At 57.8% G+C, this 57671-nt stretch carries 56 protein-coding genes and 1 riboswitch (2 of these 57 cut by a window edge); of the genes, 24 read left to right on the forward strand and 32 right to left on the reverse strand.

Features of this window, described 5'->3' with window-relative positions; translation table 11 throughout:
- Positions 1-233: the end of a hypothetical protein gene (locus PUV47_RS15185; RefSeq protein WP_274219428.1), read on the forward strand. The gene continues 475 nt to the left of window position 1, outside the view; only the last 233 of its 708 coding nucleotides appear in the window; its start codon lies beyond the left edge, outside the window; its stop codon occupies positions 231-233.
- Between the two features lie 43 nt (positions 234-276).
- Positions 277-960: a hypothetical protein gene (locus PUV47_RS15190; protein ID WP_274219429.1), complete on the forward strand. Its 684-nt coding sequence runs from the start codon at positions 277-279 to the stop codon at positions 958-960.
- Positions 961-999: 39 nt separating this feature from the next.
- Here the strand turns inward: PUV47_RS15190 and tyrS are convergent, their stop codons facing one another.
- Positions 1000-2274 carry a tyrosine--tRNA ligase gene (tyrS, locus tag PUV47_RS15195; RefSeq protein WP_274219430.1) on the reverse strand — a complete coding sequence of 425 codons (1275 nt, stop codon included), beginning with the start codon at positions 2272-2274 and terminating at the stop codon, positions 1000-1002.
- A 241-nt stretch (positions 2275-2515) separates the two neighbouring features.
- A complete protein-coding gene (locus PUV47_RS15200) occupies positions 2516-3184 on the reverse strand; it encodes an HAD family hydrolase (protein WP_274219431.1) in 669 nt (222 codons plus the stop codon).
- A 195-nt stretch (positions 3185-3379) separates the two neighbouring features.
- Here PUV47_RS15200 and PUV47_RS15205 point away from each other — a divergent pair, with 195 nt between their 5' ends.
- A complete protein-coding gene (locus PUV47_RS15205) occupies positions 3380-4306 on the forward strand; it encodes an alpha-1,2-fucosyltransferase (RefSeq protein WP_274219432.1) in 927 nt (308 codons plus the stop codon).
- Between the two features lie 104 nt (positions 4307-4410).
- Positions 4411-5334 (forward strand): alpha-1,2-fucosyltransferase, encoded by a 924-nt coding sequence (locus PUV47_RS15210; RefSeq protein WP_274219433.1) that lies wholly within the window; start codon positions 4411-4413, stop codon positions 5332-5334.
- Here the strand turns inward: PUV47_RS15210 and PUV47_RS15215 are convergent.
- The 7 genes from PUV47_RS15215 to PUV47_RS15245 form a co-directional block, all read right to left on the reverse strand.
- Complete coding sequence (locus tag PUV47_RS15215) at positions 5331-6455, reverse strand: glycosyltransferase family 61 protein (RefSeq protein ID WP_274219434.1); 1125 nt, start codon at positions 6453-6455, stop codon at positions 5331-5333. The genes PUV47_RS15210 and PUV47_RS15215 overlap by 4 nt on opposite strands.
- Before the next feature lie 197 nt (positions 6456-6652).
- The gene (gene gcvPB / locus PUV47_RS15220; protein WP_274219435.1) at positions 6653-8245 is read right to left on the reverse strand and encodes an aminomethyl-transferring glycine dehydrogenase subunit GcvPB; all 1593 of its coding nucleotides are present in this window, start codon (positions 8243-8245) and stop codon (positions 6653-6655) included.
- Positions 8242-8583, reverse strand: a complete 342-nt coding sequence (locus tag PUV47_RS15225) for a hypothetical protein (protein WP_274219436.1) — start codon at positions 8581-8583, stop codon at positions 8242-8244. Before PUV47_RS15225 ends, gcvPB begins: the two co-directional genes overlap by 4 nt.
- Positions 8580-9929: an aminomethyl-transferring glycine dehydrogenase subunit GcvPA gene (gene gcvPA / locus PUV47_RS15230; protein WP_274219437.1), complete on the reverse strand. Its 1350-nt coding sequence runs from the start codon at positions 9927-9929 to the stop codon at positions 8580-8582. The genes PUV47_RS15225 and gcvPA overlap by 4 nt, the downstream gene beginning before the upstream one ends.
- Before the next feature lie 76 nt (positions 9930-10005).
- Entirely contained in the window at positions 10006-10377 is a 372-nt protein-coding gene (gene gcvH / locus PUV47_RS15235) for a glycine cleavage system protein GcvH (protein ID WP_274219438.1), read from the reverse strand.
- Between the two features lie 70 nt (positions 10378-10447).
- Positions 10448-11593, reverse strand: a complete 1146-nt coding sequence (gcvT, locus tag PUV47_RS15240) for a glycine cleavage system aminomethyltransferase GcvT (RefSeq protein ID WP_274219439.1) — start codon at positions 11591-11593, stop codon at positions 10448-10450.
- 186 nt (positions 11594-11779) lie between these two features.
- A riboswitch (glycine riboswitch) is annotated at positions 11780-11884 on the reverse strand.
- Between the two features lie 139 nt (positions 11885-12023).
- Positions 12024-12629: a hypothetical protein gene (locus PUV47_RS15245; RefSeq protein ID WP_274219440.1), complete on the reverse strand. Its 606-nt coding sequence runs from the start codon at positions 12627-12629 to the stop codon at positions 12024-12026.
- A 214-nt stretch (positions 12630-12843) separates the two neighbouring features.
- Here PUV47_RS15245 and ispH point away from each other — a divergent pair, with 214 nt between their 5' ends.
- From ispH to PUV47_RS15265, 4 genes are read left to right on the forward strand one after another with little or no spacing between them, the layout of a single operon-like run.
- Positions 12844-13824: a 4-hydroxy-3-methylbut-2-enyl diphosphate reductase gene (ispH, locus tag PUV47_RS15250; protein ID WP_274219441.1), complete on the forward strand. Its 981-nt coding sequence runs from the start codon at positions 12844-12846 to the stop codon at positions 13822-13824.
- A 3-nt stretch (positions 13825-13827) separates the two neighbouring features.
- A complete protein-coding gene (locus tag PUV47_RS15255) occupies positions 13828-14793 on the forward strand; it encodes a homoserine kinase (protein ID WP_274219442.1) in 966 nt (321 codons plus the stop codon).
- Positions 14790-15266 carry a ribonuclease HI gene (rnhA, locus tag PUV47_RS15260; RefSeq protein WP_274219443.1) on the forward strand — a complete coding sequence of 159 codons (477 nt, stop codon included), beginning with the start codon at positions 14790-14792 and terminating at the stop codon, positions 15264-15266. The genes PUV47_RS15255 and rnhA overlap by 4 nt, the downstream gene beginning before the upstream one ends.
- Positions 15266-16198, forward strand: coding sequence for a diacylglycerol/lipid kinase family protein (locus PUV47_RS15265; protein WP_274219444.1), 933 nt, complete (start codon positions 15266-15268; stop codon positions 16196-16198). Before rnhA ends, PUV47_RS15265 begins: the two co-directional genes overlap by 1 nt.
- A gap of 60 nt (positions 16199-16258) precedes the next feature.
- Here PUV47_RS15265 and PUV47_RS15270 read toward each other — a convergent pair whose 3' ends face one another.
- The 5 genes from PUV47_RS15270 to PUV47_RS15290 all read right to left on the reverse strand — a co-directional run bounded on the left by PUV47_RS15270 (position 16259) and on the right by PUV47_RS15290 (position 23392).
- Entirely contained in the window at positions 16259-19135 is a 2877-nt protein-coding gene (locus tag PUV47_RS15270; protein WP_425313775.1) for an EAL domain-containing protein, read from the reverse strand.
- Between the two features lie 111 nt (positions 19136-19246).
- Entirely contained in the window at positions 19247-19891 is a 645-nt protein-coding gene (locus PUV47_RS15275) for a GNAT family N-acetyltransferase (protein ID WP_274219446.1), read from the reverse strand.
- Positions 19892-19906: 15 nt separating this feature from the next.
- Entirely contained in the window at positions 19907-21184 is a 1278-nt protein-coding gene (locus PUV47_RS15280) for a M16 family metallopeptidase (protein WP_274219447.1), read from the reverse strand.
- 3 nt (positions 21185-21187) lie between these two features.
- Positions 21188-22594 carry a threonine synthase gene (gene thrC / locus PUV47_RS15285; RefSeq protein ID WP_274219448.1) on the reverse strand — a complete coding sequence of 469 codons (1407 nt, stop codon included), beginning with the start codon at positions 22592-22594 and terminating at the stop codon, positions 21188-21190.
- A gap of 201 nt (positions 22595-22795) precedes the next feature.
- Positions 22796-23392 carry a YqgE/AlgH family protein gene (locus PUV47_RS15290; protein WP_274219449.1) on the reverse strand — a complete coding sequence of 199 codons (597 nt, stop codon included), beginning with the start codon at positions 23390-23392 and terminating at the stop codon, positions 22796-22798.
- 219 nt (positions 23393-23611) lie between these two features.
- Between PUV47_RS15290 and PUV47_RS15295 the strand changes: the two genes are divergently transcribed.
- Positions 23612-24475: a protein-disulfide reductase DsbD domain-containing protein gene (locus tag PUV47_RS15295; RefSeq protein ID WP_274219450.1), complete on the forward strand. Its 864-nt coding sequence runs from the start codon at positions 23612-23614 to the stop codon at positions 24473-24475.
- 176 nt (positions 24476-24651) lie between these two features.
- Positions 24652-25137, forward strand: a complete 486-nt coding sequence (locus PUV47_RS15300; RefSeq protein WP_274219451.1) for a peroxiredoxin — start codon at positions 24652-24654, stop codon at positions 25135-25137.
- Between the two features lie 54 nt (positions 25138-25191).
- Here the strand turns inward: PUV47_RS15300 and PUV47_RS15305 are convergent, their stop codons facing one another.
- From PUV47_RS15305 to coxB, 8 genes are all read right to left on the reverse strand, one after another.
- Positions 25192-26214, reverse strand: a complete 1023-nt coding sequence (locus PUV47_RS15305) for an SURF1 family protein (RefSeq protein ID WP_274219452.1) — start codon at positions 26212-26214, stop codon at positions 25192-25194.
- A complete protein-coding gene (locus PUV47_RS15310) occupies positions 26204-26605 on the reverse strand; it encodes a DUF983 domain-containing protein (RefSeq protein ID WP_274219453.1) in 402 nt (133 codons plus the stop codon). The genes PUV47_RS15305 and PUV47_RS15310 overlap by 11 nt, the downstream gene beginning before the upstream one ends.
- A gap of 107 nt (positions 26606-26712) precedes the next feature.
- On the reverse strand, positions 26713-27600 hold the full coding sequence (locus tag PUV47_RS15315) for a cytochrome c oxidase subunit 3 (protein ID WP_274219454.1): 888 nt from the start codon (positions 27598-27600) through the stop codon (positions 26713-26715).
- 52 nt (positions 27601-27652) lie between these two features.
- On the reverse strand, positions 27653-28264 hold the full coding sequence (locus tag PUV47_RS15320) for a cytochrome c oxidase assembly protein (protein WP_274219455.1): 612 nt from the start codon (positions 28262-28264) through the stop codon (positions 27653-27655).
- Positions 28265-28291: 27 nt separating this feature from the next.
- Positions 28292-28459, reverse strand: a complete 168-nt coding sequence (locus PUV47_RS15325) for a hypothetical protein (protein WP_274219456.1) — start codon at positions 28457-28459, stop codon at positions 28292-28294.
- Positions 28460-28461: 2 nt separating this feature from the next.
- The gene (locus PUV47_RS15330) at positions 28462-29397 is read right to left on the reverse strand and encodes a heme o synthase (RefSeq protein ID WP_274219457.1); all 936 of its coding nucleotides are present in this window, start codon (positions 29395-29397) and stop codon (positions 28462-28464) included.
- A gap of 173 nt (positions 29398-29570) precedes the next feature.
- Positions 29571-31163, reverse strand: a complete 1593-nt coding sequence (ctaD, locus tag PUV47_RS15335) for a cytochrome c oxidase subunit I (protein WP_274219458.1) — start codon at positions 31161-31163, stop codon at positions 29571-29573.
- Positions 31164-31237: 74 nt separating this feature from the next.
- Positions 31238-32170, reverse strand: a complete 933-nt coding sequence (gene coxB, locus PUV47_RS15340; protein WP_425313776.1) for a cytochrome c oxidase subunit II — start codon at positions 32168-32170, stop codon at positions 31238-31240.
- Between the two features lie 532 nt (positions 32171-32702).
- Here coxB and PUV47_RS15345 point away from each other — a divergent pair.
- From PUV47_RS15345 to PUV47_RS15375, 7 genes are all read left to right on the forward strand, one after another.
- Positions 32703-33188, forward strand: coding sequence for an invasion associated locus B family protein (locus tag PUV47_RS15345; protein WP_274219459.1), 486 nt, complete (start codon positions 32703-32705; stop codon positions 33186-33188).
- Between the two features lie 271 nt (positions 33189-33459).
- The gene (tldD, locus tag PUV47_RS15350) at positions 33460-34884 is read left to right on the forward strand and encodes a metalloprotease TldD (protein WP_274219460.1); all 1425 of its coding nucleotides are present in this window, start codon (positions 33460-33462) and stop codon (positions 34882-34884) included.
- A 27-nt stretch (positions 34885-34911) separates the two neighbouring features.
- A complete protein-coding gene (locus PUV47_RS15355; RefSeq protein WP_274219461.1) occupies positions 34912-35544 on the forward strand; it encodes an HAD-IA family hydrolase in 633 nt (210 codons plus the stop codon).
- A gap of 179 nt (positions 35545-35723) precedes the next feature.
- Entirely contained in the window at positions 35724-37520 is a 1797-nt protein-coding gene (locus tag PUV47_RS15360) for a monovalent cation:proton antiporter-2 (CPA2) family protein (RefSeq protein WP_274219462.1), read from the forward strand.
- 72 nt (positions 37521-37592) lie between these two features.
- Positions 37593-38024 carry a MerR family transcriptional regulator gene (locus tag PUV47_RS15365; protein WP_274219463.1) on the forward strand — a complete coding sequence of 144 codons (432 nt, stop codon included), beginning with the start codon at positions 37593-37595 and terminating at the stop codon, positions 38022-38024.
- An 8-nt stretch (positions 38025-38032) separates the two neighbouring features.
- On the forward strand, positions 38033-39469 hold the full coding sequence (locus PUV47_RS15370; protein ID WP_274219464.1) for an MATE family efflux transporter: 1437 nt from the start codon (positions 38033-38035) through the stop codon (positions 39467-39469).
- Positions 39470-39527: 58 nt separating this feature from the next.
- A complete protein-coding gene (locus tag PUV47_RS15375) occupies positions 39528-39752 on the forward strand; it encodes a DUF2093 domain-containing protein (RefSeq protein WP_274219465.1) in 225 nt (74 codons plus the stop codon).
- Between the two features lie 15 nt (positions 39753-39767).
- Here the strand turns inward: PUV47_RS15375 and lpxK are convergent, their stop codons facing one another.
- Genes lpxK through PUV47_RS15405 form a run of 6 tightly spaced genes read right to left on the reverse strand, consistent with a single transcriptional unit; the run spans position 39768 to position 45269 of the window.
- Entirely contained in the window at positions 39768-40802 is a 1035-nt protein-coding gene (gene lpxK, locus PUV47_RS15380; protein WP_274219466.1) for a tetraacyldisaccharide 4'-kinase, read from the reverse strand.
- A 4-nt stretch (positions 40803-40806) separates the two neighbouring features.
- The gene (locus PUV47_RS15385; RefSeq protein ID WP_274219467.1) at positions 40807-42105 is read right to left on the reverse strand and encodes a 3-deoxy-D-manno-octulosonic acid transferase; all 1299 of its coding nucleotides are present in this window, start codon (positions 42103-42105) and stop codon (positions 40807-40809) included.
- A 1-nt stretch (position 42106) separates the two neighbouring features.
- Positions 42107-42805 carry a lysophospholipid acyltransferase family protein gene (locus tag PUV47_RS15390; protein WP_274219468.1) on the reverse strand — a complete coding sequence of 233 codons (699 nt, stop codon included), beginning with the start codon at positions 42803-42805 and terminating at the stop codon, positions 42107-42109.
- A gap of 47 nt (positions 42806-42852) precedes the next feature.
- Positions 42853-43095 carry a DUF4170 domain-containing protein gene (locus PUV47_RS15395; RefSeq protein WP_274219469.1) on the reverse strand — a complete coding sequence of 81 codons (243 nt, stop codon included), beginning with the start codon at positions 43093-43095 and terminating at the stop codon, positions 42853-42855.
- A gap of 52 nt (positions 43096-43147) precedes the next feature.
- Positions 43148-43939, reverse strand: a complete 792-nt coding sequence (locus PUV47_RS15400) for a 3'(2'),5'-bisphosphate nucleotidase CysQ (protein ID WP_274219470.1) — start codon at positions 43937-43939, stop codon at positions 43148-43150.
- Positions 43926-45269 carry a TldD/PmbA family protein gene (locus PUV47_RS15405; RefSeq protein ID WP_274219471.1) on the reverse strand — a complete coding sequence of 448 codons (1344 nt, stop codon included), beginning with the start codon at positions 45267-45269 and terminating at the stop codon, positions 43926-43928. Before PUV47_RS15405 ends, PUV47_RS15400 begins: the two co-directional genes overlap by 14 nt.
- Before the next feature lie 312 nt (positions 45270-45581).
- Here PUV47_RS15405 and PUV47_RS15410 point away from each other — a divergent pair, with 312 nt between their 5' ends.
- Positions 45582-46160, forward strand: a complete 579-nt coding sequence (locus PUV47_RS15410; protein ID WP_274219472.1) for a DUF6101 family protein — start codon at positions 45582-45584, stop codon at positions 46158-46160.
- Here the strand turns inward: PUV47_RS15410 and ubiA are convergent.
- Both ubiA and PUV47_RS15420 read right to left on the reverse strand, forming a co-directional pair.
- On the reverse strand, positions 46157-47098 hold the full coding sequence (ubiA, locus tag PUV47_RS15415) for a 4-hydroxybenzoate octaprenyltransferase (protein ID WP_274219473.1): 942 nt from the start codon (positions 47096-47098) through the stop codon (positions 46157-46159). The two genes, PUV47_RS15410 and ubiA, sit on opposite strands and share 4 nt — an antisense overlap.
- A 146-nt stretch (positions 47099-47244) precedes the next feature.
- Positions 47245-47727 (reverse strand): hypothetical protein, encoded by a 483-nt coding sequence (locus tag PUV47_RS15420; protein ID WP_274219474.1) that lies wholly within the window; start codon positions 47725-47727, stop codon positions 47245-47247.
- 121 nt (positions 47728-47848) lie between these two features.
- On the opposite strand from PUV47_RS15420, the gene purD reads away from it, so the two are divergent.
- Positions 47849-49129: a phosphoribosylamine--glycine ligase gene (gene purD / locus PUV47_RS15425; protein ID WP_274219475.1), complete on the forward strand. Its 1281-nt coding sequence runs from the start codon at positions 47849-47851 to the stop codon at positions 49127-49129.
- A 59-nt stretch (positions 49130-49188) separates the two neighbouring features.
- On the opposite strand, the gene PUV47_RS15430 is transcribed toward purD, so the two are convergent.
- On the reverse strand, positions 49189-49920 hold the full coding sequence (locus tag PUV47_RS15430) for an alpha/beta hydrolase family protein (protein ID WP_274219476.1): 732 nt from the start codon (positions 49918-49920) through the stop codon (positions 49189-49191).
- Positions 49917-50447, reverse strand: coding sequence for a TetR/AcrR family transcriptional regulator (locus PUV47_RS15435; RefSeq protein ID WP_274219477.1), 531 nt, complete (start codon positions 50445-50447; stop codon positions 49917-49919). The genes PUV47_RS15430 and PUV47_RS15435 overlap by 4 nt, the downstream gene beginning before the upstream one ends.
- Positions 50448-50522: 75 nt before the next feature.
- Between PUV47_RS15435 and PUV47_RS15440 the strand changes: the two genes are divergently transcribed.
- From PUV47_RS15440 to PUV47_RS15460, 5 genes are all read left to right on the forward strand, one after another.
- Entirely contained in the window at positions 50523-51590 is a 1068-nt protein-coding gene (locus tag PUV47_RS15440; protein ID WP_274219478.1) for an alcohol dehydrogenase family protein, read from the forward strand.
- Between the two features lie 1982 nt (positions 51591-53572).
- A complete protein-coding gene (locus PUV47_RS15445; RefSeq protein ID WP_274219479.1) occupies positions 53573-54424 on the forward strand; it encodes a patatin-like phospholipase family protein in 852 nt (283 codons plus the stop codon).
- Positions 54425-54448: 24 nt separating this feature from the next.
- Positions 54449-55213 carry a formate dehydrogenase accessory sulfurtransferase FdhD gene (gene fdhD, locus PUV47_RS15450; protein ID WP_274219480.1) on the forward strand — a complete coding sequence of 255 codons (765 nt, stop codon included), beginning with the start codon at positions 54449-54451 and terminating at the stop codon, positions 55211-55213.
- A 31-nt stretch (positions 55214-55244) separates the two neighbouring features.
- Positions 55245-57536 carry an FdhF/YdeP family oxidoreductase gene (locus PUV47_RS15455; RefSeq protein ID WP_274219481.1) on the forward strand — a complete coding sequence of 764 codons (2292 nt, stop codon included), beginning with the start codon at positions 55245-55247 and terminating at the stop codon, positions 57534-57536.
- Positions 57537-57538: 2 nt separating this feature from the next.
- Positions 57539-57671 carry the 5' end (the start) of a hypothetical protein gene (locus PUV47_RS15460; RefSeq protein ID WP_274219482.1) on the forward strand. Its footprint extends 161 nt past the window's final position, so the window shows 133 of its 294 coding nt (coding positions 1-133); its start codon is at positions 57539-57541; its stop codon lies beyond the right edge, outside the window.

A 57671-nucleotide genomic window follows, 5' to 3' on the forward strand; every position in this document is an offset into this window, starting at 1 on the left:
TGATCTCAAAGAATGCCCTTATTAATTTCTACAATGACAACTACCCCGGCTACCTGAACAAGTTGCTTGCCCTTGGCACCAAGGCCCAAAGCGTGACCGTTCAAATGGCAGACCAAACACAGCAGACGTTCAACATCAGCTCCAACCTCAGTTACTTTCCTGAAGACAGCTTTGTTGATGCCAACGCCCAATTCCAATTCATCAGTGCGTTCATAAACGGCCTGTCCACGTGAGGCACGCCTTCTTCTCCTTCAAGATTGCGGAGTGTACAGAGCCATGCAGACACCAGTTCCCTTGATCAATCAAAACAACATTGTGTTTGGCACCGTAAGGCTAACGCCGACCAATGACATTGCCCCAAACCAGCTGCCGAGCATTTACTTTATGGATAATGGCGGGGCATTTTTGCGCTTGCGCCCCTTGCACGTGGCCGGTTTTGGCATGTTTCCAAAACCCGCCCGGCACATTTCCCTTTATGCCCGCCCTCCCGGACAGGCGAACCCAAGCTTCTCCTTTTCGCCGGGCAACACCCGTGATGAAGTGTTGGAGTGGATGGATCTTTTGAACCACGTCACCGTGTTTGGCGGCATAGTGGAACGCATGCCTTCGGGCATTTACCTGCACTACCAAAACGTTCAGGGTCCGAACCTGCCAGCGGATGGCAATGCCCTGCACATTCGCGACTACTCGCCGGGCCACCCGGAGCGCTCGCACTGGGGCCATGCGGTGATCCGCGCACAGGAGTTGATTGCCTATTACAACAACACCTATCCGGGTTTGTTTGCCCACCTCATGAACCTTGGTGTGAACGCTCAAAGCCCGTTGTTCACCGTACAGCCTGCCATAGCGCCCCAAGTGACCTTGGTAACCGACGCCCAATACATGCCGCTGGACTGGTTTGAAGGTGACGCCAATGCGCAGCGCGCGGCCATGATCCAGTTCATCAGCAGCTTTGTGTGAGGAAGGACAAAAGGGCGCCCAGATGGCGCCCTTTTGACGTTACTTGAACTGAACCAACGCCTTGCGTTTGCGGCCCACCGAAAGAGAAATGCGATCGCCGGTCCGAATATCGCCCTCTGAGATCTGCCGCTTTTCATCCAGAATGAGCGTGCCGTTGAGTTTGACGCTGCTGCCTTGAACAAGACGGCGTGCCTCGCTGTTGGAGCCAGCAAAGCCAATTTTCACGATCAGCTCAAGCAGGCCAATGCGCGTGCTGAGCAGCGCAAGCGGCAGTTCATGGGTTGGTTCTGTACCCTCATCATTTCCAGAGAACAGGGCCTCACCCTGCTCCATTGCAGCGCGTGCGGCCTCCGGCCCGTGAACAATGCTGGTGACTTGTGTTGCCAGTATCTTCTTGGCCTCGTTCAGCTCCTGCCCTTCCAGCTTGGCGAGGCGACCAATTTCTGCCAAGGGCAGATCGGTGAACAGCTTGAGGAAGCGGACCACATCGCCATCTGCCGTATTGCGCCAGAATTGCCAGAAGCCGAAGCTGGATAACCGCTCGGGGCTGAGCCAGACGGCACCGTCGGCGGTTTTGCCCATCTTGGATCCAGAGGCGGTGGTGAGAAGCGGGAGGGTAAAACCGAAAAGTTGCTTTCCTGCGCGCCGTCCCAGGTCAACGCCGTTGACGATGTTGCCCCATTGATCAGACCCACCAATTTGTAAAACACAGTCGAACCGCTTGTTCAGCTCAACAAAATCCACTGCCTGAAGCATCATGTAGCAGAACTCCAGAACAGACAGGGGCTGCTGTGCTTCCAACCTGGACCGCACGCTGTCAAAGGTCATCATGCGGTTGACGGTGAAGTGGGTGCCGAACTCGCGCAGGAACTCCAAAAAGCGGAACTCGTCCAACCAGTCGGCATTGTTTGCCATACGGCCTTCACCCTCTGACAGGTCGAACAGACGCTCTACCGTAGCGCGGATACCGTTGAGGTTATGCTCAATCTGGGCGTCATCCAGCATGGGACGACTTTCACTGCGAAAGCTTGGGTCGCCAATGCGCGTGGTGCCGCCGCCAACCAGAAGAATGGGCTTGTGATCCAGTTTCTGAAGCCAGCGCATGGCCATGAGCGGCAGCAAATGCCCCACATGCAGGCTGTCAGCGGTGGCGTCAAAACCAGCGTACGCGGTGATGGGCCCTTCCATGAGGCGCGCATCAAGCGCTTCCAGATCCGTGCATTGATGCAGAAAGCCGCGCTCGATCAGAAGCTGGAGGGCCTCCGATTTGGGACGAAAGTTTCGGCTGTTGTCGATGGTGGTGTGAATGGTCATTTTCAGGTCTCCTGTTGCCACGCAGGGGCCCAAAAATGAACAAGCCGCCTGGCGGCGGCTTGGTTGTTCAGTTGATGCTTTTTGTCATGAGCACGATCGAACACAAGCCGCAGGTATGTGGCTTGCGTAGTAATAAACAGAGGTGATCATGAACTGCATCTGGGTCATGCCAATTTGATAGCGAGGACCTGCAGAGAAAGTCAAGAGACTTTCTCTCAGGTTCTATTGCAAAAAGTATAACCTACTGTTTGAACTCAGCAAAAAGGCCCGGCAACTGGTGCATATGATCGAAGATCAGCACCGGATTCTGGTCCGCAAGCTGTTTGTGAAGGCGCTCTCCGCCGTGTGTCGCGCCTGTAAACCCAAAGCAGTGCATGCCTGCTGCATGGGCGCCCTGCATGCCGCGCGGGCTGTCTTCAATGACCAGACAGCGGTTCGGCTCGGTCTTCATCAGCTCGGCTGCACGCAAGAAAACGTCCGGAGCCGGTTTGCCCCGCGCCACGTCCTGCGCAGACACGATCTTGCCTTCAAACCGGTCATAAAGACCCGTGTGAGAAAGGCCGAATTTCAGGTGGCGGTGAGACGCGCCAGAAGCAATCGCCATCGGCATGTGGTCCAGTTCCGCCAGTGCTTCATGAACACCGGCAACAGCCTGAAGCTCTCGTTCAAAAATCTCAAAGACCCGCTCATAAAGGCGATCGAAGGCCGGGTGCCCCGACACATCACGGCCCAGCTCAGCTTCCAGTGCCACGAACAAGTCACGGCCTGTCATGCCCGTAAAGCGGTCGATGACGCCCTGCGCATCAATTTCCAGTCCGACTTCACGCAGGCACTCGGCCTCTGCCTCAGCGGACAGATGCTCACTATCAATCAGGCAGCCATCGCAGTCCCAAATGATCAAATCAACCATGATCTTTACGTTCCTTCAGTTAGTCCTTGGCTCCCGTGCGGCACCCTACGCAGACACACCCTGCCCCGCAAATGAAATTCTGTTTCAACACGTTACGCAGCTTGTCCCCGGCGATGACAATGCCCCCTCATTTGTTCGGGACGACGCCCCCGAACCAGCTCCGTAATCTCCAGAAGGGAAGTGGGAGGAGCAGCAATGCAGCTTGAGGTGTTGAAGAGTACACAGCGTGAAGGCACCATCCGCAACAGCCGCCAAGTGCTGTTGCAATTGAAGGGCAAGACCGGGAACCAATTGTTTCAATATGCAGCCGGGAAATACCTTTCTCAGCAATTAGATGCAGAACTGTTGGTTTATCAGGATGCCAAGGATGTTGGCACCATTCCCAACACCCTGCTGCACTTTAAAACCCAAGCGCGGCTGGCCAGTCAGCAGGACCTGAGGCGCTGTTTCTGGCCAGCGAGCAAGCCGCGCGGGCAAAAACATCGGCTGTGCCGTGAGTTTCTGGCCGGGTATGCGCAGCGGTTTATCGAGGATGAACTTCCCACCTCTCTTGCGTTACCGCAGCCAATGACGCGCCCGCTGCACCTCTCCGGGTTCTTCCAGAATTTTGAAGCTGCGGATGCTCTTGGTGTCTCATTGCGACAAGACCTGATCTTGAAGACCGAGATGGCACCGCAGCGACGTCATATCCTTCATCAGATTCGCTCTGGGCCCAGCGCGGCACTGCATATCCGCAGGGGGGATTATCTGGAGCCTGCGCACCAGGAGGCATTCGGCTCCTGCGATCTTTCCTATTACACGCAGGCGATCACGTTGTTACGCAACACCTACGGTGTGAACACCTTCTACCTTTTCAGCGATGATCCTGAGTGGGCACGGGCGCATTTGGGCGGCAAGAGGTATATCCAGATCGTCCCACCTCTTGGCGACCACCGGGACCATGAAGACATTCTGCTGATCGCGGCCTGCGATCACGCCGTGATCGCGAACAGCTCCTTCAGCTGGTGGGGGGCCTACCTGAACCGGTCGCCCCGCAAGGTCATTATCGCGCCAAAGATATGGTTTCGCGATGGCTCCATTGATGAAGACCGGTTGTTGCCGCCGACATGGCTTCGGCTTTGATCGAGCCCCCACCAGTGGCTCCTCCCATTTCTGACTAGTGGCTTCGGGCGGAGGACGCTTTTTCGCAAAGCTCCTATCCTTCCATCTGACAAAGGAGAAGGCCCATGTCTTTACTGGCAGATCACACAATGAAGAGACCCGGAAAAGCGACTGGGCCCTATATCATTGTGCGGCTGCGCGGAGGCATCGGCAATCAGTTCTTCCAATATGCCATTGGTCGAAAGGCCGCACTGGAAACGGGTAGCCAGTTGCGGTTTGATATAACGGAATACTCCCTGTACCCGGAGCGGCGCTATGCATTGGAGCACTTCAACGTGGCGGGGGATGTGGCCCAGCACGAGGAATGCGCCAGTGTGCTGTGGCCCGCAAAGGAGTTTGGCCGCACCGCCCAGCTTCTGCGCAAGGTTTATCCGTTTTACAAGAGCCGCTGCGCCCATGAGAAGGATTGGGCCTATGCGCCCGACGCGCCGCGGATTTCCCGCAATACCTATCTCGATGGGTACTTCCAAAGGGCGCTGATCCCTTTGAGCATCCAAAATACGCTGCGCCGAGATTTGAGCCTGAAGCGTCCGTTCGCACTTTCGCGTCAAAAGACCCTCAGCCACATTGAGCGGGCGCGGAGCGTCTCCCTGCACATCCGCCGCGGCGACTATCTGAAGCCGCAGAATCTTGCCAGCTATGGCCTTTGCAGCCCGGATTACTATCTGGAAGCCAAGAAGCGCATGGAGCAGGACATGCCCGGAGCGCAGTTCTTCGTCTTCACCGATGATCCGTGCTGGGCCAAGGCCTTCTTCAAGACATCAGGTAATGTGCGCGTTCTGGAACCGCAACCGGATGGCAAGGACCATGAAGACCTGATGCTGATGTCCAGATGCCAGCACCATATCATTGCAAACAGTTCTTTCAGCTGGTGGGCCGCGTTCCTGAACTCTTCCAAGGAGAAGCGCGTTATTGCGCCCAAGCAATGGTTCAAGGCAGCCAATCAAGGGGCTGACCACCTGATGCTGCCAAGCTGGATTCTGCTTTAGGTCAACTCTGTTTCCAACAGGGCGTCGAGTTCTTCAACTACCTGATGCGGCACTTCGAAATGCTGGTGAGACTGCCCCTCTTCGCAAATGAGAGGTGTGTAGCGATGTCCTTTCAACGTGGCCAGCCACATGTAGGCGCTCTGAATATAATCACTGGAGAACAGTTCCACCACATGGCATCGGCCCGCCTGCGTAAACACCAGATTGGAGAGGGCCGCCCCATGGGCGCTGACAATCATCTCCGCCTCGCTGAAGGTGCGCACCTGCGTTGCATGATCCATCTCTCCGGGGCACACCACCTCAAAACCGAGCATGGTCAGCCTCAAGATCAGCTCGTTCTCGTTCAAGATATGACGAATTTTAGCGTCCTTGCGCGACAGGTAGAGCCGGCGATGTGGCCTGCCACTTGGCACAATGCCGTAGGCCGCTCTAAAGGTGGCGGCCAGCTTTTCGATGGCGCGTTCGCTAAAGGGGGCCCGGTATTCGCAGTTCTGTGCTTCATCGATATGAAGCAGCTCATCGCACACGATGCGTTCACGCTCCTCAACCACCTCAAGACGAAGCTGCGGATAGAGTGAGGTGAGATGCGCATAGGCAGCCAACTGATAGGATGCCAAATCGGGCCGCACCAGAACCGTGATTGCATCGAACCGATGGGCGTGACGCTCCAGCGCCACCAGAAGCGGGTACAGCCCATCCATGATGAAGTGGTAGTAGTGCTTGTGACCCCGGCGCATGCCGAGGCGGTTGATCACAAGCCCTTCAACCTTTCGGGTCACCAGCCGTTGAAACTTGGTTGTGTTCCGGGCGATGCTCTGGATCTGGGCACCAACCTCAATGAGGACCGTTGAGCCACTGTGCCCAAGCACGTAACACGGCCCCAAACGATAGAAGCTAATCTCCGCTCTGCCCTTCAAGGTGATGGGCAGCGGGTAGCGGGACTGCTCCAGCGCGCCATGGGCTTGGAGAAAATCAACACGGTCAGCGGGCATGGAACAGGTGCTCTGCTCCACAAAGCGCTCCAAAAGTTTGCTTTCAAGAAGCTGCCGCGAGGCTTCAGCGGGGAAGAAATTAAAGGCACGGCCAAGCTTTGGCCATCTGCTGGCCAGTTGGGATTGCACGGCAAACCTCATTTGCCGTGAAGTTGGAATATTTCGCCGCCACCATGGTGCCCGCCGCATGTCATCGCCCCCTGTTCCCGCAGTCAGTGTTACTCAGGCGATAGGGGCAGGAACATCCTTTAAAACAGGTGGTTCGGGCGCGACGAGAAGCCCATCAAACAAAAGAAAACCCCGGAGGAGGCTCCGAGGTTCTGTTGTCATTCAGCGGCAGCCTTTGGCTCCACGTCGGTGGGCGTCGGCGGCGTCCATCTCAAGATTGGCTTACGCGCTGCCTGCGTCTCATCAAGACGGCGGCGCGGGGCCAGATATGGAGCCCCTTCGAACCGCTGCGTCTCGCCCCGCTTTGCGCTCATGACCAGATCGCGCAGTGTGGCAACGAACAAGTCCAGCGAGGCAAGGCTCTCGGACTCGGTTGGTTCGATGAGCATGGCCCCATGCACAACAAGCGGGAAGTACATGGTCATCGGGTGATAGCCCTCGTCGATCATGGCCTTGGCGAAGTCCAGCGTGGTAACGCCAGTGTCCTTCAAGAAGGTATCGTCGAACAGCACTTCGTGCATACACGGGTTCTCGCCATATGGCAGGGTCATCAGGTCCTGAAGGCCCACTCGCACGTAGTTAGCATTCAGCACTGCATCTTCCGAAGCCTGCTTGAGGCCATCCGAGCCGTGAGAGAGCATGTAGCTGAGTGCACGAACGAACATGCCCATCTGGCCATGGAAGGCGGTCATGCGACCGAACGGCACTTCCCCCGGCTCAAGCTGGGTCTCTGTCTCGACCACTTCCAGTGCATCGTCCTTCTGCCGGATGAACGGCAGCGGTGCATACGGCGCCAGGCGCTCGGAGAGCACCACCGGACCGGAACCCGGACCACCTCCACCATGGGGGGTGGAGAAGGTCTTGTGCAGGTTGATGTGCATGGCATCAACGCCCAGATCACCCGGCTTGGCCTTGCCGACGATTGCGTTAAAGTTCGCGCCGTCGCAGTAGAAGTAGGCACCCGCCTCATGGATGGCATCTGCGATTGCAATGATGTCCGGCTCGAACAGACCGCAGGTGTTCGGGTTGGTCAGCATCAATGCCGCCACCTTGCCCTCATTCTCCTTGATCTTTTCGATCACAGCAGATGGGTCTACGGTGCCGTTGTCGCGGGCCGGGATGGACACCACCTTGAAGCCCAGAAGCGCGGCAGTCGCCGGGTTTGTGCCGTGGGCACTTTCCGGCACCAGCACGATGGAGCGGTCCTCGCCCTTTTCCATGATCGCCTTCTTGATGGCCATCATGCCGCACTGCTCGCCATGGGCACCGGCCTTCGGGCTCATGGCCACAGCAGAAGTGCCGGTCAGCTTCATCAGCCAGTCCGCAAGCTCGGCAATCACCTCAAACGCGCCCGGCACAGTAGAGACCGGCTGGAGAGGATGCACATCTGCAAAGCCCGGCACACGCGCCATCTTTTCGTTGAGACGCGGGTTGTGCTTCATGGTGCAAGAGCCCAGCGGATAGAGCCCGCTGTCGATTGCGTAGTTGTTGCGGGACATGCGCACATAGTGGCGCATGGTTTCCGGCTCTGACAACGCTGGAAGGTCCAGACCGCTCTGGCGCGCGTGGCTGCCTAGGCGCGGGGTGAACTCTTCCGGCTCATCCAGATCAACGCCGCAAATGTCGGAGCGGCCAATCTCGAAGATCAGCGGCTCTTCCATGTTCAGCGCCTTGTTGCCCGTAAACGTGGTGTGCACGGGCGCGTCGGCTGTGCCCGGTGCGGTTGGGCGGCCTTGTGTGTTCATGCTCATGGCAATTCCTCACCCACTTGGTCGCGTCTTGCGTAATCATCGACAACGTCAAACAGTGCGTTGACGGTCTGCGCCACAAGAGCGTTCCGTTTTGTCTCGTCCAATTGTGCAATCACTGCTGAAAGCTCTACGGAGGTGTTCACGTAGTCCACTTCCAGCAGCTCGGCGACACGCTCATAGGTGTCGTGGCCTGCCGGGCCCAGCTCGCGCCAGTTCTCATGAAAAACAGTTTCATGCAGAACTTCGGCAAGGCGCATGGACAGGTCATCTTTGCCTGTGATGAGTTTCACGGCCAGATCGTTGGCCAGAGGCCGAAGGATCTCCGAGAAATGGCTCATCCAAGCACCTCCTTGAGCGCCTCAACAAAGGCTGCGCGGTCTTCATCCGTGTTCACTTCCGTGGAAGCCACAACGATGAGGTTTTCCAGCTCGCTTTGACCCGGCTCCAGACGTGAGACCGGCAGACCGCCGAGCACGCCGTTCACCGCCAGAGCTTCGATCACATCATTGGCGTTTGCAGGAACCTTGATGGTGAACTCGTTGAAGAAGGCCTCGTTCAGCACCTCCACACCGTCCACTGCGGCCAGCGCATCCGCCAACTTGATCGCGTTGGCGTGGTTGATGCGGGCAAGACGGGAGAGACCTGAACCACCCAAAAGAGTCATGTGAATAGAGAAGGCCAGACAGCACAGACCGGAGTTGGTGCAGATGTTGGAGGTCGCCTTGTCGCGGCGGATGTGCTGCTCGCGGGTGGACAGGGTCAGCACGAAGCCACGCTTGCCTTCCGCATCCACGGTTTCACCGCAAACGCGCCCCGGCATGTTGCGCACATACTTCTGGCGCGTGGCGAACAACCCAACGTAGGGGCCACCGAAGGTGAGCGGATTGCCAAGGGACTGGCCTTCGCCAACCACAATGTCCGCACCTTGGGCTCCGGGGCTTTCGATCAGGCCAAGCGACACCACTTCCGTGAACACAGCGATCAACAACGCCTTGTGTTGATGCGCCTTGTCCGCAATCGGCTTCAGGTCAATCAGCTGACCGTAAAAGGATGGCGACTGCACCACGACGCAGGATGTTTCATCATCGATCTGAGCAAGGATGTCCTCAGTGCCCATGGGGTCGGCTGGTAGAGACACAACTTCCCCCCCCGGCAGCTGACTAGTGATGCCCTCTACCACCTCCCGGTATTGCGGGTGCAGGCCACCAGACAGAACCGCCTTCTTCTTGCGGGTCACACGGTGGGCCATAAGCACTGCTTCAGCTGTTCCGGTGGAGCCGTCATACATGGAGGCGTTGGCCACTTCCATGCCGGTCAGCTCTGCCACCTGCGTCTGGAACTCGAAGAGCGCCTGCAGGGTGCCCTGTGTGATTTCCGGCTGGTAAGGCGTGTAGCTGGTCAAAAACTCCGAGCGCTGGATCAGGTGATCCACTGTGGAGGGCACATGGTGCTTATAAGCCCCTGCTCCCACAAAGAACGGCACAGAGCTTGCGCTTGTGTTTTTAGAGGCCAGCTTGTTGAGGTGGCGTTCCACTTCCATCTCGCTCTTGCGGCGAGGCAGGTTTTCCAGCTCTTTCAGCCGGGCAGATTCTGGGATGTCTGCGAACAACTCATCAATGGTGCCAACGCCTACTTGCGCCAGCATGTTCGCGCGATCGCTATCCGAAAGCGGGAGATACCGCATAGACCCTCTCTTGCAAAGGTAACACTAGAAGCACCGGGGCTGCCGGTTATTCCGGCAGCAGATCCACTCAAGACCGTTATAGGGTCTCCACGTATGCCTTGTAGGCTGCTTCATCCATAAGGCCTTCAAGCTGGCCCTTGTCAGAAAGCTTGATCTTGAAGAACCATGCTGAGTTTTCAGGGTCTTCGTTGACCTTTCCTGGCTCCTCAACCAAGGCTTCGTTGCCTTCGACAACTTCACCGTCAACCGGCACGTAAACCTCACTGGCTGCCTTTACGGATTCAACCACTGCTGCTTCGTCCCCCTTGGAAAGGGTCTTGCCGTTTTCTGGAAGTTCAACGAAAACCACGTCGCCCAGCTGGGCCTGTGCGTAGTCGGTGATGCCAACAGTTGCCACATCGCCTTCTACTTTGAGCCACTCATGGTCCTCTGAAAAATAGGTGCTCATTGGTTTGCAGTCCTCTCGTCTGGATCGTCAATCGAAACAGGTGCCAGCGTCTTTAAGTTGGCTGGTCCCTTTATTTTGGTTTTCTGTAATAGCGCTGAGGCACGAACGTTGTTGTGGTTACGGTCGCAGGCAATTCTCGCCCACGGACCACAAGGGCCAGTTCTGTCCCCACCTCGCTGAATTCGGTTGGTACATACCCCATGGCAATGGGCGCGCCCAACGTTGGCGCAAAGCCGCCAGAGGTCACGATTCCGATGGCCTTGTCAGCGCCCGGCACACGAATTTCCGCGCCTTCGCGGGCTGGCGCGCGTCCATCAATCTTCAATGCAACACGCTTGCGCTTCGGCCCTTGCGCGAGTTCCTTCAAAATGCGCTCACCACCGGGGAAGTCTCCGGCTTCCTTGCGGCGCTTTTGCATGCAGAAGGTGATGTCGCCCTCAACCGGCGACGTGGTCTCGTCAATGTCGTGGCCGTAAAGGCACAGCCCCGCTTCAAGACGCAGGCTGTCGCGGGCTCCCAGGCCAATGGCCTCGACCCGCTCGTCGGCAAGCAGAGCCTTTGCTACCGCTTCTGCTGCGCCCGCTGGAACGGAAATTTCGTAGCCGTCTTCCCCAGTGTAGCCGGAGCGAGACACGTGAACAGCAACCCCGTCAAACTCCATGGACGCAACGGACATGAAGCCCAGTTCTGCCGCTTCTGGCGCATGCAAGGCCATCACTTCTGCCGCCTTTGGGCCCTGAAGGGCAAGCAGCGCCTTGTCCTCATATGTTTCCAGTGAGATGCCTTCCGGCAGGCGAGCGCGGATCACATCATAGTCCACCGACTTGCGCGCTGCGTTTACAACGAGCAGCAACTCACCTTCACGGGATGGTTCGGCCGGACGGGATACCATGAGATCGTCAATGATGCCGCCTTCGCCATTTAGCAGAACGGTGTAGCGCTGTTTCCCGGCCTTGAGTTCCTTGATGTTGGAAGGCACTAGGGTTTCGAGGAAGGTGGCAACCGTGTCGTGGTCTGGCCCCTTGAGGGCGGCCTGCCCCATGTGAGAGACATCAAACAGACCTGCGGCATCGCGGGTGTGAAGGTGCTCCTTCATGATGCCGAGGGGATACTGAACCGGCATGGCATAGCCTGCGAAGGGAACCATTTTCCCACCGAGTTCCACATGCAGGTCGTAAAGGGGAGTCTTCAAAAGGTCTGTGGTTTGTTCAACCATGGTTGTCCTCGACTAAACAGAGCGCAAGCAAATCCGAACCTTTCTGTTGAAAAGCCCGTGTGCGCCCCCTCTGTCCTGACAACCTGAGAGATTTCCCGAGCGCGAAACCTGTTGGCCCGCGCCCGATTACTCCTTCGGTGAGGCTCCCCCCGGCACATGCCGAAATTGCCTGCTTTCCAGAGTGCTGCTTACCAAGCGGTCCTGCGGCCTGAGAGTTTCCGGGGCGGTTGCTCCTTCGGCGTCGCCTGTTGTCACCTAAGGTGACCTAGCGATCTCTCCCGCTTGGGCGGTTATAAGTCCTGTCAGACCGGCCTTTCACCGCTGACAGGTGAGCCTGACAAGACACGCAGCCGACGTCCCGCCAAGGTCCCAGATCTCAGGGCGAAGCTAAGTAGTTCGCCTGAGACCTGATATCTCTGTAACCTGTTTTTTACTTCTCGTCGAATCCAAAAATGACCTTGTAGCCCGGCTCATCAGGAAGGACGATGCCCTCCTCAACCAGCGTCCAGCCTTCACTTGGAGAGCCTTCACCCAGCGTCACCGGAACACGGAACAGATTGGAGTAAACGGTCTTTTCTTCATCATCACCGGAAGAAACAATCGCAACGCGGATTGGAAGCAGCAGTTCGCCGCCTTTCCATGCAGGGCCCGGTGTCACGCGACCGGCCAGTCCGAGCTTCATGGACGCTTGATCTTGCGCATCGGAACAGGTGCGCGCCCATTCAACCAAGGTTGCCTGGTAGCGCAGACCACGCGGGTCATCCTGCTTGCCGCGCGCATATTCCTGAATGATTGTTGTGCCGTTTAGCGGCTCCAGACGCGGACAGAAATCGGATACGTTAAAGACCGAAAAGTCCACATCAGGCATGTTTTCATTCTGTGCTGCCGGGGCTGGACCTGCTGAACTCGCGCTTTCAAGCTCGTCATCACCACCGCCCATGACACCACAGGCGGCCAGACCAGCGCTGACCACGGCAATCATGGATGCGGTTTTGGCTTTACTTAAAAAGCCCCCGGTAAACGCCTTTCCCACCATGCGAATCCCATATATTTCATCGAAAAACTGAAGGTTCTATAGCAGGCAAAACGGTTGTTTGCACGCCAGTTGGCGTTTTTCCGCCAAATCACCAAGGGTTTCTGTTGAACACTGGGGCAACAGACACGCTGGATTTAACCGGTTAGGCCTTGCACAGGCCCCACTGAATGACATATTCGTCAAAACACGTCATTCTCTAAAGCAAGGCAAGCTGATGCAGGGCGAGACCGCTACCAAACCTCATCTGAAAATCCTTTTGTGCGCGCCGCGCGGCTTTTGCGCCGGCGTTGATCGCGCCATCCAGATTGTGGAGCTGGCCCTGCAGAAGTACGGCGCGCCGGTTTATGTGCGCCATGAGATCGTCCATAACAAGTTTGTGGTGGAGTCGCTGCGCAACAAGGGCGCGGTGTTCGTTGAAGAGCTGGATGAAATCCCCGTAAAGGATCGCCCGGTGATCTTCTCCGCCCATGGTGTGCCGAAATCCGTGCCGGAAGCAGCCCAGCAGGCCAACCTTTTCTACCTTGATGCAACCTGCCCGCTGGTTTCCAAGGTACACAAGGAAGCGATGATCCATAACAAGCGTGACCGTGAAATCCTCCTGATTGGCCATGCAGGCCACCCGGAAGTCATCGGAACAATGGGACAGCTGCCAGAGGGCGCAGTCACCTTGATCGAAACTGATGAGGATGCACGCAGCTATCAACCGAAGACCGAGAAGCAGCTCGCCTGGATCTCGCAGACAACTCTGTCAGTGGACGACACTGCAGAGATCGTCCGCATCCTGAAGGAACGTTTCCCGGATATCGCAGAGCCCCACAAGGACGACATCTGCTACGCCACCACCAACCGTCAGGAAGCCGTGAAGCACATCGCGCCCATGTCCGACGCCGTTGTGGTGGTTGGCGCACCAAACTCATCAAACTCCCAGCGCTTGCGAGAGGTCGCGGAGCGGTCCGGTTGTGAGAAGGCTGTCCTCATCCAGCGCGCTACCGATCTGGATTGGACTGATTTTGAGGGCATCTCAACCCTTGGCATCACCGCCGGTGCGTCTGCACCCGAAGTGCTTGTTGAGGAAATTGTTGATGCCTTCCGCGAGCAATTTGATGTCACGGTTGAAACGGTTACAACAGCCCGCGAGGATATAGCATTCAACTTGCCCCGCGAATTGCGCGATATGGGCGCTGCTGCAGAGTAACAAATGGCCGTTTATACCGAAGTTTCCGATGAGGAGCTGTCCGAGTTCATCGCACACTACAACGTGGGTGACCTGCTCTCCTTCAAAGGCATTGCCGAAGGTGTCGAGAACTCGAACTTTCTCGTTCACACCACAACGGGAAACTTCATCCTCACGCTCTACGAAAAGCGCGTGAACCCAGCGGACTTGCCGTTCTTCCTGGGCCTGATGCAACATCTTTCCAAGCGCGGCCTGAACTGCCCGACGCCACTGGTTCGTGACAACGGCGAAATGCTGGGCGAACTGGCGGGCCGTCCTGCTGCCATGGTGACCTTTCTGGAAGGCATGTGGGTGCGCCGTCCGCGCATCGAGCACTGTGCTGAGCTTGGTGCGGGCATGGCGCAGATGCATCTGGCCGGAAGCGACTTTGACATGTCGCGCCCCAATTCACTTTCCGTTGATGGCTGGCAACCGCTGCTTGATGCAAGCCGCGACCGCGCCCATGAGGTGATGGAGGGCCTTGCCGAGGAGCTGACGGCAGAGCTGGAAGAGCTGAAGGCAAAGTGGCCAAGCGATCTGCCGAGCGGTGTGATCCACGCGGATCTGTTTCCCGACAACGTGTTCTTCCTTGGTCAGAAGCTCTCCGGTCTCATCGACTTCTATTTTGCCTGCACTGATGCTTTTGCCTACGACGTGGCAATCTGCCTGAATGCATGGTGTTTCGAGGTGGACGGCTCGTTCAACGTGACCAAGGCCCGCGCCTTGCTTGATGGCTATCGCAGCCTGCGCCCTTTCACAACCGAGGAGTTTGACAGCCTGCCGCTGCTATGCCGTGGTGCATCGCTTCGGTTCCTGTTGACGCGCCTTTACGACTGGCTCAGTGTACCTCAGGGGGCGCTGGTCGTGCCAAAAGATCCAATGGAATACCTTCGCAAATTGCGTTTCCACCGCGACGTGACGAGCGCCCAGGCATACGGACTCGATCAATGAGCGCAGACACACGGGTGCAAGCCTGGACCGATGGCGCATGCTCTGGCAACCCGGGCCCCGGCGGCTGGGGTGTTCTGTTGCGTTTTGGAGAGCACGAAAAGGAGCTGTGCGGCGGCGAGCCCGGCACCACGAACAACCGTATGGAGTTGCAAGCCGCGATCAACGCCCTGCGCGCGCTGAAGCGCCCGGTCACCATCGACATCTACACTGACAGCTCCTACGTGAAAAACGGCATCACCCAATGGATGCACAACTGGAAACGCAAGGGCTGGCGCACCGCGTCCAACTCTCCAGTCAAGAACGCGGACCTGTGGCAAGAGCTCGATACAGCCGCCAAACTGCATGATGTGACGTGGCATTGGGTCAAAGGCCATGCAGGCCACGAAGAAAACGAGCGCGCAGATGCCCTTGCACGGGCGGGCATGAAGCCTTATCAAGGCAAAAATGCCAAGAATCTCAAGGATGACGAGTGATGACAGGTCCGCTTCCTACGCCTGATGTGCAAGGCAGGACCCAAACGCCACCCGAGTTTACGCGCCGCATTCTCATACTCGCCAACCCGACTGCAAGTCACTTCAAAACTCAGACCCTTTCTGAGATCGTGACGCGGCTTGAAGCTATTGGCAGCAAAGTAGAGCTTCGCTTGACCCGCCATGTGGGTGAAATTGCCGAAACCTGTGCTCATCCGGAACTTGATGTGGACATTGTCGCCGTTGCGGGTGGGGACGGCTCCATCAATGAGGCGGCGCAAGCGCTTCAGGAACGCGCGTTCAAACCCGCCTTGGCGATCATCCCCTTCGGCACGGCGAATGTGCTCGCCAGTGAGTTGAACATCCCAAGCAATCCCAAGGCTTTGGCTCAACTTCTTGCCACCGGCAAGACCCGCAAGCTGCATCACGGCCTGGCGAATGGGCGCCCCTTCTACATCATGGCCTCCACTGGCTTTGATGCAGAAGTGGTGCATCTTTTGCCGCTACGCTTGAAACGGAAACTCGGCAAGCTCGCCTACATCAACACGGCGTTGCGCTTGGCATGGACACGTCGGCGCTGCATCTTCCGCGTGAAGACTGAAGGCGAAATGATCGAATGCCGAATGGTGATTGCCGCCAATGGAAAGCACTATGGCGGCCGCTACGGGCTGTTTCAGGAGGGCTCGGTGCTGGAAGACGGGTTGACCCTCGTCCTGCTGGCAAAGGACAACCCAGTGGCACTGATGCGCTATGGCATCCGGCTTTGGATGGGTACGTTGCACCGAGCCAAGGATGTCCAGATCCTGCAGACAAAGCAGGCCTATATTGAATCCTACAAGCCCGCAGCCGTTCAGATCGACGGGGAGCCCTATGGCGGAACGCCCTTGGAAATCACGGTAGGGCGAACAACCCTGCCCATCGTGGCAACGGCCTAAGACACACTAAAAAGGGACCGCTGAGGTCCCTTTCTAGTTTCTACAGCTTGCCGCCCCGCCTTAAGCGTGATGGTGATACTGATCCTTCAGCAGCTTGTCCGCATCCACCGCGGTCATTGGCTGACCGTATAGATAGCCCTGCGCATATTCGCAGCCCATCTGGTACAGTTCCAGAGAGTCAGATTCCGTCTCTGCGCCCTCGGCAACCACTTCCATGCCCAAGTCATGTCCCAGCGCGATAATGGATCGCAGAATGACAGGGCGTGCGCTTTGGCCGTTAGGACGCACGAATGACTGGTCAATCTTGATGGTGTCGAACTGGAAGCGCTGCAAATAGCTCAAGGAAGAATAGCCCGTACCGAAGTCATCCAGCGACAGCCCCGCGCCCAGACCACGCAGACGCTCCAGCACCTTCACGGAAAACTCCGGGTTCTGCATGACGAGTGACTCTGTCAACTCCAGTTTCAGAGAGCCCGGTGTCAGCGCCGTGCGGGACAGGACCGCTTTCACGTCGTTGATCAGGTCGTGCTTTAGGAGCTGGCGTGAGGAAATGTTCACGGAGATGAACAACGGCACATTGTGCTTGAACAACCGCTGCCATTTGGCAAGCTGTGTCGCGCCCTTATCGAGGATAAGAAGCCCAAGCTCGTTGATGAGACCCGTTTCTTCTGCAATCGGAATGAAATCCGCAGGCGGGATCAGACCACGTGTTGGATGCTCCCAGCGGGCAAGCGCCTCAAAACCGGCAATCGATTTGTCAGCCAGTCGCACGATTGGCTGGAAGAAGACCTTGATCTGATCTTTCTGCATGGCAGAGCGCAGATCATTGTCCAGAGCCAGCGTGTTCTGTGCAATGGGGCGCAGGGTTGGGCGGAACACTTCTACACGGTCGCCGCCCAGACGCTTGGCGTGGTTCAGCGCAATTTCCGCATCGCGCATCAGATCAGAGGCCCGATCCTCCGCGCCATCCAGAATGGCCGTCCCGATCGACGCCGTCAGGAACACTTCCTGCTCGCCAAACGTGACCGGCGTGCGCAAGATCGTGCGCAGCTGGTCAGAGAACGTGGCAATGTTTTCAGCTTCCTGCTCGGAAACGATGAGAATGGCAAAGGTGTCAGCCGTAATGCGCGCCAAAGAGTCCTGTGGTTTCATTTGGCGAGACAGGCGGCGCGCTGCTGTCAACAGCATGCTATCGCCTGCCGCCTGACCGATGCTGTCATTGACCTGCTTGAAGCGGTCCAGATCCAGCAAGATCAAGGTTGGGCAGCCCGTTCCCTCAGCCCTGAAGCGTGCAATAGCCGCGGCCACTCGGTCCATGAACAGCTCACGGTTTGGCAAGCCGGTCAGGTTGTCGTGTACCGCATCATGCATCAGACGCTCTTCGGCCATCTTCTGCGAAGTGACATCAAACAGGGTGCCCACGCAGCGGATGACTTCGCCATCAGACCCGATCACCGGGCGGGCGCGCAGGCGGAACCATCGGTAGTGACCATCAAGACCGCGCAAACGGAAGATCTGATTGACCTTGCCCCGGCGCTGGTCGATCACGGCATCCAGCGTTCCCCGGAACAGATCTCGATCTTGCGGGTGCAGATGCTCCAGCCACTCACGCGCCGGGCCATCCAGCGCGGCTTCTTGCAGGCCCAGGCTTTCCTCAAGTTCGTGGCTTGTGTAGATGCGATCGCGGTCCACATCCCAGTCCCAGATGATGTCACCCGACCCGGTGAGCGCGAGAGACTTGCGCTCCATGTCGCTCACCATGCCATTGTTCAGAGAGCCGCCTGCAAAGGCATGCTGCATCACCGTGAAACCAATGAGCATGATGATCAGAACAAGACCACCAGATAATGCTGGCTGGGCAAGATCAGAGCTGAGCGCTCCTGTCGCGGTTGCCCAAACGCCCATCATCCAGACCAGCAACAAGAACCATGTCGGGATCAACATGATCGCGCGCTCAAAACCCTGGAAGGCGAGCACGAGGATCAGCGCGAAACCGCCTACAGCAAAGACGCTAAACAGGATGCGGGAGACGCCAGCAGCAATTGTTGGGTCCCACAGGGCCAAGCCAAACAGGCCGAGCACCATAATCAGCATGGAAAGCGCCAAATGGGTGTAGTGAATGTTCCAGCGGTTCAGGTTGAGGTAGGCATAAAGGAACACGACCATTGCCGCGGTCAAGCTGATCTCCGCAATGGAGCGATAAAGCTGCACCTGCGCAAATGTCCGGCCGAACACAAGGCTCCAGAACCCGAAATCAATACACAAATAAGCCATGACGGCCCACGCCATGGCCGCTGTTGCCGGGAACAGGACCGTGCCCTTGACCACAAACAGGATTGTCAGGAACAGCGCCAGCAGACCGGCAATACCCAGAACAATCCCTCGGTACAGCGAGTAAGCGTTGATGTTGTCCTTGTAGGCGTCTGGCTTCCACAAGCGCAGCTCGGGAAGGCGCGAGGAGTTCATTTCCACCACGAACGTCACCACCGCGCCCGGATCAAGCGTGATGTTGAACACATCCGCTTCCGAGCTGGTCTGGCGTTCTGGCGGAATGCCCTGACTTGGCGTTACTGAGATGATGCGGTCTGCGCCAAGGTCCGGGCGCAGCACCCCTGCATTCACCATCTTGTAGTTCGGCGCCACCAGAAGGCGGTCGATCTGCTCGTTACCCGGATTGGAAAGGGCAAACACGCCCCAATAGGACGCTTTATCGTCTGTCGAGCGCACCTCGATCCGGCGCACGATGCCGTCCATGCCCGGTGCCGTGGAAACCTGAATGCTGGAGGACCGAGCGGCGTAGATGTCGATCACGTCCGTCAGTTCCAGAGCGTCCACATCTTGAGGGACCACCACGGCTTCCAGCGCCATCGCTCGCGCTCCGAAGAAAGCGAAGAATGCACAAACCAGAACTAAAAATCGCGTTGTAAAATCGCGCACCGCATAACTCCGTTGAAGTCGCCCCGACGAACGCCCCAAATAATTCGCCCGAATATTAGCCATGCTTTGTTTACAGCGCTATGGCTAAGGGTTCACGTGGGTAAGACTAATCTAGTGGCCGTTTTCCCCATCCGGCTGAGTTTGCGGCGAGATTGTGTCAGAATACTCAGCGTCCTCTTTAAGGATGGCGAACAACAAGTGATCTTGCCACTGGCCGTTGATGTAAAGATAGCGCCGCGCATAGCCCTCCTGCTGAAATCCCACGCGCTTCAACAGGTTGATGGAGGCTTCATTGTGCGGCAAGCAAGCAGCTTCCAGCCGGTGCAGCTTGAGTTCCTCAAAAACGAATGGCAGCAAGCGGCTCACAGATTGGCGCATGAACCCTTTGCCAGCATACCGAACCCCCATCCAGTAACCGAGGGTACAGGCCTGCGTCACTCCGCGGCGCACATTAGACAGAGTCAAGCCGCCCATCAGCTCTTCGTTCTGTCGATTGAACAGGAAAAAGGCGTAACCCGTCCCATCACGGCGTTCTCTGGAATAGCGGCGAATGCGCGTCTTGAAAGCCGTGCGAAGCAGGTCCGTTGGTGGCCAAGTCGGCTCCCATGGCTGCAAGAACTCTCGGCTTTCAAGACGCACCTGCGACCACGCCTCATAGTCCGAGACGGACGGCGGGCGCAGGATCACATCTTTTGTCAGCAGCGTTGGCTGCTCCTCGCCTCCAGAAAAGCGAAAGAACATGACATCCAAAGCCATGCCTCCCCTCTTTGCCTAGGACACCACACCTGCCTCGTTTAATCTCTGCGAGATCTGAGCCAATGTTGGCATCTCGGACTTTGGCCCCACATGAACCAGTGTTGGTTGTTTGCCATAAAACACGCGCTGTGCAACACGGCAAACGTCCTCTCTGGTAACCGCATCGACCCGACGGCGGAGTTCTTCCGCGTCGATGGTCTCGCCAAAGATCAGGGTCTGACGGGCGATCTGAGACGCACGGGCCGCCGGGCTTTCCAGCGCCATCATCAAGCCTGCTCGGGTCTGCGCTTTGGCGCGGTCAATTTCCTTGTCTTCGATATTCGCAACAGCCGCGTTCAGCTCCTGAATAAGCACATCCATCAGCTTAGCTGTGTGTTCAGCGCTGGTGGCCGAGTGAATTGCGAACATCCCACTGTCGTCGAACGCCCAGTGGAACGAATAGATCGAGTAGCACAAACCGCGCTTCTCGCGTATCTCCTGAAACAGGCGGGACGACATGCCGCCGCCCAGCACCGACGCCAGGATCTGAACGGCATAATAGTCCTTGTCCTGATAGGAGCACCCTTCAAAACCCAGAATAATCTGAACTTCCTGAAGATCACGCTCTACCGAAGCTTCGCCGCCGACGTATTTGGAGGCGACTGGTGCAGTTGCCTCGCTTGCAGTCAGGTCACCAAATTTTTCCTGGGCAATGGCGACGAACTCGTCATGATCAACCCGGCCTGCTGCCGAGAGCACCATGTTGGAGGCGGTGTAGTGCTTGTCCATGTAGGCGCGAATGGCTTCTGGCGTGAAGCTGGTTACCGTCTCGGGTGTACCGAGTATCGGACGTCCAAGAGACTGGTCGGGCCATGCGGTTTCCAGGAGCAGGTCAAAGGCCTGATCTTCCGGCGTATCCATGGCGGCACCGATTTCCTGAAGGATCACCTGCTTTTCTCGGGTAAGCTCTTCAAGGTCCAGCACGGAATGCTGCAGGATGTCTGAGAGAATATCCACGCCCAGCGGCACATCTTCCGCCAGCATTCGAAGATAGTAGTTGGTGTGTTCCACGCTCGTGGAGGCGTTCACTTCGCCGCCAACAGCTTCCACCTGCTCTGCAATATCCAGAGCGGAGCGGGTTTGCGTGCCTTTGAATGCCATATGCTCCAGCAGGTGCGTGATGCCGTTTTCGGCGGCATCTTCGCTGCGGGAGCCGGTCTTCACCCAGACACCGAGAGCGGCTGTCTTCAGGTGTGGCATGTCATCGGTAAGTACAATGAGTCCGTTGTCTAAACGTGTCGTTTTTACTGTCATTCTTTATACCTGCGCGTTCACGGCACGAGCAGTCAATAGAACATGATCCTTGATCGCATCCGTATCGGCAGGCAAGACAGTGTATTTTTCTTCGCGCTCAAATAGGTCGCTGAGATGCGCAGGAAGGCCGGGACGCTGTCCGCTGGCTTGCTCTACCGCATCGGGGAATTTTGCTGGATGGGCCGTTGCAAGAACGACCATGGGCACGCCATCCTTCTCATAGGCTTTTGCCACATGCACACCGGTTGCAGTGTGCGGGTCGAGAAGATATGCGGACTGGTCCAGCGTTGTTTTGATTGTTTCTGCCACCTCGTCTTCGGTGGCACGGCCTGCGCCAAAATCAGCGCGGATACGCTCCAGAACAGGTTCGCTCAGTTCAAATGCGCCGGATTGCTTGAGGCCTGACATGTGACGGCGGATCATTGCGCCGTCCCGATCGCCAGCTTCGAACAGGAGGCGTTCAAAGTTGGACGAAACCTGAATGTCCATGGATGGAGAGGTCGTTGCAACAACACCGCGGGTCTCGTAGCGGCCAGTTTCCAGCGTGCGGGCGAGAATGTCGTTCGTGTTGGTTGCAATCACCAACTGATCAATTGGCAGCCCCATCTTCTTGGCTACATAGCCTGCAAAGATATCCCCGAAGTTGCCGGTTGGCACCGTGAAGGAAACTTTGCGGCCGGGTGCACCAAGAGCCGTTGCAGCCACGAAATAGTAGACCACCTGCGCCACAATGCGCGCCCAGTTGATGGAATTCACACCCGCCAGAGACACGTTTTCACGGAACGTGAAGTCATTGAACAGGTCCTTCACGATGGCTTGGCAGTCATCGAAGTTGCCATTGAGCGCCAATGCGTAAATGTTTGCATCTTCTGCCGTGGTCATCTGACGGCGCTGAACGGGTGAAACCCGTCCGTTGGGGAACAGGATGTAGACATCGGTGCGTTCTCGGCCTCGGAACGCGTCAATTGCTGCGCCGCCCGTGTCACCTGAGGTGGCACCCACAATGGTGGCGCGCTTTCCCTGCTCCGCCAGAACATAGTCCATGAGACGCCCAAGCAACTGCATGGCTACGTCTTTGAAGGCCAGCGTGGTGCCGTGGAAGAGTTCCAGCACAAAGGTGTTGGGCCCGGTCTGAACCAGAGGAGTTACCGCCTGATGCGCAAACGTGCCGTAGGCTTCGGCAATCATGCGCTTGAGATCGGCTTCCGGGATCGCATCACCAACGAAGGGAGCGATCACCTCATAGGCAACGTGCGTGTATGGTTTACCTGCGAAGCTGGCGATTTTTTCCGCGGAAAGTTCCGGCCATTCCGCTGGGACGTAAAGCCCTCCATCGCGCGCCAGACCTGTGAGCAACACCTCGGAAAAATTGAGTTCCGGAGCTTCACCGCGCGTGCTTACGTATTTCACCACTCTTAATCCTTTACGACTGCGTATTTCAGTCTTTCGCCGTTTTAGCCGGCGCACACTACCGTTAGGGACGCCAACAGGCAAGCCAGCGGTCAGCGTTAAACGCCAGATCCACTCGCCCGTCAAATCAGATAGCAGTTTTCCAGAGTTCGCGCACTAGCGAACACGCACCTTGGGGATACCCATCACATTTGAGGGAGATCAGGCGTGCCCGGCTTCGCTGGAGAGCATGCCCGGATCAATGCCGAGGATGCCAAGGGCGGTGCGCCATTTGTCTTCGGAGTCCACATCGAAAATCAGCGAAGGGTCCGCACGGCACGTCAGCCAGCCATTTGCGTGTATCTCGGCTTCCAACTGCCCGGGCGCCCATCCGGCATACCCAAGCGCCAACATGGCCTGCTTTGGCCCCCGGCCTTCCGCCAGCGCGCGCAGGATTTCCACGGTCGCCGTCAGGCATACCCCATCGTTGATGGGAAGACTGGAACTCTCGATGTAAAAATCATCCGTGTGCAGAACGAAACCGCGCCCGGTTTCAACCGGGCCACCACGATGAACCTGCATGTCCTGCAGCTCGTTCGGCAGCAAGATGCCGCCATCCTCAGGAATGATTTCGAGCTGGCTCAAAAGCTCTTCGAAGGTGATGTTGTTGGCCGGTTGATTGAGCACAATTCCCATGGCACCTTCATCGGAATGCGCGCACAGGTAGATTACTGAATGCGCAAAGCGACCGTCTTCCATGGTCGGCATCGCAATCAGAAATTGTCCATCCATATAGCTGCCGTCGGCTTCAGAGGACATACCAGCCTCATCTCCTTTTTACGAAGCTCCATTCGAATCAGAGCCTACCGCATTGCAGCGGCTTTGCAATCTGCCACTTGTAAAATTAACGGCTTCTTAGGTCGATTTCCCAATTATCATGGCAGTTGGTCCTCACTACTAACAGTGGCTCTCAAAGAGTTGACCTCGGTTCAATGAATGTAACTGGCACTTGTTAAAAGCTCCTTGTAAACGGAGACCATGATCAAAAAACTCGCTCTCTCTCTGGTTTGCCTTAGTGCTGCCGTGGCGGCCACACCCGCTTTTGCAGACCGTGCCATCGGCACCGAGTGGTTCGAAGTAGAAGGCGGCGCCGTGCGGCTCATCAGAGCCAGCACACCGGAAGATGACGGCACTTATAAGGCCGGCCTCGAGTTTCAGCTGGAGCCGGGTTGGCACACCTATTGGCGCTACCCGGGAGAGGCAGGCATTCCCACAGAAGCCAATTTCAACGGTTCAACGAACCTCGCGAATGCGGAACTCCTGTTCCCCGCCCCCAAGCGCTACAGCGACGGTTTCTCCACATCGCTCATCTATGACGGAAACGTCATCCTCCCGCTTAAGTTGCAGCGTCAGAGCGATGCGCGAACCACCGTACTCAACATGACCGTCACCTTTGGCGTGTGTCAGCACATCTGCATTCCAGAACAGCAAGAGCTTTCATTGGTGCTGCCGCGTCACACGACAGAAGATGCCGAGGCAGACGCGATCATTGAGGCCGCCTTTGCCAAATTGCCTGCGCAGGCAAACGGCAATGCGCCTGTCACCGAGATTGCAGTTGTGCCGACGGACAGCACCCCTGTGATTACTTTCTCCGCTCCGGTAAGCACTACGGAGAGCACCGCCTACGACCTGTTTGTTGAGGGGCCGGAGGGATCTTACAACAGCGTTCCCAAGCGCCTTGAAAGCAGTGATCACATTGCGCGTTGGCAGTTGCCGCTGACCGGTTTCCCCAAAGACCTGCAGGAACTTGACCTGCGGCTTACGCTGATCACCCCGCAAGGGGCCGTTGAACAGGAAGCAGCCCTCTCCTTGCCACCGAGAGCCAAGGAAAAAAGATCGTAGTGGACGACTGCGGAACTTGCGTTTCTAAGTTAAATTCCTAGGTGTACCGTGGGTGGCTGGCAATGAGCGAGCACACCCCAAAGGTGCGTTAGCGCGCTTTCCACAAACAGTGCGCGCGGCGCTCTACCCCCTTTTGCAGCCAAAAGCCTGCAATTCCGGATCGGAGGACTGAACCCATGACAATCTCTATCGGCGACAAACTGCCGGACGCCAGCTTCAAGACACCGGGCGCTGACGGCCCGCAGAACCTGACCACAAAGCAGATTTTCGACGGCAAGACCGTTGTCCTGTTCGCTGTTCCAGGCGCTTTCACCCCGACATGCCACATGAACCACCTGCCAGGCTTCCAAAACAAGGCAGCGGACCTGAAGGCGAAGGGCGTAGACGAGATCGCCGTCGTGTCGGTCAACGACGTATTCGTCATGGACGCATGGGCAAAGGCAACCGGCGCAGGTGACGATATCCTGTTCCTTGCGGACGGCAGCGCCGATTTTACCAAGGCCATTGGGCTTGAGCTTGATGGCTCTGGCTTTGGCATGGGGCTGCGGTCTCAGCGCTATGCAATGGTGGTGAAGGACGGCACCGTTACCGCGCTGAACGTTGAAGATTCTCCCGGCGAAGCAACCACATCCGGTGCTGATGCGGTGCTCGAGCTGCTTTAAGCTCAGCCACAGGCAAGACGATTTTGGGGAGAGGCATCGCCTCTCCCCTTTCTATTAGAGTTTCTTGCTGTTCTTGATGTTCTGGAATTCAGCTTCCAGTTCAGCCTTGGGATCTCGGATGGGCCGGTCTTCCACATCCGGCGGCGGCAGATCCCAATCATCCTCGTCCTCATCCCCAACAACAGGGGCAGGCTTTTTGCTCTTGCGCCACATGCTGATGCGAAAGGCGATGTACATCGCGATCAGTGTGGCAGCGAGACCGAACCATGTGAATGCGTACTGCAAATGGTTGTTGGAGAACGTCAAGCGGGTCTCGCCGGGCTGTGGCAAGTCCCCCGCAGATGCGGTGAGTTCGTTGATATCAACCGTGTAGGGCGCCGTCCTGCTCGCATCCAGCCCCAGTGCTTCCGCCATCTTTTTCGGTTCTCGCACAAACCATTCGCCGGTGTGTTCATCACCGGCAGGTGAGAAGAAGCTTGGCGTTTCGGCTCTGCGGGCAAGACCTGTCAAAATGATGGTCTCTTTGGGGGGCGCCGACCCAAGGCGCGTGGACTGGTCCCGGCGATCGATAGGCACGAACCCTCGGTTTACCAGCACCACCCAGCCTTCGTTCGTGGCAAACGGCGTGTAGACGAAGTAACCCTGCCCACCATATCGGCCACGCGGGTTGTTCAATGTGTCGAAGTAATAAAGCTCACCAAGGATGAAACGGCCTTTAAGTGTGACCGGCAGATAGTCAATCTCCTCAGTGGTCAGCTGTTTCCATTCTTTTGGACCCGGTGCGACAACGGCTTTATCTGTAACACGTTCGGTGGCCCGCTCGATCAGCGCCTCTTTCCACGCCAACCGGTCCAACTGCCAGAAGCCCAGAGAAAGCAGAACACCAAAGGCAACGAGGGTGAACAGCGTCAACCAAAGATATTGCAGGTAGAACGGCTTGCCTTTTGGCGTGACCGGCAGCTCAAGTTCCTCGTCGTCCTCGTCCGGCAGGGGGCGGAACTCAAGATCCTCCTCGCCGTCCACCTCTTTTTCGGGCGGGCTGTCCTCTGCCTTTTTCCAAGGCCACTTAATCTTCATCGATCTTCCCCTCCGCCGCATTGTGCTTGTACTGCAATACAATCAGCAGCCCCTTGAGCGGCCTTAACAGGCCAAGGGCGAGCCCCACTGTCAGAGGAAGCCAAAGCGCCATGTGCACCCAGATAGGCGGTTGATAGGCAAGTTCCACCAGCAATACGAGGCCTACTACCACAAAGCCGATAATCATGATCACAAAAACGGCCGGTCCATCACCAGAGTCGGCAGAAGCATAAGATAGACCACATACAGGGCAGGCCTCGCGCAGCTTCAACATACCGCGAAACAGTTGGCCCTCCCCGCAACGCGGGCATTTGCAGCGCAAACCGGTCGAAATGGGGTTGTCGACATACCCCTTGTAACCAGCGCTTGCATGCTTGTGCCGGTCCGCCATGGCGTCCTCCGCAAAACCTACTAGAACATTAACACGGTCTGAAGCTGACCATTGCAACGAAAAAGGGCGGCCGCGCCGCCCTTTCTACTTTACCTGTCAAAACCTGATCAAGCCGCCCAAACATAGATGGAGGCGAACAGGAACAGCCAGACAACGTCAACGAAATGCCAATACCAAGCTGCCGCTTCGAACCCGAAGTGCTTCTTTGCAGAAAAGTGGCCCGCCAAGGCACGGAAAAGGCACACAGCAAGGAAGATCGTACCCACGATCACATGGAAGCCGTGGAAGCCAGTGGCCATGTAGAAGGTTGCCCCGTAGATGTTGTCGGAAAACCCAAATGCGGCGTGGCTGTACTCATAGGCCTGCAGTGTGGTGAACAAGAGCCCCAGAGTCACGGTGGCAATCAGCCCCCATTTCAGGCCCTCACGATCCTCATGCAGCATGGCGTGGTGAGCCCAGGTTACGGTTGTACCTGACAACAGCAGAATGAAGGTGTTCAAAAGGGGCAGGTGCCAAGGGTCAAAGGTTTCAATGCCCTGTGGCGGCCACACACCGCCGGTGTGCTCGACGCGCGCATATTGTGCAGGTTCAGCAAAGAACAGGGAAACATCAAAGAACGCCCAGAACCATGCAACAAAGAACATCACCTCTGACGCGATGAACAGGATCATGCCATAACGCAGATGCAGGGATACGACGCGCGTGTGATGCCCGGCATGGGATTCACGCACCGTATCACGCCACCACATGAACATGGTGTAGAGCACGATTGCCAATCCGATGACAAACAGTCCCCAGCCGGTCAGGTCGATGCCATACGCCAATGAGCCGTCCTCAGCGGTGTATGGGAAGAACCCCAGAACATCCTCGTTGGACATCCGCATGTAACCGATGGCACCGATCGCCAGAATCAAAGTCCCAACTGAGGCGATGAACGGCCACGGACTCGGGTCTATGATGTGATAGTCGTGATTTTTGCTATGAGCTTCAGCCATACCTATGCTCCCAAATATTCTCGACGCGCATCCCTCAAAGTCATGGTGCGCTCTATAGCTTTGCTTCGGTTGCAACGGCGTCGTCCAAAACCGTTGCTGCTGTTTCTTCTTCACCGTCTGGCGTCACCGGGAAGAACGTGTAGGACAGCGTCACTTCCCGGATGTTGTCGAGGCGTTCGTCTTCAACCATCGCGGGATCGATGAAGAACAGGACTGGCATGTCCACCTGCTCACCAGCCACCAACGGCTGTTCGGTGAAACAAAAGCAGTCGATCTTGTTGAAGTAGCCCCCCATCTCCGCGGGGGAGACATTGAACGTGGAGGTGCCCACCGTTTTGCGACTGGACACATTTTCGGCCGAGTAGAACACCTCTGCCATTTGTCCGAGTTTCACCCGAACAACGCGGGTCTTGGCCTCGAACTCCCAAGGCAGGTTCGGATTGGTGTTTGCATCAAAGCGAACGATGATCTCCCGGTCCAACACAGTTTCGCTCGCAACGTCAACGCGTTGTGTTGTTCCGCCATAGCCGGTGACGCGGCAGAACAGGTCATAGAGCGGCACCGCCGCAAAGGACAGACCAACCATGCTGAAGAACACGCCAACGCAGATGAAGGCCACCTTGGCATTGCTTCGGTTCTGATGCTGAACGTCCTTTTGCGTCATCGTCCCTGATCCCTTCCCTTGCCCCTTTTACAGGGGTCGATCCATTACGCCGGGACCAAGCTTGACGATGGTCACCACGTAAAAGATCCCCACCAATACGGCGAGAGCAACGGCCAGAGCGATGGACCGGCTGCGGCGTTTTTTGTGTTGTTCTGGTGTCAGGTTCTGAACTGGCACCTGTGCTTTTCCAGCCATGGTTAAAGAACTCCGGCGATCACGCTTTCACCCAGCAGCCAAGCGAACAAAGCTGTCAGGTAAAGCAGAGAAAATTTGAAGAGAGACATGGCCGCTTTGCGGGCTTGCTCGCCTTCGCGGTTCTGCCAGACGCGCACGGCGTAATAGAGAAACGCGGTGCCAAGCAGGCCAGCAACGATGCCGTAAGAAAGGCTTGCATAGCCAAGCAGGAACGGCCCCATGCCAACGGGCAGAAGGATTAGAGAATAAAGCACAATCTGATGGCGGGTCGCGGTCTCACCGGCCACCACCGGCATCATCGGAATGCCTGCTTCTTTGTAGTCACCGTTCTTGACCAGCGCCAAAGCCCAGAAGTGTGGCGGCGTCCAGGTGAACGTGATCATGAACAGCGCAATGCTTTCCAGACTGACAACGCCGGACACGGCTGCCCAGCCCACAACGGGCGGCAGTGCGCCTGCAGCACCGCCGATAACGATGTTCTGCGGCGTAGAGCGTTTCAGCCACATGGTGTAGATCACCACGTAAAAGAAGATCGTAAAGGCGAGCAGTCCCGCCGCGACCCAGTTGGCAACCAGGCCAAGTACGAGTACGGAGCCGCCAGAGAGCGTTGCGCCAAAGGCGAGCGCTTCCGAAGGCGTGATCTTGCCCGCCGGTATTGGGCGGTTCTTGGTGCGGGACATGACACGGTCAATGTCCGCATCCCACCACATATTCAAAGCACCAGAGGCCCCGGCCCCGATGGCGATACACAAAAGAGCGATGGCACTTAGCACAGGATGCTGAGAGGTGGGTGCCAGCACCATTCCCACAAGGGCTGTGAAGATGACCAGAGACATGACACGAGGCTTGAGCAGCGCGATGTAGTCGCGCACGGATCCCATGCCGCCGAAGTCTGCAGCTTCCTCGGTATATGACTGTGTTCGCTCCAGGAGCGTCATGCACTTACCTCTTGTTTTGTTCCGGGCTCTCTTAGTGCCTTGAGCCCTTGCCTCGCACGGACCGCGCCCAGCGGGTCCGCCCTCCCCTTTTGTCTTCTGGTGCCACTGGTTTGTTGGCACCGCCCTTCGGAGCCCCGCGTCAGAGCCCCGAAGGAAGATCGCGTCTCACCCTGCTATTTGATCTTCGGCAGGGTTTCGAACTGGTGGAATGGTGGTGGTGAGGACAGCGTCCACTCCAGGGTCTTTGCCCCTTCACCCCATGGGTTGTTGGCTGCACTGCGCTTTTTCATGAAGGCTTCAAACACGCCATAAAGGAAGATGAAGACAGCAAAAGCGGAGATGTATGACCCGATGGAAGAGACGTAGTTCCAACCGTGGTAGGCGTCCGGATAGTCCGCATAGCGGCGCGGCATACCGGCCAGACCCAGGAAATGCTGCGGGAAGAACACAAGGTTCACGCCGACGAATGTCACCCAGAAGTGCAGTTTGCCGATGAACTCATTGTACATGTAACCGGAGATTTTCGGGAACCAGTAGTACCAGGCTGCAAAGATTGCGAACACGGCACCCAGCGACAGCACGTAATGGAAGTGCGCCACAACGTAATAGGTATCGTGAAGCGCGCGGTCCAAACCCGCGTTTGCCAGCTGTACGCCTGTCACACCACCAACTGTGAACAGGAAGATGAAGCCGATTGCCCAGACCATTGGCGTGCGGAACTCGATGGAACCACCCCACATGGTCGCGATCCAAGAGAAGATCTTGATGCCCGTTGGCACTGCAATCACCATGGTTGCGAAAAGGAAGTAGGCTTGCGTATCCACGGACAGACCCACAGTAAACATGTGGTGCGCCCAAACGACGAACCCGACAACACCGATGGCCACCATGGCGTAGGCCATGCCGATGTAGCCGAACACCGGCTTGTTCGAGAAGGTGGACACGATATGTGAGATGATGCCGAACGCTGGCAGGATAAGGATGTACACTTCCGGGTGGCCGAAGAACCAGAACAGGTGCTGGAACAGGATCGGGTCACCGCCACCTGCAGCTTCGAAGAACGTGGTGCCGAAGTTACGGTCTGTCAGCAGCATGGTGATCGCACCCGCCAGAACCGGCAGGGCGAGCAGCAGCAGGAACACCGTGACCAGCACCGACCACACGAACAACGGCATCTTGTGCAGTGTCATGCCCGGTGCACGCATGTTGAAGATGGTGGTGATGAAGTTGATTGCCCCCAGAATGGACGAGATACCGGCCACGTGCAGGGACAGGATGGCAAAGTCCATTGCCGGCCCCGGCTGCCCGGAGGTGGAAAGCGGCGGGTAGATGGTCCAGCCACCGCCCACACCGTTTGCGCCGGGAGGTCCGGGCACGAATAGGGACATCAGCAGCAGGATGAACGCTGGCGGCAGCAACCAGAAAGAAATGTTGTTCATGCGCGGGAACGCCATGTCTGGCGCACCGATCATGATTGGAACGAAGTAGTTCGCAAATCCGCCAATCAGGGCTGGCATCACCATGAAGAAGATCATGATGAGCGCATGCGACGTGGTGAACACGTTGAACATGTGCGGATCAGAGAAGTACTGCATGCCCGGATCCTGAAGCTCCAGACGAATGCCAACGGACAGGGCTCCCCCCACGATGCCCGCCATGATAGCGAAGATCAGGTAAAGGATACCGATATCCTTGTGGTTTGTTGAATAGACCCAACGCGTCCATCCGGTTGGGTGATCATGTGATTGCGCGCCGTACGCAGCCATATTTGTGCTCCCTCGTAAGTTCTTTCGTGGGTGTCAGCGCAGGCCGACACGCCACCAAGACCCTCGCGCGCGTGTCAGCGAGTGGCGACTTTCAGTTCAGAAGACGCGCCCAGTTCAGCGGTCTTGTTCTTTTCTTCTTCGATCATGGATGCGAGCAGACTGTTGGCTTCATCAACGTCCTGCTTTGCTGCCTCAGACCAAGCGGCGTATTGCTCTTTGGTCACCACCTGAATGGCGATCGGCATGAAGGCGTGGTCCTTGCCGCACAGCTCGGAACACTGGCCGTAGTACATGCCGGGCTCCGTTGCGTTGAACCATGTTTCATTCAAGCGACCCGGCACCGCATCGATCTTCACGCCAAAGGCAGGCATGGCGAAGGCGTGGATCACATCAGCGGCGGTAACCAGCACGCGAATGTTGGTGTCCTCAGGCACAACCACGTTGTAGTCGGTTGCCAGCAGACGCGGCACTTCCCGGTCTGTCAGGCCTTTTTCCGCCTTCAACTCAGCGCGCTGCTCATCACTCAACATGATCGCATCGAAGTAGACATCCTGCATGCCTTCATCGACGTACTCGTAGCCCCAATACCACTGGTAGCCCGTTGCCTTGATGGTCATCTCGTACTTCGGAATGTCCAACTGCTTGAACAGCAGCCGGAAAGACGGGACGGAAATGACGACGAGAATAAGGATCGGGACGACTGTCCAAACCACCTCGATCATGGTGTTGTGGGAAGTGCGAGATGGCACAGGATTGGCGCGTCGGTTGAAGCGCACAACGCAGTAGATCAACAATGCCAACACGAACAGAGTGATGACCGTCACGATGATCAGCGTGAAATCGTTGAACCAACGGACGTCCTCCATGACCTCCGTTGCTGCAGCCTGCATGCCCATCTGCCAAGGCTCCGGCTGTGCTGCCATCGCCGACCCAACGAAACCGGGGGCCGCAGCAAAAGCGACTGCGCTCGCCAGTTTTGTAAGATGACGCTTGAAGAGCTTCGTCACGTCTAGTGCTCCCTATCCTTTGTCAGCCGTTGAACAGCTGTAAATTCATTGCGCACCTCTTGCTCTACCCCTAGGGTAGAAATCACCGCCTCGATATATCAGAGGCACTTTACGAAGCGGCACTTTAGCTTACCCTCCCCGGATAAGCGATTGCACGTAGGTCGTAGCGACGTTCTGTCGCATCTATTTTTGATTAATATCAATGCCCCAAAGACAAATCATAAGTTTCCGAAACCCGCAAGCTTCGCTATGCGCTTTTACATACATACTTCTGACTATAGGGAAGCGTGTCGCCACGAAAACCTTATGAGAAAAGCTATTTTTGGATATCCCTTGCCCGATTGATGTCATTATCGCGTGCTTGGTGCTATACGTTGCTGCAGCACAGTAAGATTTAAGGGCACGGTCTCGGTAATGTTTCGAAGTGTGGGGCGCCCACTTTTCGATTCGTGCATTCAACACGAATGCCCGGACGACACCCGATATCGGAGGAAGAGCTTTGAATTGCCTGAACCGCTTTGTTAGAGGGCTAATGGCCGTGATCGTCACGGCAACTGTTTCGATGGGTCTGTCCGGGGCCGCGCTCGCGCAAGGGGAAGTCAAAGCGGTCTATAACGACTGGCAGCTTCGTTGCGACACGCCTCCCGGGGCACAAAGTGAGCAGTGTGCGCTCATTCAAAACGTCACGGCTGAAGACCGCGAAAATGTGGGCCTCACAGTGATCGTGCTCAACACGGCCGACAAGCAAGGCAGCATCCTGCGCGTTCTGGCCCCTCTTGGCGTGTTGTTGCCATCTGGTCTGGGCTTGCGCATTGACGACGAAGACATTGGCAACGCCGCATTCGTTCGCTGCCTGCCCAATGGCTGCGTGTCTGAGGTGATCCTGCGCGACGATCTGGTAGCCAAGCTGCAGGCTGGCTCCATGGCCACGTTCATCATTTTCCAGACGCCGGAAGAAGGAATTGGCATTCCGATCTCCCTGAGCGGGTTTTCTGAGGGCTACAAGGCGCTTCCTTGAGCCTAACAGCGACTTCACCGCCAAAAGTGCTTTCGGCCAGCCTCGCGCTGGCCGTTTTCGTTACACCGTGCCCCTCACGACCCTTTAATGTACCTCCCCCAGTCCTCACAGGTTCCGCTCCCCCATCTGCCTGTGGCATGACGTTTTACGTAAACCGACTTGCATCGCGCTCAGCAAAGGTGCATCCCTGTCACTCTGGAATGCGGCAGAGCCAGCCCCTATGTGACTAATGGCCGAGCAGAGAAACACAACACCCCGAGGAGACCGTTCCATGAGCGAGCACCGTATCGACCTGTTAGCTTCCGCTGATTTGAGTGAAGAGCGGGCCCTTGCCCTCACCAAAGACGCGCTGGCCGGAGCCGATGACGGCGAGCTTTATCTGGAGTACACCCAGAGCGAAGGTCTGGTGTTTGACAATGGCCGTTTGAAGTCCACCAGTTTCGACAGCACGCAAGGTTTTGGCCTGCGCGCCGTTGCCGGTGAAGCCAGCGGCTACGCGCACTCTGGCGAAATCTCCGAAGGCGCCTTGCGACGCGCAGCCGACGCGGTCAAGTCCGTTCAAAGCGGCCATTCCGGCACGTATGCGGCGGCCCCGGCGCGGACCAACCAGAAGCTCTACACCGACGAGAACCCAATCGGCTCCCCAACCTTTGAAGAGAAGGTGCACCTGCTACAACAGGTGGATGCCTATGCCCGAGCAAAAGATCCGCGGGTCAAGCAGGTAACCGTTTCCATTGTTGGCAACTGGAAGACCGTCGACATCCTGCGCGCAGACGGACACCGGGTCCGCGACGTACGCCCACTGGTGCGCTTCAACGTGTCGATCGTGGCAGGCGATGGCGACAAGCAGGAATCCGGCAGCTTTGGCATGGGTGGCCGTGAGGGCTTTGGTGAGTTTATTGCCGAAACCAGTTGGCAACAGGCAGTTGATGAAGCGCTTCGTCAAGCGCTGGTCAATCTGGATGCCATTCCCGCGCCTGCTGGCACCTTTGATGTGGTGCTGGGCAGCGGATGGCCGGGCATTTTGCTGCATGAAGCTGTCGGCCATGGTCTGGAAGGTGACTTCAACCGCAAAAAGACCTCAGCTTTCGCCGGTCTCATGGGCGAACGCGTTGCCGCCAAAGGCGTCACCATCGTAGACGACGGCACCATTGCCAACCGTCGCGGTTCGCTGTCTGTCGATGATGAAGGCACGCCAACCAACCGGACGACCTTGATAGAGGACGGCATTCTTGTCGGATACATGCAGGACCGCCAGAACGCCCGCCTCATGGGCGTGGAGCCGACCGGCAATGGTCGTCGCGAGTCGTTTGAACACCAGCCCATGCCGCGCATGACCAACACGATCATGGAGAATGGCGACAAGGACCCGCAGGAAATCATTGAAAGCGTCAAGGATGGCATTTATGCCGTTTCCTTCGGCGGCGGACAGGTGGACATCACCTCCGGGAAGTTCGTGTTCTCCTGCACCGAGGCCTACAAGGTCGAAAATGGCAAGGTGGGTGCGCCCATCAAAGGGGCCATGCTCATTGGCAACGGACCGGATGCTCTTACCCGCGTCGCCATGATCGGCAATGACATGAAACTGGACCCTGGCATCGGCACCTGCGGCAAAGCTGGGCAAGGCGTGCCTGTTGGCGTCGGCCAGCCCTCCATGCGCATCAACGCCATGACTGTGGGCGGCACCGCAACCTGATAGCTCAACGGCACTCTGCGAGATCAAATGGCCACGATAATGGAACGCGTTGATTTTGTCGTTTTCGACCAAGACGGCGTCCTCTACGATTTCGACGAGCCGGGCCGTGTAGAAGCGTATGCGCGGCTCGCAGATCGCCCCAGCGCGGAGGTCGAAGCCGCCATCTGGGGCTCTGGATTTGATGAAGGGGCCGACGCGGGCGACCCCGACACAGCCGAAGGTCATTTGGCCGGGTTTGCAGAACGTCTGGGCTACCCCATCACCATGGAGGAGTTCTTTCGCATACGCCGATCCATGATGCGCCCTCGCCCGCAGGTTCTTGCTTTGGCCAATCAGGTTGCCGAGAACGTTGACGCCGCCGTGCTGACCAACAATGGCTTTCTTTACAAGGCCGGACTGGAGACATGCGCGCCGGAAGCCATCGAGATTTTCGGCGACAACATCCATGTTTCAGCGGAATTTTTCTGCAAAAAGCCTGATCCACAGGTTTTCCGCAGAATCTGTGAGCACTACGGCTACCCTACCCACGCCACACTTTTCATTGACGATAAGTTAGCGAACGTGCACGGCGCACAGGAAGCTGGTCTTAAATCACACCTTTATGAGGATCCACAGAGTCTCAAGGCGATTTTGACCCGCTACAAGCTTCTCAATACCTAGCAGAACGCCCCTCGCGCCCTGTTCCCTGCGCTCGCGGTTGTACTTAAGGAGCAACACCACCTTTCTTTGGCCAAACGGTCAAGAAACTGTAATTGCTCGTTGAGTATTTCTGGCTATCCTTCAATGAAGACCGCCAGTACGTTGAAATTAACCGCATACTCACAGGAATTAGCCCTTCAATGGCCGAGCCCCACGTCCCGCCGTTTTTCGTCGAAACCATCATGTTCTTGTCGGCAGCCGTCGTCGCGGTTCCGCTGGCCAAACGCATTGGTCTCGGTTCGGTGGTGGGCTATCTGCTCGCCGGGCTTGCGATTGGCCCCTTCGGCCTGAATTTCTTCAGTGATGCGCACCAAATTCTGACCTTTGCCGAACTGGGGGTCGTCCTCCTCTTATTTGTCATAGGGCTGGAGTTGGAGCCAGCCCGCCTCTGGAAGATGAAACGAGACATATTCGGCCTTGGGTCTTCTCAGGTGATTGTTTCGGGGATCGTCCTCTGCGCGCTGTTGTGGCTAATTGGCCAGCCCATGAACGTGGCGCTGGTGGCAGGCTTTGGGCTTGCGCTGTCTTCAACCGCATTTGCCATTCAGATCTTGCAGGAACGCGGTCAACTTGGTGCGCCATATGGTCAGCGCGCCTTCGGCATTCTGCTGTTTCAGGACATGTCCATTGTGCCGCTGCTGTCCATGGTCGCGTTGCTGTCGCCGAAAATGGGCCCAAGTTCATATGCCGAACTGGCGTTTGAAGTGGTAATGATCGTGGGTGCGGTGGCCGGTGTTGTTCTTGCAGGGCGGTATCTGCTTTCTCCGGTGTTCAGTTTTCTGGCGTCCAGCCGCGCTCGAGAGGTCATGCTGGCTGCGGCTCTGCTTGTCGCCTTGGGTAGTGCAGGCTTGATGCAGCTGGTGGGCCTGTCGATGGCGCTTGGTGCGTTCCTCTCTGGCGTCATGCTTGCTGAATCAAGCTTCCGCCATACGCTCGAAGCAGACATTGAGCCCTTCCGTTCTCTTTTGATGGGCCTTTTCTTCATTGCTGTGGGCATGGCCCTTCAGCTCGATATCATTGCGGCCAACTGGTTGATTGTGGCTGTGGGCGTGCTGGCCCTGATGCTGATCAAAGGCATCATCATCTGGGCGCTGGCCCGCACCTTCGGCTCCAACAACTCGGACGCGCTGCGTATCGCGGTAACGCTGCCTCAAGGGGGTGAGTTTGCCTTTGTGCTGTTTGCCGCAGCTGCAGGCAGCGCCATTCTGCCGCTTGAAACCAACAACATCCTGACCGCAATCGTGATCCTGTCCATGCTGCTCACTCCGATCGCCGGGATGGGGCTGGATTTTGTTGCTGCACGCCTCAACAAGGCCGGTGTCACGTCAGAACACATTGAAGGGTTCAGTGAAGCGCACCCAAGTGTGTTGATCGTCGGCTTCGGTCGCTTTGGCATGATGGTTTCCCAGATGCTGACTTCTGAAGGCATCTCGATTACCGCGCTGGACAACCGCCCGGACCGCATCAACTACGCGCGCAAACTTGGCTACAGCATCTACTACGGTGATGCCACGCGTCTTGACGTGCTCAAGGCGGCAGGCGGTGACACTGCAACCTTGATTGCCCTGTGCATCGAGAACGATCAGGTAATGCGCCAGGCCGTGAAGCAGATCCGTGCTGAGTTTCCGAAAGCTGCCATCTATTGCCGCGCGACAGACCGGGCCCATGCGCTTGATCTGCATCGCCTTGGTGTGGACTTTCAGATCCGCGAGACGTTTGAATCCAGTCTGGTGTTCGGACGCACGGCGCTCTCGTTCCTTGGCTTGCCACAGGACCGTATTTCCGAGATCGAAGCCGATGTACGTGCACGTGACGAGGAACGCTTGCAGATGCAGCTTGAAGGCGGCACCTATGCGGGCTCTGAAAAGCTTCACCAGCGCACGCCAAGCCAGAGCGCCGCTTCTCACGCAAGGCCGCAAGAAAGCAACCATTCGTAATTCCAACTTGATTTGTGGGCATGGCTGCGCCAAATAAACCTTCAGTCATTGAAGGATTTTGAAAGCGCACCCATGCCGCAAGACTATTCGATAGGCACTTTGGCCCAATGCACGGGCACCAAGGTGCAGACCATCCGCTTCTATGAGCAACGCGGTCTGCTGCCAGCACCGCCGCGCACCGAGGGTGGTCAGCGGCGCTATAGCGAAGACCATCTGCGCCGTCTTGCCTTCATTCGTCATGGCCGTGATCTTGGGTTTTCGCTGGAGATGATCGGCGAGCTCATGGAGCTTAGCGAACACCCCGAAGCCATTTGCAAGGATGCCGACAAGATTGCCGCCGCGCATCTTTCGGAGGTGGAAGAAAAGATCCGCCGACTGGAGATGTTGCGTACCGAGCTTACGCGCATGCTGGACCACAGCTGCGAAGGCCGCATTGGTGAATGCCGCGTGATTGAAACACTCTCTGCGGACACGCCCATGCCAGCACCCAAACAATCGAGATAAGACACCCCATGACCTCCCCTTCCCCGGCAGCACGAAGCCAGGCAAAGTTCACGCAGGGCTCGACCATGCACCATGTGCTGGTGATGACCTCTACCGGCTCCATCGGTCTGGTTGCGATCTTCATTGTTGACTTCGCGAACCTGTTTTACATCTCGCAGCTTGGCGTGGCAGAGCTGGCAGCGGCCATTGGCTACGCTGGCACCATCATGTTCTTCAACACCGCTGTGGGCATCGGCCTTTCCATTGCAGCCAGTGCGACTGTTTCCCGTCGCTTGGGGGCTGGCGATGCAAAGGCCGCGCGCCGAATGGCTGGTGTGGCGTTGGCGGCATCGTTCACGGTGGCATGCCTGATGGCAGCGGCGCTCTTTCCCATTCTGGGAGACCTGATTGCTGTTCTGGGAGCCTCCGGCCCCACCTATGACTTCGCGCTCGGCTACTTGCAAATCGTCGTCCCATCCATGCCGCTGTTGTGCATGGGCATGGTGCTCTCTGCGCTGCTGCGTGCTGTGGGAGACGCCAAACGGGCGATGTACCTGACGCTCCTTGGTGGTGTCATCATTGCCCTGCTCGATCCCGTCTTCATCTTTATGTTCGGCCTCGGCATCGACGGCGCTGCCATCGTGTCTGTCTTGTCGCGCGTCGCCATGGTTGCGGTGGGATTGTGGGCTACCATTCACATTCACAACCTTCTGGGCAAGCCAGAACTTCAGCACGCCCGCGAAGACCTGAAGGCGCTGATGGCTGTTGCCCTGCCTGCCGTTTTGACCAACGTGGCAACCCCGGTCGGGAACGCGTGGGTCACCATGGAAATCGCCGCCTTTGGAGATGAAGCCGTCGCCGGATGGGCGATTGTGGGCCGCGTCATCCCTGTGGCGTTTGGGGCGCTGTTCGCGCTGTCAGGCGCGGTTGGCCCGATCCTTGGCCAGAACCTTGGGGCAGGCCTGTTTGACCGGCTCAACCGGGCCCTCAAGGATGCGCTGATCTTCGTGATCATCTATTCGCTGTTGGCGTGGGCGCTTTTGTTCCTGCTGCAAGAACCTCTGGCCTATTTGTTCAACGCGACGGGGGACAGCCGGGATCTTCTGGCCTTCTTCTGCACCTTTGCCGCCGCTGGGTTCCTGTTCAATGCAGCTCTTTTCGTTACCAACGCCGCGTTCAACAATCTGGGTTTCCCGCTCTATTCCACCCTGTTCAACTGGGGCCGGGCTACTCTGGGCACCATTCCGTTCACCTGGGTTGGCGGGGCTTACTTCGGCGCCAACGGCGTGCTGGCCGGTCAGGCGATTGGCGGCGTGCTGTTTGCAATTGCAGCCCAGATCATCTGCTGGCGGGTGCTTGCCAAGTTGCGCAGCAAGAACGAGAACGCGGCGGCGTCCAGCGAAGCGGCAACGGCGGACCTTCCCGCCGATGCGCTCCAATCCCAACAGCCCATCCGTACGCGCTAGGGCTGGCGTTTTCATACGTCACGCGTTATGAAACGATAAAACAGGAATGACGAAAACCATGATGAACAAACTGGACACACCACGCATCCCGGGCGAAGCCAAAATCCGTTATCTGGATGGTGACTATCAGGTGCTTTCTCCGGGTGACTTCGTGCGCTGCGCCGTGACTGGCGAAGCAATTCCGCTGGACGAGCTGAAGTACTGGAGCGTTTCACGTCAGGAAGCCTATGTGGACGTGATTGCCTCCGTAAAGCGCTACGAAGAAGCCGGAGGCGTCGCTTAAAGCGCCAACGCGCTGCTAGCCGCGCGGAAGATCATACAAGCGGTCCTGGAGCTTTGTGGTGATGTGTTTCATCAGCCGCTCCGGGTCGCTTATCTTCATTTCCACATCCAGCACTGCCGTTTTGTTTGCAAGCCGCGCCAGCATATCCTCAGGACTGTTCTTGATGCGAACAAAGTCCTTTGAGGTGGTAACCGGCAGCAGATCCTTGCCCTCAACCAGCGAGAGTATGTATTCTGCATCCTCTTCGGTGTAGGAGTGATGGTCGGGATATTCGATGGTCTCCACCAGCTCGGCACCGACTTCTCTTAGCGTATCAAACACCTTTTGCGGTCGGCCAATGCCAGCAAAGGCGACCACGCGCTCCCCATCGACGCTGCCCGGATATTGCGCTTCGATCTGGGCCCGCATGACCTCCAGACCGCTGCGCGCCGCGTAGCGCAGCGCCCGATCCGCGCCCGCGCCTTCACCGACCAGAACCATCATATCCGCATGCTTGATCTGCGACTTGACAGGAGCCCTTAGCGGGCCTGCTGGCAGGCACATGTTGTTGCCAACGCCCGTCGCTGCATCCACCACAACGAGGGAGATGTCCTTGTGCAGAGATGGGTTCTGAAACCCATCATCCATCAAGATCACCTCTGCATCCGATTGTTCGATGAGCTTGGCGCCTTGCACGCGGTCGATGCTGACATAGGTTGGTGCACAGCGCGAGAGCAGCAATGCTTCATCGCCCACATCCTTTGACCTGTGCTTGGCGGTGTCCACATGCACCGCGCCCTTCTGGGTGCCACCGTAGCCGCGCAGCAAGAAAGCCGGCTTGTAGCCTGCCGCCTTCAACATTTTCGCCAGTGCCAAGGCAAATGGTGTCTTGCCGGAGCCACCAACCGTGAAGTTGCCAATGCAGATGACCGGCAGGCGGGACGTGTACTGAGATGCCTGCTTCATGCGTCCGCTGGTGATCAAACCATAGGCCACGCCGAGCGGAGCCAAGGCAACAGACTGCCAAGTCTGTGTCGGTGACCACCAAAATGCGGGAGCTTTTCTAGGCACGACGTCAGACCTCGCCCTTAGTTCGTTGTCGGGAGGTTTCCTGTCGCAGGAAGGGCTCAAGTGCCTCAAGCGTCTGGTTCAACGCACCAGCTCCAGCCGCAACCAACTCAGCTGCCTTTACAGCCAGTTGCTCTGCTTCTTCCGGGGAGTTCAGAAGCCGCTCCACTGCAGCGGCAAGCTCCACTGGATTGCTGGCTTTAAGAGCCCCGCCTTCGCGGTTGAACTGCCGGTAGACGGCTGCAAAGTTCGTCGTGTTGCCACCAGATATGATTGCGCAATGCAGTTGAGCAGGTTCGAGCAGGTTGTGGCCCCCAATGGGCACAAGCGATCCGCCAACAAACACAATGGAAGCCAGCTTGTAGAACAGCCCAAGTTCGCCCAGCGTATCCGCCAGATACACATCGGTGTCCGGCGTGATCTCTTCGCCCTTGGAGCGCTGCGCCACTGAGAGTCCGAAGCCTGCGATCTCCTCGGCGATCAGTTGCCCCCGCTTGGGGTGGCGCGGCACAATGATTGTCAGCAGCGTCGGGAAGGCTTGGGTGAGCAAGCGATGCGTTTCAAGCACCTGTGTTTCTTCACCCGGATGGGTACTTGCGGCCACCCAGACAGGGCGCTGACCAATGCGCTGTTGCAGCTCCTGCACCGCCTCAGGGTCGAACGAGGGCGCTTTCCCGTCGAACTTGATGTTGCCTGCGTTGACTGCGCTCGCCACACCCAGCCGCTTGAAGCGTTCCGCGTCGGCGTCGGATTGGGCCACAACCATTTTCAGTGCGCCGAATACGGATCGAGCGAGCCCGCCAACGCGCTGCCAGTTGCGGAACGAGCCTTCAGACATGCGGCCATTGATGACAATGAGGGGCACCTTGCGGCGTTTCAGCTCGGTGATCATAACTGGCCAAATTTCAGATTCGACGGTGATCGCGAGTTCAGGTTGCCAGTGATCGAGAAACCGATTGATGTTTGGCAGCGTGTCATAGGGGACAAACTGGTGGATAAGGCCCTCCAGTTCAATTTGCGCCACGACCTGTGCGGAGGTCAGCGTTCCGGTGGTCATCACCACCTTGAAGCCCCGTTCGATTGTCGCGCGCACCAATGGCAACACCGCATTGGCCTCTCCCACACTCGCGGCGTGGATCCAAGCCAGACGCCCTTGCGGGCGCGCAACGGATGCACGGCCAAAACGTTCATCGCGCCGGGAGACGTCTTCCTTGCCTGATTTGACGCGCCTTCCGTGGAACACGCGGAGCAGAGGGTTCGCCGCAGCGCCCAGCGCTCTGTAGGTCGTCAGCAACATGGACGCCATTCTAGGACTTGCGTCCCTTTGCAATGGCATAGGCTCTGTCCGTGGCCTCATTCATGGCGTTTTCCAGTTTCAGGCGATACATTTCCAGATCAGCCTCACTGGCATCTTCTGGCACTGGAATAGGCTCACCGAAAACCAGACCGATCTTGCTGAAAGGCAGGTTCAGGCTGGCTTTGTCCCAGCTGTTAAAATCGTAGTGTCGGCTGGTTGCAATAGCAATGGGAAGCAGCGGGCGACCGGAGTGTTTTGCAAGCTGAACAATACCCATGCCCGCTTTTCTCGCAGGGCCCTTTGGCACATCTGCGGTCATCCCCATGGTGGTGCCCTGCTTGAGGGCGCGCAATGCGGCGACAAACCCACGAACACCGCCGCGTTTGGCGATCTGGTCTTGACGCTGAGAGCCGGAGGCACGGATGAGGCCAATGCCAAGCTTGGAAGCGGCAATGGCGTTGATCTCCCCGTCATTGCTGCGAGAGATCATGACACTGCATGGCCAGTCTTTGGGCCGCGCAAACGGCACCATAAAGTGCTGGCCATGCCACATGGCGAGAACGAAAGGCTGGTCAGAGGCGTGCGCCTCATAGAAGTTGGCTGGCTCCATGGTAAGTGTGCTTGTTCTGCGCACCAGCCACAAATAATAGGCCAACGCATTGCCCAGCAATTTCAGAACAATGGGATGGCGCCCCAACTTCTTCAGCATTTCTATCCATTCATATGAGCGTTACGGCGTGCCCTTGCCGCCGGCGCTTATTTACCCTCGTTTTGCGGATCGAGCAAACGGTGCATGTGGACGATAAAGTACCGCATGTGGGCATTGTCCACGGTGCTTTGTGCCTTTGCCTTCCAGGCAACGTGAGCTTCAGCGTAGTTTGGGAAGATGCCTACAATGTCCAGATCATTCAAATCGCGGAAGTGAATTTCGCTTGGATCGTCCAGCTCACCACCGAATACCAGATGCAGAAGCTGTGTAGTGTTTTCTTGCCCAGTCATGTTTCTCTCCAACACCAAGTTGCGCAGTTATGTCGAAAATTAAGTGACCCTACTAATGCGTAGTAGCCATTACCTGAAGCTTATTAAACAGTCCGCGCGCAGATGCCACTAAAGCCGGGTGTTTTGTGGTCGATTTGTTGTAGAGAAGCGCATTTCCGTTCATATCCACCAGCTGTCCACCGGCTTCCGTAAGGATACGATCGGCTGCAGCCAGATCCCAGTCCCGCGCTCGAGCCCGTGCAGTGCCTGCATCCAGCCGTCCAGCGGCGACCATGGCGAATCTGTAGGCCAGAGATCGGATGTACGGGGCGTAGATCAGGCCAGAGGCTTTGGCTTCCTCAGAATCCAGCAAGGTCTTCGGCCCGGCCACCTTGGCCCCTTCCAGACTGCCGAGATTTGAGGCCTTGATCTTGTCACCGTTCAGGAACGCCCCGCCACCGGTCACGGCGGTGATCAGCTCATCGCGCACCGGACAGTAAATGACACCAACGCTGGGACGCTGGTTTTCCACCACGGCAAGGGACAGACACCACTCGGTTTGTCCGCCCAAAAAGGCGCCCGTTCCGTCGATAGGGTCCACCACGAAGATGCGTGCATGGTCTAGGCGACTGAGGTCGTCCTCGGTCTCCTCTGAAAGCCAGCCATAGTCCGGGCGTGCATCGCGCAACTCGCGAGACAGGAACTGGTCCACTTCAATGTCCGCCACGCTCACAGGGCTATCTCCCGCCTTCAGCCAGCTGCGCGGGTTGTTGCCAAAGTACTTGAGAGCGATTTTGCCTCCTTCTCGGGCGCAATCGACAAGAAGCTCAAGATCCTCGAGGTTTTCGTTATCAGCTTCCTGCAATCGTCAGTCCTTCAATGGCTACGGAGGGGGTTGCAACGGCGTAGCGATCATCCAGATCGCTGGCAGGTGTCAGGTTCAGGAACATGTCCTTCATGTTGCCTGCAATGGTGATTTCGCTCACCGGATAGAGCAGCTCACCGTTTTCGAACCAGAACCCGGAGGCCCCGCGTGAGTAATCACCGGTAATGCCATTAGCACCATGACCAATCAGGTCTGTGACAAGAAGGCCCGTACCGATCTCTTTCATCATTTCTTCTGGTGTCTTGGTCCCGGGAGCAAGCGTCAGGTTGGTCGCACCCGGTGATGTGGTGGAGCCGGAACGGCGTGCGCGGCCGTTGGGCGTCAGTCCCAGTTCCTTTGCGGCGGCTCCATCCAGCAACCACGTCTGCAACACACCGTCAATGATCAGCTCCAGCTTCTGAGCGCCCGTTCCTTCCGCATCAAAGGGCATGGTTGCCCCGCCCCGCGGCTTGTGCGGATCATCGGTGATCTTGATGGTTGTGCCAAACACCTGTTCGCCCATGCGGTCTTTCAGAAAGCTTGTTCCACGGGCAATGCTTGCACCATTAATGGCACCGGCAAAGTGTCCCAGCAGGGAGCGTGCCGTGCGCGGCTCATAGATAACGGGCACTTGGGTGGTGTTTATCTTTCTTGGGTTCAGGCGACGAACCGCCCGCTCTCCCGCAATTTTGCCCACGTCTTTCGGGTCGGTAAGCTCATCCCAGTAGGTGCGGGAATCGAACTCGTAGTCGCGCTCCATCGCCGTGCCATCCCCCGCCACTGCGGTCATGGAAAAGCTGGTGCGAGAGCGTTCATAAGCGCCGAGGAAACCATGGCTGGTGGCCAGCACAAGGCCAGAGGTGCCCCAGCCAGCGCCCGCTCCGCCAGACTTGGTCACGCCATCGACGGCAAGGCCAGCGGCTTCGGCTTCAAGCGCCAGTTCGGTCAACTCCTGCGCTGTGACTTCGCGCGGGTCTTTCAAATCAAGCTGAGGGATGTCTTTGAGCAGCCGGTCTGCATCGGCCAGACTGGTGTAGGGGTCTTCAGGCACCACCTTGGCCATTGCCACGGCGCGTTCTGCCAGTCCTTTAGGGTCTGCGATGCCATTGCTGGAGACGCTGGCAACCTGCTTTCCAATGAAGACGCGCAGCGTGAAGTCTTCGCCTTCCGCACGGTCGGTGGATTCCACCTTGCCTTCCCGCACCTGAACACCGAGGGAGGAGCCGGTCACAGCCACGGCGTCGGCAGCATCTGCTCCTGCTTTCATGGCAGCTTCCACAAGTTGCAGGGCGTGCTCTTCCAGTTGCGTTTTGGCTTTTACGTCAGTCATCAGTCATCGGCCTCCATCACTCGTCATTGGTGTTTAGGCTGCATTTTCCAAGCGGGCAAGTTTGAAGCGCGAATATTTCCGTCCCGCTTGACGACAGCGTCAACAGACTGGGGATGCGCACATGCCCGTCCCTGTTCGTCTCACTTCGGTCACCATTTGCTAACCCTCTTCAAAGACACGGAAATTTAACCGTGTTTCTTAAGCAGATGCCTAACAAGCCCCCGTAAACTGAACCCCATAACCAGCCCGCACTAAGAATAAACAGACGGGCAAATCAAACAGGGCAGTGTCGTGGGGCGTCACCATCATTCGATGGAAGCATCAGCGCCAGGGTTTGTTTCAATTGCAAATCCTGGCCAGCTTCCAATCTCATTTACGGCAACGGTAGAACCGATCGAGAGCTGCATCCGTGTCAGCGCTACAGTTGGTGTTACCATCAGCCGAGAGCAAGTCGAAATCACCGAATTTATTGGGTCGGTTCTTGTGCGCCGGTCCTACCCCACCACCGCCTTTGACGGGGTGGCCGTTGTGCTGCGGTCTGATGAAGCGCAGCTGGCGGGCCGCCCGCGCATGGTTCTGGAGTTGCGCCACCCCCGTCCGGGTCTGCGCGTTCCTCTGTTCGAAGCCAATGATCTGGCAGATATCGTGGCCGAATGGCAGCTTTGGGCCAAGGCGCTGGCCCTGCCCTTGCTGCTGGTGGATGAGGACACGGGTCTGAGCAAGGTGGCCAATGCCCCCCAGAGCCTTTATCGGCGCAAGCCTTTGCCGCGCCGCAAGACCCGCGGACACACCAAGAACCGTCCACGGTTCCTTGTGGGCCGCCAGCCGGGCGACCTCACCCGCATGAAGCCCGTCAGCAGCTTTCAGGTGGCACCGCTGGAGCCCTCCTAGATCCAGAGATCAAGCAAAAGACCGATAAACAGCAGCCAGCCATATTGGGTGTTGGACTTGAACAGGCGCAGGCACTCATCGGGGTTGTCGATGTCAAGCGCTTTCATCTGCCAGCCCAGATGCGCCGCACCTGCGAGAAGGCCAACGTAGCTGATCCAGCCCATGCCAGCGATGTAAAACGCAAGGGCGAACAGCACCGTTGCCCCGCCATACAGCAGCACGAGCGCGAGCTTGGTCTTTTCACCGAACAGCCGCGCAGTGGAGCGCACACCAACCAGTGCGTCGTCCTCCTTGTCCTGATGGGCGTAGATGGTGTCATACCCGATGGTCCATAAAATGCCACCTGCATACACAAGGAACGGCGCGGCACTCAACGAGCCCATTGTGGCAGACCACCCGACCAACGCCCCCCATGAGAACGCAAGGCCCAGGAACAACTGTGGCCAGTCGGTCACGCGCTTCATGAACGGATATAGCGCCACAACCAGCAGGGAGCTTGCACCCAAGACAATGGTGAAGGTGTTGAACTGAAGCAGAACCACCAGCCCTACCAGCGCCTGAACCACCAGAAACAGGAGGGCTTGCTTGGGCGTGACCTGACCGGCCGGGATGGGACGGGAACGGGTGCGTTCCACCTTGTCGTCAATGTCCCGGTCCACCAGATCGTTATAGGTACAGCCCGCCCCGCGCATGGCCACTGCGCCCGCCCAGAACAGGAAGATGTACCAGAAGTTCGGCATGGTCTGGCCAGACGCCACCGTTGCCATGGACAAGGACCACAGGCATGGCCAGAGCAATAACCACCAGCCGATTGGGCGCTCCCAGCGGGCAAGGCGCGCATAGGGACGCAAATACGCTGGCAGCGTGGTGTCCACCCAATGGCGTTTCACCGCATCTGCCACTGGTCCGGTGTCTTTCGTGCCAAAGATGTTGAACATCCCAAGGTCCCCGTGCTGGTCCGTAAAGCAAAATCGTATCTGGGACACGTTTTCGTGCCCCAGACCGCTGCCGTCAAGCGGGGCTTGTGGGTGTTTTCAACAATGCCCCGTGTTTATCGCAGAGCCCGCCACGCTTCGGGCTCGCTTCAAAGGCGTACCTTGAAGTCGCGGTTGCCCCTCAGCGGCTTGCGCATCACCAATGGTTCGGAAGGGGAATAGTCGCGCTGATCCATGACCTGATGCTTGTCTGCCTCACCGCTGCGCACTTCCAAGACCATCTGGTGAATGTCCAGCGTTTGCAGATCGTCCTCAATCTGCGCCAACAGGGTGGCCCAGGCCAGCAACGCTTCCTCTCGCGCTGTTACCTCCAGATAATCGAAGACGGCGATCCGGCCCTGAACCGCCACCGACAACAAGAATCCGCAGACCGCAAAGCCACAAGCCACCCCATCGCGGGTGAGCAACCACGCCTGCCCTTCTGAGGCGTCCACCAGCAGAACCCTAAGGGTGGCAATCTGTTCCTCGTCCATATCAATGCGGCCCAGTGCTGCCTGTTCACGAACAAAAGCGAGGAACTGTTGCTGGTTGAAGGGCGATACGCTGTGCGCCTCGAACGGAGAGAGCGGCATTCTACAAGATCCTTCGGGTTGTCGCGTTTACGAGCCGCAGCAAACCTGCTACAGGCTCCTGCATAAAAAGACGGATCGGGACACCACCTGTCCCACACTCAAAATTCAGGGTTACACCACCATGAACGTCCTTCTCATCGGCTCTGGCGGCCGTGAACACGCTCTGGCTTGGGCGCTTTCCAAGTCTCCTGTTCTCAACAAGCTCTATCTTGCGCCGGGTAACGCAGGGACCACCGAGATCGCTGAGAACGTGACGCTGGACGTAACCGACCACAAGGCGGTGGTGGAGTTCTGCGAAGAACATGGCATCACTTTTGTCGTGGTCGGCCCGGAAGTGCCCCTGGTTGACGGCATCGCAGACACGCTGGAAGCAAACAACATCCGCACGTTTGGCCCATCCAAGGCTGCTGCCCGCCTTGAAGGTTCAAAAGCCTTCACCAAGGAAATGTGCATGCGCGCCGGCGTTCCCACTGCCGCTTACGGGCGCTTTGTGAAGGCCGATGAGGCCAAGGCATACGTGGTCAAACAAGGTGCGCCAATCGTCATCAAGGCAGATGGCCTTGCTGCTGGCAAGGGCGTCACCATTGCCATGGATGAAGCCACAGCGCTTGCTGCCATCGACGAGTGCTTTGACGGCACCTTTGGCGAAGCAGGCGCGGAAGTGGTGATCGAGGAGTTCCTTGAAGGAGAAGAAGCCAGCTTCTTCGTGCTTTCTGATGGAGACAACGCCCTTCCGCTTCCCACCGCGCAGGACCACAAGCGCGCCTTCGACAATGACGAAGGCCCGAACACGGGCGGCATGGGGGCCTATTCACCAGCACCCGTCATGACCGAAGAGATGGTTGAGCGCGTCATGCGCGAGATCATCAAGCCAACCATTGCCGACATGAAGGCGCAAGGGTGCCCGTTCAAGGGCGTACTCTACGCCGGGCTCATGATCACAAAGGACGGACCGAAGCTCATTGAGTACAACGTGCGCTTTGGCGATCCTGAGTGTCAGGTTCTGATGATGCGTCTCAAGGGCGATGTGCTGCCCCTTCTTCTCGCCTGTTCGGAAGGCATTCTGGACGATCTGGAAACCAACTGGACCGACGAGCCCGCCATCACCGTTGTTATGGCAGCCAAGGGCTATCCGGGCAGCTATGAGCGCGGCAGCGTGATTGAAGGGCTTGAAGAAGCGTCTAGCGATCCAGATGTAGAAATCTTTCATGCTGGCACCAAGCTCATCAACGGTGCCATCACGGCCTCAGGTGGCCGGGTTCTGAACATCACCGCCCGTGGCAAGACCGTGTCCGAGGCTCAGGCAAAGGCCTATGCCGCCATTGACAAGATCAAGTGGCCAGAGGGCTTTAACCGCACCGACATTGGCTGGCGGGCCATTGAACGTGAGCAGCAAAGCTAAGGCTTTTCAAGACCTGAAGAAATTCCTTTCAGCCCCGCCAAGAGCGGGGCTGATTTGCATCAGAGCCCCAGATACGCGCCCACTTCCTTGGCAAGGCGGGTGCTGAAAGCGCCGCGATTGGGGTAGCTGTCGCGCACATATGGAGGCGGCGCATCCATGAAGGTAAAGTGCCCTGCTCCTTCCACGATGCGCAGGTCCACCGGCACCCTTGGAACCAGAAGGTCGCGAATCCGCTCTGCCTGATCCACACCGGTCACTTCATCTTCGGTTCCTGCCCACGTCTGGATGGGCACCGACACCTGATCCAAGGCCCCCGGTATCCCAAAGAAGTCCGTTGGTGGGGTCATGAGCACCAGTCGCTCAAAGTCCAGCGTGCGCCTCAACACCACTTTGTCGCCCGAGGAAAGCATGGCATGGGCACCAGAAAGCAACAGCAAGATTGTTGTGCCAATGGAGTGCCCGACGCCGACCAGAGGCAGGTTGGTGTCACAAAGCTTTGACAGAGCGTCTCGGATGATTTCAGCCCGCTCGCGCAGGTCATGGTCGCTGGGTACAGGCGACACCATCAGGTCAAAATGCGGAGCCAGTACGATAGCGCCCTTGCCCGCCAGCGCTGTCAGCAAGGGCCGGTGCCGTTCAGGATCACCGCCGCGCCCGGCAGCGAAGATTACCAGACGTTTCGGGGTTTGCGGCTCCAGCACCATCACTTCCCACGCTTCACTGCAAGAGGTGATTGACACCGTCTTGCTGCTGACTTCCTGCGCCATGCGCATCCCCAGTTCTATGTTCAAGCTGCCTCTTTCACGTTGAGCATCAACGCCAGCAGTCTTTTGGCAGCCGCAGCCGCGCTTTTTCCGTGCAGGCCCCACGCTTGCAGGAGCCCCTCGTGAATTACCGCAATTTCTTCATGTGACGTTGGCAGGTCCAGCTTCTCGGCAAGGATCCCGGTCACCTCACGTTTGTGAGTCTCAAGAAGCCGTCGCAATTTCACATTATCTGGATGGGCCGCGACAGCACCATGAAAAAGGCAGCCGTTTCTTGCTTCCTCACACATCCATTGTGCAATTCTATCGATAAGCGGATCGAGCGCCGCTTCAGGCGAGCCTGGCAGGTCTTGCGTCAGCAGCGCCAGATAGCGTTGATGGCGAAACTCCAGTGCGCCCAACACCATGTCTTCTCGGGATGGGAAATACTTGTAGAGCGTGCGCAAGCTCACGCCGGAGGCTGCTTTCAGGTCATCCACGCCCGGCTCGGCAAAGCCGTGTTGCACAAAGGCCTGCTCCAGTCCGCGCGCGATTTTTATCTGTGTCTCGTTCATGGTTGACAACAGTAGAACGATTGCTCTACCCCTTTCAAGTAGAACGATCGTTTTACGAACGCAAAGGAGGTTCCTGTGACTGTTCCGAGCACAATGAAGGGTATGGTGTTAACGGGCCACGGCGGCTTTGAGGCGTTGGAATGGCGGGAGGATTTGCCGGTTCCCACCCCCAAGGCCGATGAGGTGCTCATCAAGGTCGGGGCTGCTTCTGTCAACAACACCGACATCAACACCCGCGTGGGCTGGTACTCCAAGGCCGTTCGCGGCACCACGGAAAGCACCGCCTCTGGCGCTGACGGGTCTGACTTCGAGGATGGCGGATGGTCCGGCAAGCCTCTGGAATTTCCCCGCATTCAGGGGGCTGACTGCTGCGGCACCATTGTTGCAGTCGGCTCAAACGTCGATGCATCCCGCGTTGGCGAACGTGTGCTGGTGCGCCCGATGCAGACCTTCAATGCCGCCCGCCTTGGCGTGCCCCTTATCACTTTTGGCTCTGAATACGACGGCGGATTTGCCGAGTATGCCGCGGCGCCCTCCCACGATGTCTTGAAGGTTTCATCCGCGCTCTCTGATCTGGAGTTGGCGTCTTTTCCTTGCGCCTATTCCACTGCTGAGGGCATGATGCAGAAGGCTAATGTGGGTGCAGAGCGCGTTTTGATCACCGGGGCTTCTGGCGGAGTGGGGTCTGCTGGCATTCAGTTGGCCAAGCGCCGGGGGGCTCATGTCACCGCGCTCTCCAAACTGGCAAAGGCGGAAGACCTGAAAGCTCTTGGTGCTGACGCGGTTCTGGACCGGGATGGCGCTTACCCAAAACATGCGTTCGACGTGGTGGTCGATCTGGTGGCAGGCCCGCGCTGGCCGGAGCTCATTGATACGTTGGTCAGTGGGGGCCGCTACGTGGCGTCCGGGGCCATTGCGGGCCCAATCGTTGAGCTGGACGTGCGGACATTGTACCTGCAAGACCTCACGCTGATGGGGAGCACCCGGCAGCCGGACAAGGTTTTTGAGGATCTGGTGCGCTATATTGAAAATGGCGAGATCAAGCCACTCATCGCCGCCAGATACCCGTTGAAAGACCTGATTGAGGCGCAAAAGGCGTTCCTCGCCAAGGGCTATATCGGCAAAATCGGCATTGAGGTGTAAACGGCTTAGCCCCCTCCCGTGTCATCCCGGACAAGAGGAGCGCATGTGAGGCGCTGAGTTGGAACCGCTCCAACCCTCCCCTCCCGCGTCATCCCGGACAAGTCGAGCGCAGGTGAGACGCTGATCCGGGATCCAGCGCAAGGCCCGTGAGCACTTGCGAACGCAAAACCCCAAGCACCCCGACTGACCGACAAGCCCGACTGGATCCCGCATCAAGTGCGGGATGACAGCGGTGGTGTGTGGAGAGTGGTGTGTGCGGAAGGACAATGGGAGTGTGTGGTGAGCGCGGTGGGCCTTATGGGCACGGTGGGGTCGTGGGCATTGTCGCGCAGAGAGTGTGACCGGTATCATGGACGCAGGGTTCGCGGGTGTTGATGCGCAGGGTGGGCAAACCGCTCCCGGCCCACATTCTCGCGTCATCCCGGACAAGTCGAGCGCACGCGAGACGCTGATCCGGGATCCAGCGCACAGAGGGTGAGCACTTGCGAACGCAAAACCCCAAGCGCCCCGACTGACCGACAAGCCCGACTGGATCCCGCATCAAGTGCGGGATGACAGCGGTGGTGAGTGGTCAGCGCGGGATAACAGTGGGAGTGTGTGGTCAGCGCGGTGGGCCTTGTGGGTGCAGGGTCTCATGGGCGCAGGATTCACGGGCACGGTGGGGTCATAGGCGTTGATGCGCAGAGTGTGGCCGGTCTTATGGACGCGGGTCATCAGCGTTGACGCACCAAGTCGGCAAACCGCGCCACCCCTCCCCTCTCGCGTCATCCCGGACAAGTCGAACGCACGTGAGACGCAGATCCGGGATCCAGCGCAAGGCGCGTGAGCACTTGCGAACATAGAACCTCATGCGCCCCGACTGGCCGACAAGTCCGACTGGATCCCGCATCAAGTGCGGGATGACAGCGGTGGTGAGTGGTCAGCGCGGGATGACAGTGGGAGTGTGCGGTGAGTGCGGAAGGACAATGGGAGTGTGTGGTGAGTGAGGTGGACCTTCTTTGCGCGGTGTCTCCTGGGTGCCGGGTTCACGGGCACGGTGTGGTCATGGGCGTTGGTGCGCAGAGAGTGTGACCGGTCTTATGGGCGCGGGTCATCAGCATTGACGTGCAGAGTTGGCAATCCGCTCCCGCCCCACATTCCCGCGTCATCCCGGACAAGTCGAGCGCAGCGAGACGCTGATCCGGGATCCAGCGCAAGGGGCGTGAGCACTTGCGAACGCAAAACCTCAAGCACTGAGTTCTGACCGAAATGCCCGACTGGATCCCGCATCAAGTGCGGGATGACAGTGGTGGAATGGTGCAACGCTCAGACAAAGACCAATGAGTTCCGAACAGAAGCGCAGTGCCAGCACCATAACCCTTTACTCGGAACTGCGAAGCTCAACAGCCTAACCTTTCCCTCTACCGTCATCCCGGACAAGTCGAGCGAACGCGAGACGCTGATCCGGGATCCAGCGCAAAGAGGGTGAGCACTTGCGAACACAGAACCCCAAGCACCCCGTCTGACCGACAAGCCCGACTGGATCCCGCATCAAGTGCGGGATGACAGTGGTGATGTGTGGTGAGTGCGGGAGGACAGAGAGAGGGTGTGGTGAGTGAGGTGGACCTTCTGTGCGCGGTGTCTCCTGGGTGCCGGGTTCACGGGCGCGGTGGGGTCATGGGCGTTGGTGCGCAGAGTGCTGCGGGCCTTATGGGCGCGGGTCATCAGCATTGACGAACCAAGTCGGCAAACCGCGCCACCCCTCCCCTCCACCGTCATCCCGGACAAGTCGAACGCACGTGAGACGCAGATCCGGGATCCAGCGCAAAGAGGGTGAGCACTTGCGAACGCAAAACCCCAAGCACTGAGTTCTGACCGACAGTGTCAGCGCAGGCCTTGCGTTTCAAACCCTGTTGCTCGACCATTTATGCGTTTGGCAGCGGGCGTTTCGTTGCTTATGCTGGAGATAGTTTTAAATCAACGAGATGGCAGCGGAAAATCGAATGTCTCAACCTCGTATTGGTGTTGCTCTTGGTGGGGGCGGGGCCCGTGGTCTCTCACACATTCCTGTGCTTCAGGCGCTGGATGATCTGGGCCTGAAGCCACATGCCATGTCCGGCACCTCGATTGGTGCGCTGATTGGCACCGGCTATGCGGGCGGCATGTCCGGCGACGATATCCACGCGCTGGTGCAGCGGGTTTTTGGCGAGCGCAATGCACTCATGTCCAAACTTTGGGCGCTGCGACCCAAGAAGATCTCCGAAATGTTTTCCGGCAGCGGACTGATGCAGTTCAACACCCAGAAGGTTCTCGAAATCTTCACGGAGGGTGCGCTTCCCGAAAGCCTTGAAGAGTGCCCCATTCCCATGTCCGTGATCACGGCAGACTATTACAACTCCAGCGAGTTGATCATTCGCGCCGGGCCTGCCAAGCGGGCCGTGGCTGCCAGTATCGCCATTCCTTATGTGTTCAAACCGGTGGACTGGGAGGGACGCGTTCTGATTGATGGCGGGGTCGTGAACCCGTTGCCGTTCGACGTCTTGCCGGAAACCTGCGATGTGGTGGTGGCGGTGGATGTGGTGGGCAGGCCAATCCGCCGTGAGGACCGCTCCATGCCCAAGGGCACCGAGTCCATGTTTGGCGCCATGCAGATCCTCATGCAGTCCATCACACTTGGAAAGCTGCAGGTCCGCCACCCTGACATTCTTGTGCGTCCAGACATTGAACGGTTTCAGGTCATGGACTTCTTGAAATCGGACGAGATTTTGTCCGCCAGCGCGCCGGTTCGGGAGGACGTGAAGCGCAAGCTGGATCATGTGATTGAGAGCAAACTGAACAGATCCATCGGGCATTGATCCGATACTTATTCGGGGGGGCTTATGACAGGACATCACGTCCACACGCCTGAGGAGGCCAAGGCCTGCGGGCTGACGCTGGCACCGGAAGCGCCGGTCGCCTTCACCTTGAACGGGGAAGGCTTTGCGGTCTTGATGGCCACACCGCAGGACCTTGAAGACTTTGCCATCGGCTTTGCCGTCAGCGAAGGTATTTTGCCCAGCGCGGCTGATCTTGCCGCCGTGCATCTGCAGGCCCATGACGCGCTCGGCTTTACCGTCGATTTGCAAATCGACGATGATCGCTTCTTCGAGGCGTTGCGCCGTCGCCGCATGCTCACCGGCACCGCTGGGTGCGGGCTGTGTGGGGTGGACAGCCTGTCTGCTGCCATGCGTCCCCTCACCCCGCTTCAAGGCACGGATCAGCCGGAAGATGACCGCATTCAGGAAGCGCTGCGCACGCTCACCGAGCGCCAGCACCTGTCCGACACCTATGGCGGCGGTCTTCATGCGGCAGTGGCAGCCCTTGCCAATGGCGAGTATGCGGTGCGGGAGGATATTGGCCGCCACAATGCGTTGGACAAGGCTTTGGGCGCGGGCCTCAAGACCGGCGTGGCCATAGACTTCGTGATGACCACAAGCAGGTGCAGTGCGGACCTCGTGCAGAAAACGGTCACCTGCGGCGTGCCCAGCCTTGTTGTGATGGCAAGCCCCAGCGACCTTGCGGTCAAGCTGTCGGAGAACGCCAATCTCAACCTTTTGTCGTGCCAGCGTGGACACGGCATCATCTGCTATACTCAAGCAAAATAGCATCAAAGAAGAACAAGCGGGAGGGAACTACATGGCCGATGAGCGGGATCTGAACACCTACAAAGGCCCCGCCGGAGGGTGGGGCGCTCTGAAAAGCGTAGGGCAATCCATCCTGCGGGAAACCGGTGTGGTTTCGGGTGTAAAGACCATGCTCAAGGCCAATCAGCCTGATGGGTTTGATTGCCCCGGTTGCGCCTGGGGGGATCCGGAGCACGGCTCGTCCTTCGAGTTCTGCGAGAACGGGGTGAAGGCGGTCACATGGGAGGCCACGTCCAAGCGGGCAACGCCTGAGCTGTTTGCCCGGCACACCCTTTCTGAGCTGCTGACCTACTCGGATTTCGATCTGGAAAATCAGGGGCGGCTTACAACGCCCCTGCGCTACAACCGTGATACCGACCGCTTTGAGGCGGTGAGCTGGGAAGAGGCCTTTGCGGACATCGGCCGGCAGCTGAAGGCGCTCGCCTCCCCCAATGAGGCGCTGTTTTATACCTCCGGCCGCGCCAGCAACGAAGCGGCCTATCTGTATCAGCTGTTTGGCCGGGTGTTTGGCACCAACAACTTCCCCGACTGCTCCAACCTGTGTCACGAGGCAAGCGGGGTTGCGCTCACGAAGGCCATTGGCGTTGGCAAGGGCACCGTCAAGCTGGAAGACTTTGAGCAGGCGCAGGCCATCTTCGTCTTCGGTCAGAACCCGGGCACCAACCATCCGCGCATGCTGGCCGCGCTGAAAGATGCTGCCAAGCGCGGGGCCAAGGTGGTGTCGTTCAATCCGCTGAAGGAGCGCGGGCTGGAGAAGTTCGCCGACCCGCAAGACAAGGCGCAGATGATCGCCCGCGGTTCCACGCCCATTGCCAGCCACTTCTTTGCACCTAAGCTTGGCGGCGACATGGCGGCGGTGCGCGGCATTGCCAAGGCCGTGTTTGCGCTGGATTACGAGCGTGTGCGCGGCGGCGGGGCGCTGGACCGCGCCTTCCTTGAGGCCCATACCACGGGCCTTGAAGACTATGAGAAAACTCTAGAAGAAACCTCTTGGGCCGAGCTTGAAGACCAATCGGGCCTCACCCGTGAACAGATGGAACAGGCGGCAGTCATCTACGTCCAGTCAGACCGCACCATCATCACCTGGGCCATGGGCATTACCCAGCACAAGCACTCCGTTGACACCATTCGCGAGATTGCCAACCTCCTGCTGCTGCGCGGCAACATTGGCAAACCCGGCGCAGGGGCCTGTCCCGTCCGCGGGCATTCCAATGTGCAGGGCGACCGCACCATGGGCATCACCGAAAAGCCAAACGAGATGTTCCTGCAAGCTCTGGAGCGTTACTTCGGCTTCAAGGCACCGCGAGAGCATGGGGCCGACGCGGTTCAGGCCATCAAGATGATGAGGTCCGGCAAGGCCAAGGTCTTTGTCAGCCTTGGCGGGAACTTTGCCCGCGCAACCCCGGATACCCTGCTGGTGGAAGAGGCCTTGCGGGCCTGCACCCTCACCGTCAACATTGCAACCAAACTGAACCGCAGTCACCTGATGGTGGGCAAGAAGGCCTATGTGCTGCCCTGCCTTGGCCGCACAGAGTTTGACGAACAGGAAGGCGGGCGGCAGATCATCAGCGTGGAAGATTCCATGTCCATGGTGCATTCCTCAGGTGGCATCAATCCCCCTGCCTCACCGGACCTCAAGTCCGAGCCAGCCATTGTTGCGGGCATCGCCAAGGCAACCCTTGGCTCTGATCTGGTGAACTGGGATGAGATGATCGCCGACTACGACAAGATCCGCGACTGCATTTCCGCCACCATTCCCGGCTTCAAGAACTACAACACACGGGTGCGCGAGCCGCGCGGGTTTTATCTTGGCAACACGGCGGCGGAACACCGCTGGCTCACCTCCACAGGCAAGGCCGAGTTCTCCTCAGCGCCCTTACCGGAGGAAACTGTCTACCAACAGACCCGCAAGGCCAAAGGCAACGCCTTTGTGTTGCAGACCCTGCGCTCCCACGATCAGTACAACACCACCGTTTACAGCGCCAATGATCGCTATCGGGGCGTTACTGGCGAGCGGCTTGTTGTCTTCATGAACCCAAAGGACATGGAGCGTGCAGGCCTTGCGGAAGACGAGCGCGTGGACATGGAAACCATCAGCGAAGACGGGCGCAAGCGCGAGGCACGCGGCTTCAAGGTCGTGCCCTACGACATTCCCGAGGGATGTCTGGCCTCCTATTATCCGGAGACCAACGTTCTGGTGCCGCTCTATGCCACAGGTACGGCGTCAAACACCCCAACCTCCAAATCGATTCCGGTGGTTGTGCGCAAGGCTCAGGGGGGCTGAGGGTGACCCCAACTGCTGAAGAAATTGCCGCCCACCTGCCCCAACGCGTGGAAGCGCTCGGACACGCCCTGCCGGACTTGCCCCCACTTCATGTGGTCATTCTGGCACTAGCGGAACTGTTTGGCTCTCTGGATT

This window comes from Pseudovibrio exalbescens, from assembly GCF_028737195.1.
GTDB classification, from domain to species: domain Bacteria; phylum Pseudomonadota; class Alphaproteobacteria; order Rhizobiales; family Stappiaceae; genus Pseudovibrio; species Pseudovibrio zosterae.

Coding starts and splice junctions, on each gene's coding strand:
- PUV47_RS15410 (WP_274219472.1), top strand. CDS start 45,582: ATGGAAGCATCAGCGCCAGGGTTTGTTTCAATTGCAAATCCTGGCCAG.
- PUV47_RS15420 (WP_274219474.1), bottom strand. CDS start 47,727: ATGCCGCTCTCTCCGTTCGAGGCGCACAGCGTATCGCCCTTCAACCAG.
- PUV47_RS15305 (WP_274219452.1), bottom strand. CDS start 26,214: ATGAAGATTAAGTGGCCTTGGAAAAAGGCAGAGGACAGCCCGCCCGAA.
- PUV47_RS15320 (WP_274219455.1), bottom strand. CDS start 28,264: ATGACGCAAAAGGACGTTCAGCATCAGAACCGAAGCAATGCCAAGGTG.
- PUV47_RS15315 (WP_274219454.1), bottom strand. CDS start 27,600: ATGGCTGAAGCTCATAGCAAAAATCACGACTATCACATCATAGACCCG.
- PUV47_RS15245 (WP_274219440.1), bottom strand. CDS start 12,629: ATGGTGGGAAAGGCGTTTACCGGGGGCTTTTTAAGTAAAGCCAAAACC.
- PUV47_RS15360 (WP_274219462.1), top strand. CDS start 35,724: ATGGCCGAGCCCCACGTCCCGCCGTTTTTCGTCGAAACCATCATGTTC.
- PUV47_RS15330 (WP_274219457.1), bottom strand. CDS start 29,397: ATGACGCTCCTGGAGCGAACACAGTCATATACCGAGGAAGCTGCAGAC.
- PUV47_RS15190 (WP_274219429.1), top strand. CDS start 277: ATGCAGACACCAGTTCCCTTGATCAATCAAAACAACATTGTGTTTGGC.
- PUV47_RS15210 (WP_274219433.1), top strand. CDS start 4,411: ATGTCTTTACTGGCAGATCACACAATGAAGAGACCCGGAAAAGCGACT.
- gcvPA (WP_274219437.1), bottom strand. CDS start 9,929: ATGCGGTATCTCCCGCTTTCGGATAGCGATCGCGCGAACATGCTGGCG.
- PUV47_RS15355 (WP_274219461.1), top strand. CDS start 34,912: ATGGCCACGATAATGGAACGCGTTGATTTTGTCGTTTTCGACCAAGAC.
- PUV47_RS15255 (WP_274219442.1), top strand. CDS start 13,828: ATGGCCGTTTATACCGAAGTTTCCGATGAGGAGCTGTCCGAGTTCATC.
- PUV47_RS15300 (WP_274219451.1), top strand. CDS start 24,652: ATGACAATCTCTATCGGCGACAAACTGCCGGACGCCAGCTTCAAGACA.
- tyrS (WP_274219430.1), bottom strand. CDS start 2,274: ATGACCATTCACACCACCATCGACAACAGCCGAAACTTTCGTCCCAAA.
- PUV47_RS15405 (WP_274219471.1), bottom strand. CDS start 45,269: ATGACTGACGTAAAAGCCAAAACGCAACTGGAAGAGCACGCCCTGCAA.
- PUV47_RS15290 (WP_274219449.1), bottom strand. CDS start 23,392: ATGTCCTCTGAAGCCGACGGCAGCTATATGGATGGACAATTTCTGATT.
- PUV47_RS15370 (WP_274219464.1), top strand. CDS start 38,033: ATGACCTCCCCTTCCCCGGCAGCACGAAGCCAGGCAAAGTTCACGCAG.
- PUV47_RS15325 (WP_274219456.1), bottom strand. CDS start 28,459: ATGGCTGGAAAAGCACAGGTGCCAGTTCAGAACCTGACACCAGAACAA.
- PUV47_RS15435 (WP_274219477.1), bottom strand. CDS start 50,447: ATGAACGAGACACAGATAAAAATCGCGCGCGGACTGGAGCAGGCCTTT.
- fdhD (WP_274219480.1), top strand. CDS start 54,449: ATGACAGGACATCACGTCCACACGCCTGAGGAGGCCAAGGCCTGCGGG.
- PUV47_RS15265 (WP_274219444.1), top strand. CDS start 15,266: ATGACAGGTCCGCTTCCTACGCCTGATGTGCAAGGCAGGACCCAAACG.
- PUV47_RS15395 (WP_274219469.1), bottom strand. CDS start 43,095: ATGACTGGGCAAGAAAACACTACACAGCTTCTGCATCTGGTATTCGGT.
- PUV47_RS15385 (WP_274219467.1), bottom strand. CDS start 42,105: ATGGCGTCCATGTTGCTGACGACCTACAGAGCGCTGGGCGCTGCGGCG.
- PUV47_RS15390 (WP_274219468.1), bottom strand. CDS start 42,805: ATGCTGAAGAAGTTGGGGCGCCATCCCATTGTTCTGAAATTGCTGGGC.
- PUV47_RS15200 (WP_274219431.1), bottom strand. CDS start 3,184: ATGGTTGATTTGATCATTTGGGACTGCGATGGCTGCCTGATTGATAGT.
- PUV47_RS15225 (WP_274219436.1), bottom strand. CDS start 8,583: ATGAGCCATTTCTCGGAGATCCTTCGGCCTCTGGCCAACGATCTGGCC.
- PUV47_RS15455 (WP_274219481.1), top strand. CDS start 55,245: ATGGCCGATGAGCGGGATCTGAACACCTACAAAGGCCCCGCCGGAGGG.
- PUV47_RS15310 (WP_274219453.1), bottom strand. CDS start 26,605: ATGGCGGACCGGCACAAGCATGCAAGCGCTGGTTACAAGGGGTATGTC.
- PUV47_RS15295 (WP_274219450.1), top strand. CDS start 23,612: ATGATCAAAAAACTCGCTCTCTCTCTGGTTTGCCTTAGTGCTGCCGTG.
- PUV47_RS15445 (WP_274219479.1), top strand. CDS start 53,573: ATGTCTCAACCTCGTATTGGTGTTGCTCTTGGTGGGGGCGGGGCCCGT.
- PUV47_RS15275 (WP_274219446.1), bottom strand. CDS start 19,891: ATGGCTTTGGATGTCATGTTCTTTCGCTTTTCTGGAGGCGAGGAGCAG.
- PUV47_RS15280 (WP_274219447.1), bottom strand. CDS start 21,184: ATGACAGTAAAAACGACACGTTTAGACAACGGACTCATTGTACTTACC.
- PUV47_RS15205 (WP_274219432.1), top strand. CDS start 3,380: ATGCAGCTTGAGGTGTTGAAGAGTACACAGCGTGAAGGCACCATCCGC.
- purD (WP_274219475.1), top strand. CDS start 47,849: ATGAACGTCCTTCTCATCGGCTCTGGCGGCCGTGAACACGCTCTGGCT.
- rnhA (WP_274219443.1), top strand. CDS start 14,790: ATGAGCGCAGACACACGGGTGCAAGCCTGGACCGATGGCGCATGCTCT.
- gcvPB (WP_274219435.1), bottom strand. CDS start 8,245: ATGAGCATGAACACACAAGGCCGCCCAACCGCACCGGGCACAGCCGAC.
- PUV47_RS15375 (WP_274219465.1), top strand. CDS start 39,528: ATGATGAACAAACTGGACACACCACGCATCCCGGGCGAAGCCAAAATC.
- gcvT (WP_274219439.1), bottom strand. CDS start 11,593: ATGGTTGAACAAACCACAGACCTTTTGAAGACTCCCCTTTACGACCTG.
- tldD (WP_274219460.1), top strand. CDS start 33,460: ATGAGCGAGCACCGTATCGACCTGTTAGCTTCCGCTGATTTGAGTGAA.
- ubiA (WP_274219473.1), bottom strand. CDS start 47,098: ATGTTCAACATCTTTGGCACGAAAGACACCGGACCAGTGGCAGATGCG.
- ctaD (WP_274219458.1), bottom strand. CDS start 31,163: ATGGCTGCGTACGGCGCGCAATCACATGATCACCCAACCGGATGGACG.
- ispH (WP_274219441.1), top strand. CDS start 12,844: ATGCAGGGCGAGACCGCTACCAAACCTCATCTGAAAATCCTTTTGTGC.
- PUV47_RS15345 (WP_274219459.1), top strand. CDS start 32,703: ATGGCCGTGATCGTCACGGCAACTGTTTCGATGGGTCTGTCCGGGGCC.
- gcvH (WP_274219438.1), bottom strand. CDS start 10,377: ATGAGCACCTATTTTTCAGAGGACCATGAGTGGCTCAAAGTAGAAGGC.
- PUV47_RS15365 (WP_274219463.1), top strand. CDS start 37,593: ATGCCGCAAGACTATTCGATAGGCACTTTGGCCCAATGCACGGGCACC.